Below are 41,446 nucleotides of genomic sequence, written 5' to 3' on the forward strand. Positions count from 1 at the left end.
GCCGATGGCGTGTGGCGCTACCCGGCCAGCGCCAACAGCGTCTCGCCGCTGTACCTGCAGGCGCTGCTCAACTACGAGGACCGCTGGTTCTGGCGCCACCCCGGGGTCAACCCGTGGGCGCTGCTGCGTGCCGGGAAACAGTGGGTGCTGGAGCGGCGCATCGTTTCCGGTGGCTCCACGCTGACCATGCAGGTCGCACGCATCCTCGACCCGCATACCCGCACCCCATGGGGCAAGGCCAAGCAGCTGCTGCGTGCGGTGCAGCTGGAGCTGCACCTGGACAAAGCGGATATCCTGGCGCTGTACCTGGAACGCGCGCCGTATGGCGGCACCATCGAGGGCGTGGAGGCGGCCAGCTGGGCCTACCTGGGCAAGCCGGCGGCGCGCCTGTCGCACGCCGAAGCCGCGCTGCTGGCGGTTTTGCCGCAGTCACCCAGCCGGCTGCGCCCTGACCGCCACCCGGAGGCGGCACAGGCCGCGCGCGACAAAGTGCTGGAGCGCATGGTCGCCCTCGGCGTCTGGTCGCGCGAGGAAGTGGACGATGCACGCATTGAAGCGGTGGTCACCCGCGCGCTGCAGCCGCCGTTGCACGCCGCGCTGCTGGCGCAGCGGCTGCATTCGGCCCAGCCACGTGCCGCGCGCATCCAGAGCACGCTGGACATCGGTCTGCAGCGCACGCTGGAGGAACGGGTGTCGTCGTATTTCTCGCAGCTGCCCGAGCGCACCTCGGCGGCGTTGCTGGTGGTGGACAACCGGACCCTGGAGGCGCGCGCCTACGTGGGCTCGGTGGCCTTCGGCGACAAGCAGCGGCTGGGCCATGTCGACATGGTGCAGGCCTGGCGCTCGCCGGGGTCCACCCTCAAGCCCTTCCTGTACGGGATGGCCGTCGATGACGGGTTGATCCACTCCGAGAGCCTGATGGTGGACGCCCCGCAGAGTTTCTCGGGGTACCGCCCCGGCAACTTCGATGCCGCCTTCAACGGGCCGGTCAGCGCGGCCACTGCATTGCGGCTGTCGCTGAACGTGCCGGCCGTGGACCTGCTGGATCGTGTCGGGTCGGCGCGGTTCGCCGCGCGCCTGTCGCATGCCGGCATCAACCTGCGGTTTCCGCATGGCAGCGCGCCCAACCTGTCGCTGATCCTGGGCGGCACCGGGGCCCGGCTCGAGGACCTGGTGGGAACGTTCGCCGCGTTCAACCGAAATGGCATCGCCGGGCGCGTGCGCTATACCGCGCAGGACCCGGTGATCGAGCGTCGGCTGATGTCACCGGGTGCGGCGTGGATCACCCGCGAGGTGCTCGAATCCAATCCGCGCCCCGGGTATGGCACGGGAACGTTCGACGTCACCGGGCGTCCGCGCGTGGCCTGGAAGACCGGCACCAGCTATGGCTACCGCGACGCGTGGGCGATCGGTACCACCCGCCACTACACCGTGGGGGTCTGGGTGGGGCGACCGGACGGCACCCCGCTGCCCGGCCAGTACGGTGCCGTGACCGCGCTGCCGCTGATGTTTGAAGTGGTGGACAGCCTGCCGCGCCAGAGTGGCGATGCCAGCGCCGCGCCGATGCCGGCCAACGTGTCGCAGGCCGAGGTGTGCTGGCCCACCGGCGAGCGGGCCGACGCCATCCCGCCCGCGCTGTGCCAGCGCCGGCTGCAGGCCTTCGTGCTGGACGACGTGGTGCCGCCCACCTTCGCCGAACGCGACGCGCGCCTGTGGCAGGCCGGTCGGCAGCGCTTCGAGGTGGACGCCCGCAGCGGCCTGCGGCTGTCGCCGGAGTGCACGCTGCCGCACGAGGCCGTGTCCCGCGAGATCGCGCGCTGGCCTGCGCTGGTCTCGCCGTGGCTGCCGCAGGCACAGCGGCAGGCCGCGCAGTTGCCCGCGCTGTCGCCGGATTGCCGGGACGACGGGCGCAGCAGTGCCGGCAGCCTGCACATCGAAGGACTCAACGACCGGGCCACGCTGGCGCGCGCACCGAATGCCGAACATGGCGTGCGCCTGCAGCTGCGTGCACTGGGCAGCGAGCAGCCGGTGGACTGGCTGCTCGACGACCGCTGGATCGCACGCACCGAGGGCGCACGTACCTTCCGCCGCGACTTCGACGAAGTGGGCGAACACACCCTGACCGCACTGGCCGCCGACGGTGCCTGGACCCAGGTGCGCTTCCGCATAGTGCGGTAGCCAGTGCCGGCCAGCGGCCAGCATTCTGATTCGCGTCCGGTCGTGCGAGGAGCCGGCCAGCGGCCGGCATTCTGATTCGCGTCCGGTCGTTCGAGGAGCCGGCCAGCCGCCGGCATTCTGATTCGCATCCGGTCGTTCGAGGAGCCGGCCAGCGGCCGGCACTACTCGCCGATCCAGCCTTCCAGCAGGTCGGCGAATTCGTCGGCGTGCTCTTCTTCCTGTGCCAGGATTTCTTCCAGGATGCGCTTGGTGGTGGTGTCCTTGTCGCCGACGAAGTTGATCATCTCGCGATAGCTGTCGATGGCGATGCGCTCGGCGATCAGGTTCTCGCGGACCATGTCGCGCAGGTCCGTGCCTTCCTTGTACTCCGCGTGCGAGCGCGCGGTCAGCGTGTCCGGGTTGAGGTCCGGTTCGCCACCGAGCTGCACGATGCGCTCGGCCAGCTTGCCCGCGTGCGCCTGCTCCTGCTGCGCATGCTCAAGGAATTCGCCCTTGACCGCGTCGGCCAGCATGCCCTTCGCCATGAAGTAGTGGCGGTAGTAGCGCAGCACGCACACGTATTCCGTGGCCAGCGCATCGTTGAGCAGCTTGATCACCGCCTCGCGGTCGGCGCTGTAGCTGGAGGTGATCGCGCCATCCTCGATGTCCTTGCGCGCTTTCTCGCGCAGCGTCGCGGTGTCGCTGATGCCGGGTGGCCGTGAAGCGTCCGGGGAGGGGCTGGTGGGGCGGGTCTGTGACGTCTGTTTGGCTGGCTTTGACATGGCTGGCCGGTTTCCTTTGTTGCGTGGGGATCAGCTGGGCAGATGCTCCAGCACGTACTGGGCCGAAGACACCTCGAAGGTGCCAGGCGCTTCGATGAAGGTTGCGCGCACCACGCCGTCGTCGACATACAGCGCGAAACGACGCGAGCGCAGGCCCATGCCCGAGCTGCTGGCGTCCATTTCCAGGCCCAGTGCGCGGGTGAATTCGCCGTTGCCGTCCGACAGCAGCTGCAGCCCGTCGGGCACCTGCTGGCTCTCGCCCCAGGCCTTCATCACGAACGGGTCGTTGACCGCCATGCAGAACACGTCGATGCCGCGGTGGCGGAAGTCGGCGAAGTGCTCGACGTAGCCAGGCAGGTGGCGGGCCGAACAGGTCGGGGTGAAGGCGCCGGGCACGGCGAACAGCACGGCCTTGCGACCGTCGAACAGGGCATGGGTGTCCAGGGTCTCCATGCCTTCACGGATCCGCTTGAGCGTGACTTCGGGAATACGGTCGCCAATCTGGATGGTCATGGAAGCTCCTGGTTCACCGGCAGGGTAGTGAGCGGCATGGGAGGGTGGCGTCAAAACGTTGAAAACGGTGCGTGCACGCCCATCTTTTAGGGGCGGGCGGATACGGCGCGGGTCCCTGTTGCGGTGACCCTACCCGGGGTGATGGGGCCGCCGCATTGCGCAGGATCATCCCCGGATCACGGCAGGCACGCCGCCAGCCGCTAGAATTGCGCGGACGGTGCCCGCCGGCGCGGGTGGCCGAACTTATTCGAGGTGTATGGATGGAATTCAAGGACTACTACGCAACGCTCGGCGTGGAACCCAGCGCGGGCGATGCCGAGATCAAGACCGCCTACCGCCGGCTGGCGCGCAAGTACCACCCGGACGTGAGCAAGGAGGCCGGTGCGGAAGATACGTTCAAAGCGGTCAACGAGGCCTACGAGGCCCTGCGTGATCCGCAGAAGCGCGCCGCCTACGACCAGCTCAAAGCGCAGGGTTACCGCCCGGGCGAAGAGTTTCATGCGCCGCCCAATTACGGCGGGGCGCAGGGCTTTGATTTCGAGGAAACGTTCGGTGGCGGTGCGGGCGGCGGCTTCAGCGACTTCTTCGAGAGTCTGTTCGCGCGTCAGCGCGGCGGCGGTGGCGGCCGGGCCAGTGGCTTCGGCGGCGCCGGCGCGGGTCCCCAGCCGATCCGCGACACCCGTGCCAAGCTGTCGGTGCCGCTGGAGGCGGCCTACGGTGGCGACAGCCTGCGCATCACGGTCAACGGCAAGCAGCTCGACGTGCGCGTGCCCAAGGGCATCCGCCCCGGCCAGGTGATCCGGCTGACCGGGCAGGGCACCAACGGCGGCAATCTGCTGCTCGAAGTGGAATATGCCGCGCACCCGCAGTTCGAGGTGGATGGTCGCAACATTCTGTATACGCTGGATGTCGCCCCATGGCAGGCGGCGCTGGGCACCTCGATCAGCGTGCCCACGCTCGGCGGCGCGGTGGAGCTGAAGGTGCCGGCCGGTTCGGATGCCGGTCGCAAGCTGCGGCTGCGGGGTCGTGGCCTGCCGGGCAATCCCGACGGCGACCAGATCGTGGAGCTGGAGATCATCGCCCCGGTGCCCACCGACGAGGCGCAGAGGAAGGCCTACCGTGCGTTGGCCAAGGCCTTCGGCGAGAAGATCTGAGGAATGCGGCGTACCGACCAGGGTCGGTACGTTCTTCGCCTGCGATCAGGCCGCCGGCGGTTCCTGGCTGCTGAACACCCGCTCCAGCACCTCGGACAGTTCGTCTTCGGAGAACGGCTTGGTGATGTAGGCCTTGGCGCCCTGGCGCATGCCCCACATGCGGTCGGTGTCCTGGTCCTTGGTGGTCACCAGGATCACCGGAATGTGCTTGGTGGTCGGTTCGCGCGACAACGTGCGGGTCGCCTGGAAGCCGTTGAGCTCTGGCATGACCACGTCCATCAGCACCAGGTCGGGCAGCTCGGCCTTGGCCACTTCCACGCCGGCTGCGCCATTTTCAGCGGTCAACGTCTCATGCCCCAGTTTTTCGACGATGCGCTTGATGCCCAGCTGCTGCGACGGTGAATCGTCGACGATCAGAATCCGTGCCATGTTGTTCCCCATGTGATGCTCGCAGTGTAGTGCCGCGCCCGTGTCAGCGTGAAGCATCCACCGCGCCGTCCGTCGCCCAGCTGCAACGCTCAGTCGATCCGCACCACGGTACGGCCCAGCGAGCCGCCTGCCAGCATGCCGTCGAACACCGTTGGCAGCCCGTCGAGGCCGATCTCGCGGGTACAGATCGTCTCGAGATGGTGGGGCTTCCATGCACCGCCCAGCATGTCCCAGACCTGTTCGCGCAGCGTGCGCGGTGCCGACGACGACGACACGCCCAGCAGCGACACGCCGCGGATGATGAAGGGCATTACGGTCATGTCCAATGCCGGGCTGGCGGCGAGGCCTGCGCTGACCACGCTGCCGTACGGCAGGGTCTGGGCGAGCAGGCTGGCCAGCATCGGGCCGCCGGCGTTGTCCAGGCCGCCGCCGAAACGCGCCGACTCCATCGGGCGGGTCGTGGCAAGGGCGTCGCGCGGCAGCACCTCGCGGGCACCGAGCCCACGCAGGTATGCCACCTGGTCGGCCTTGCCGCTGATCGCATGCACCTCGAACCCGGCGCGGCTGAAGATGTCCACCGCCAGCGACCCCACGCCGCCGGTGGCCCCGGTCACCGCCAACGGGCCGTGCGCCGGGGTCAGCCGGTTGTCCACCATGCGCAGCAGCGCCAGCGCGGCGGTGAAGCCGGCGGTTCCCAGGATCATGGCCTCGCGCGCACTGAGCGCGGGGGGGCGGGCGATCACCGCGCTCGATTCCAGCCGCACGTAGTGGCTGTAGCCGCCATCGCGGGTCTCGCTGAGCCCGCAGCCGGTGGCCAGCACCGCATCGCCTTCGCGCCAGGCCGGGTCGGTCGAGGCGACCACCGTGCCGGCCACGTCAATCCCGCCCACCAGCGGGAAGCGGCGCAGGATCCTGCCCTTGCCGGTGCCTGCCAGTGCGTCCTTGTAGTTCACCGACGACCATTCGGCGCGGACCACCACCTCGCCCGGGTTGAGCTGGTCCAGTCCGATCGACTCCAGGCCACTGTGATGGCCCTGGTCGTCCTGGTGGATGCGGAAGGCGGTGAACGGGTCGGGGATCGCCATGGGAAGGCCTTGAAGTGGGGGGCTCCACCTTACCAAGCGACGCCGCAAGGGAGCGGGGCCGGTCCGGGGCCGGTGATGAATCGCGTCCTGTGGGTCGTTGCCCCTTCCAATCCTGTCGGTCAGCCCCATCTAGTAGAATCGGGCGGGATTCAACGGTTGACGGTGCGGGAATGGCCCGCAGGCAACCTTTACTGATGGAGCGTGCATGGCCTGGAACACACCCGGCGGCAACAAGGGCGGACAAGGCCCCGACGAGAATCGACGAGGGCCGTTCGGGCCCCGCGGCGGCGGCGGTGGCGGAGGGGGTTGGGGCGGCTTGCCTGGACCGCTGAAGGACCTGTTCGACGGCGGCATCCTGCGTTGGGTGGCGGTGGCGGTGGTTCTGCTGCTGCTGTTCTCCAGCTTCCAGCTGATCGGCGAACAGCAACGTGGCGTGGTGCTGCGCTTCGGCCAGTTCTCGCGGATCCTGCAGCCGGGCCCGAACTTCAAGCTGCCGTGGCCGATCGAGTCGGTGACCAAGGTCAACGCGACCCAGATCAAGACCTTCAGCAGCGAAGTGCCGGTGCTGACGCGCGACGAGAACATCGTGCGCGTGTCGCTCAACGTGCAGTACCGCATCGACGATCCGCGCCTGTACCTGTTTGGTTCGGTCTCGGCCGACCAGGTGCTCGAGCAGTCCGCGCAGAGCGCCGTGCGCGAGCAGGTTGGCCGCGCCGACCTCAACGCCGTGCTCAACAACCGTGGCCCGCTGGCGGTGGTCGCGCAGGAACGCCTGCAGGCCGCGCTCAAGGCATATCGCACCGGCCTGGTCGTGACCGGCCTGACCCTGCCCGATGCCCGTCCGCCGGAGGAGGTCAAGCCGGCCTTCGACGAGGTCAACGGTGCCCAGCAGGTCAAGGAACGCCTGATCAACGAAGCCCAGGCCTACGCCGCCAAGGTGGTGCCCGAAGCCCGTGGCCAGGCCTCGCGCGCACGTACCACCGCCGAGGGTTACAAGCAGGCTGCCGTGGCCCGCGCCCAGGGTGATGCCGAACGCTTCAGCATGCTGCAGGTCCAGTACAAGGACGCACCGGACGTTACCCGCAAGCGCCTCTGGCTGGAAACCGTGGAAAAGGTGCTGTCGGAGAACCGCAAGGTCATCGGCGGCGATGGCCGTCAGCTGATCTACGTGCCGATGCCCGACAACCGTGCCGGCAACGCCGCGGCCGGCAGTGCCACCCCGCTGGTGACCCCGGAAGTGATGATGCCGTCGCTGCCGGCCAGTACGCCGGTGGATGGCGTACGCAATGCCGAGCGCCCCACCACGCGACCGACCGGTCGTGAAGGAGCCATCCGATGAAGAGTTCGCTGTGGATCGGCTTGGCCGTCGCCACGCTGTTGGCCCTGCTGGGGTCGGTGTTCGTGGTCCGTGAGGACCAGACCGCGATGGTGCTGAACCTGGGCAAGGTGGTGCGTGCGGACATCAAGCCCGGCATCCACTTCAAGGTGCCGCTGGTCGAAACGGTGCGCGTGTTCGACCGTCGCCTGAAGGTGCTGGCCACGGCCCCGGCGCGTTACTTCACCGCCGAGCAGAAGGACGTCAGCGTCGACTTCTTCGCCATTGGCTACATCTCCAACGTGCGCGATTACTATCGCGCCACGGGTGGCGACGCCAGCGTGGCCGATGCGCGCCTGGCCCCGATCATCACCGACTCGCTGCGCAACCAGATCAACTCGCGTTCGTTGCAGCAACTGGTGTCCGGCGACCGCAGCGAACTGATCGCCGGGCAGTTGACCGGCATCAACGAGGCGGTGAAGGGGTTGGGCATGCACATCATCGACCTGCGCATCAAGCAGATCGACCTGCCGACCGACAGCCAGGTGATCAATGACGTGTACGAGCGCATGCGCGCCCAGCGCAAGCAGGAAGCCGCCAAGCTGCGTGCCGAGGGTGAGGAACAGTCGCTCACCATCCGTGCCCAGGCGGATCGCGAGAGCACCGTGATCGTGGCCGAGGCCGAACGCGACGCCCAGCGCCTGCGCGGTGCCGGCGATGCCGAAGCGGCCCAGATCTACGGCAAGGCCGGCTCGGCCGATCCGTCGTTCTTCTCGTTCTACCGCAGCCTGGAGGCCTACCGGAACTCCATGACCGACGGCAACGGCGTCATCGTGCTGGACAAGAACGACCCGTTCCTGCAGTACCTCAAGAACGATCGTTAAGGGTTGGGGCCGGCGCAGCCGGCCCCAAACCGCGGTAGTGCCGGCCGCTGGCCGGCTCCAAGTCAACCCCAAACCGCGGTAGTGCCGGCCGCTGGCCGGCTCCAAGTCAACCCCGCCGCGGTACGCAGGATGAAGGTCTGGCCGGGTGGGGTGGCAAGCGCCCCCGGAAACCCGGATAATGCACAAAAGCCGGTCGGGCCCTCTGTTCCAGAGCACCTCGTCCGGCTTTTTCCGTGTCCGGGCACCTCGTCGCCGGCGCGCTCCCCGCTGGAGCCTGCCACCCCGCGCCGAACCGCGCCTTGTCACGGTCCCAAACCCGCGGCCCCGATGGCCGCAAAAAAACGAGGAGTTACCCGTCATGGGTCAGTCAGTTGTCGTGTTGGGTGCCCAGTGGGGCGATGAGGGCAAGGGCAAGATCGTCGATCTGCTCACCGAGGAAATCGGCGCCGTCGTGCGCTTCCAGGGCGGCCACAATGCCGGCCACACGCTTGTCATCAATGGCAAGAAGACCGTGCTGCACCTGATCCCGTCGGGCATCCTGCGTGCAGACGCGCTGTGCCTGATCGGCAACGGCGTGGTGATCTCCCCGGCGGCCCTGCAGAAGGAAATCGCCGAGCTGGAAACCTCCGGCGTGGAAGTGCGTTCGCGCCTGAAGATCTCCCCGGCCGCGCCGCTGATCATGCCGTACCACATCGCCCTGGACCAGGCGCGCGAACGCGCTGCCGGCGGCAAGGCGATCGGCACCACCGGCCGTGGCATCGGCCCGGCATATGAAGACAAGGTGGCGCGTCGCGGCATCCGCATCGCCGACCTGCACTATCCGGCCCAGCTCGAAGAGCTCCTGCGCACCGCGCTGGATTACCACAACTTCGTACTGACCAATTACCTCAAGACCGACGCGGTCGACTTCCAGAAGACCTACGACGAAGCGCTGGCCTTCGGTGAATACGTCCAGCCGATGAAGTCCGACGTGGCCGGCATCCTGCACGACCTGCGCAAGCAGGGTAAGCGCGTGCTGTTCGAAGGCGCCCAGGGCGCGCTGTTGGACATCGACCACGGCACCTACCCGTACGTCACCAGTTCCAACACCACCGTCGGCGGCGCGCTGGCCGGCGCCGGCGTCGGCGCGGACGCGATCGACTACGTGCTGGGTATCGCCAAGGCCTACGCCACCCGCGTCGGCGGCGGCCCGTTCCCGACCGAGCTGGACGACGAGATCGGCCAGGGCATCCGCGACCGTGGTGCCGAGTACGGCGCCTCGACCGGCCGTCCGCGTCGCTGCGGCTGGATGGACATCGTCGCGCTCAAGCGCGCCGTGGCCATCAACGGCATCAGCGGCCTGTGCATCACCAAGCTCGACGTGCTGGATGGCATGGAAAAGCTGAAGGTCTGCATCGCCTACGAATACCGTGGCAAGCGCACCGAATACGCGCCGCTGGACGCACAGGGCTGGGAAGAGTGCACCCCGGTGTACCTTGAGTTCCCGGGCTGGAACGAGAACACCCACGGCATCACCGAGTGGGACAAGCTGCCGGCGGCCGCCCGCGCTTACCTGCGCGCGCTGGAAGAGCTGGCGGGCTGCCCGGTCAGCATCGTCTCCACCGGCCCGGACCGCGACCACACCATGGTCCTGCAGGACCCGTTCGCCTGATCCAGGCGCCGGGCCACTCCCGACACCCTCCGGCGTAGTGCCAGGCCCTGCCTGGCAAACCAGAAGCCCCGCGCAAGCGGGGCTTCTGCTATCCGCGACGCTGACATACCCATATTAGGTACAGCCTGTCGATTTCGAAGCTATTGTTTCGTTGGAATGCTATTTGCGTCCATTCCCTGCGATTTCGAAACAATTGCTTAGAAGCCATTGCAAACACCTTCATTGCCCAGCATGATAGAAACAACTGCTTAGATTCGGTAGCGACCGTCGTGATCGACATCAAAGTGAAAACCCCTGAAGACATCGGCGAGATCATCCGCCGTGTCCGCCGCAACCAAGGGATCCGCCAGGACGATCTGGCCGCATACATCGACTCCAGCCATGTCTTCATGCGCGATGCGGAGCGCGGGAAGCCTTCGGTGCAGCTGGGCAGAGTGCTCCGCGCGCTGGATGAGCTGGGGATCAAAGTCACGCTGCAGGTCCCGGACGCGGTCATGGAACCCAAATCAACGCGGTCCGGTGCCAAGTGAACGCATCCTCGCGGCGCCTGCTGTGCGTGTGGCTGGATACAGCGTTGGTAGGTCGGCTCTCCGAAGAGGGGAATATCTGGCGGTTCGACTACGAACCAGCGTGGGAAGGGGGCGACCTGTCACCCGCCATTCGCCGCTCACAAGGTTCCATCCTCGACGGAGCATCGCTCCGACCGGTCCAGTGGTTTTTCAGCAACCTGCTGCCAGAGGAAGGCGCGAAGGTCCTCCTCGCGCAGGATGCGCGCGTGGATGCCGCCGACAACTTTGGATTGCTGCAGTTCTACGGCCGCGAATCAGCAGGTGCCATCACCTTGCTGCCCGAAGGCGAGCTGTTCCCACCTGCCGGCCTCCAGCCGCTGACAGATGACGCCCTCTCTGTGCGGATCCGGCGCCTGCCCCAGGTTCCCTTGAGCCATGACGCGCCCAAACGCATGTCGCTGGCGGGTGCGCAGCACAAGCTTGCCGTGACAGTGCTGGAGGAAGGCATTTTCGAACCGGTAGGATCCGAGCCTTCCACTCACATCCTCAAGCCGGATCACCCGCAGCCGGACCATTACTGGCAGACCACCATCAACGAGTGGTTTGTGATGCGACTGGCATCGGCGGTAGGAATGGATGCGGCGGAAGTGACCATTCGACGCGTTCCCGAGGCCGTATATCTGGTGCGGCGCTTTGATCGTACCTTCCGGACACCGGTCGAACGTCTGCCGGTGCTGGACGCGTGCCAGATGCTCTCCCTGGACGCAGTATTCAAATACAGGGAAGCGACGTCGGCGGCATTGACTGCGCTCATCGAACGTTGCGTACATAAAGCCGACACGCGCGCCCGACTTTACCGGTGGTGGCTGTTCAACCTGATCACGGGCAACTCCGACGCGCACCTGAAGAATCTCAGCTTCCTCGGCGGGCCGGACGGATGGGTATTGGCGCCGCACTACGACTTGATCTGTACCAGCATCTACGCGGCAGGCAATGCGTGGGGGGACGATGTGCCCGTTACGCCTCCGGGCGGGGTGTCCTACAAGCAGGTGAGTCGCGGCAGTGCCATTGCGTTTGGCGCCACCATCGGAATCAACGCCCGGGCGGCCGAACGCGAGCTGGATTACCTGCTTGAGCGCGTTCAAGCGCACGCCGGCAAGCTCTACAACGAGTACGAAAACGGCGCCGCGCACGGCGTGGATCCGGGAGAAGCCCGTCTGATCAGAGGGATCATCCATGGGCCGGTCAACGACATGCTCGCTCAGCTGCAGTAGCGCCGGCGGCATTGTGCTCTACGTGGGCGGCCCCATTGCCGCTTACTTCAGTTCGAAGGACGACTGCAACGGCAGGCTGACATTGCGCACGGTGTCGCGCACGGTGATCGCCACGGTCCACGTGCCATGCGGATCGCCCGCTTCAGCAGTGAATTTCATCCCTACCGAAGAAAGGTAGACACTGTTGGGGTCGGTATCGAGCTGGGTGACGAAGCAGGGCAGGTCATGCTCGTCGCCGCTCAGACTGCCGTCGGGACGGGTGATCCGCAGGTCGCAGCGCACCTGCGCCATGCCGGCGGCGTCCAGCGTCGGATTGGTCAGGAAGGAAAGGATGTAGAGCGAGCCGCCTTCCTTGACCTCGGTGGCCAGTTCGAAGCGCGGCACCCCGTTGACCGGGTTTTCCCACTTCTGTTGCCATTCCGGGTCTGCGGTGACCACCATCGAGGCAGAGAAGCCTTCGCTGGATTTCGCCGACGACGTGTCGGGCAGGGCGTTGCCCTGGCCATCGTGGAGTGCCGTCTGTGCCAGTGCGGACAACGGCATCAGCAAGGCCAACAAGGCCAGCGTGCGTGCAGATTTCATGTAAGTGGTTCCCCTGTCCGCATCCTGCGGCGATGCACCGAGTATCGCCGATGACGGGCCGGGAGCGTCAAGCCGACAGACGGGGTGTGGGAAGGCGTCGCTCTACCCCGTCTGAAGCAGTTGTCCGGGAACCAACCCTACCGGCCCGCGGCCTTCTTGGGTGCATGCTTCTTTCCGCCGCCGTCTTGTTTATTGACCGTGGCCCAGGCGATGCGCTCGGCGGCTTCATCGCTGCGGCCTTCAGCTTTCTCGCTTTCCTCGATGTGCTCGGCCTGGCGTTTCTGCGTGTCGGTATAGCTGGATTTGTCTCCGCGGGGCATGGGAATCGTCCTGTGTCGGGAAGCCAGGAAAGAGCGGACCAACGGTCCGCTCCTACCGGGGTGGGTCAGGCGAGGGTACGCACCTTGGGTTCGCGGGCCCATTGGCGGGTCGCCGCCGCAGCGACGAAGCCCTTGGCGTCTTCTGCTTCCACCACGCCGTTGTCCTTGCCCACGCGCGCGGTTTTCAGCAGCAGTTGCGCGCCCTCATCGGCAGCAATCGCCTTCAGGTGAGCCCACGCGTCGGCAGCGAAGTCGATCGCCGCCGATTCCTTGGACAAACGCTTGGCAGCGTCGGCGCTGAGCACGATGGCCACCGCGTCGAACACCACCGACGGCGTACCGGCCAGCTGGCCGTCGGCCGGCTGCAGCTTGCCGTCGGTCAGCTTGCCACCGCCGACCTTGGGTGCCACCAGCTTGACCTTTGCACCGGCCTTCTCGGCCGCCTTGCGCAGGTTGGCGATCAACCCGGCATCGGAGCCTTCGTCGAACAGGATGCCCACGCAGCGCCCCTTGAGCAGGTCCTTGGTGCGGCCGATCACCCGCACCTCGGGGGCCCTGGGCATGTCCTTGGCCGGCGTGGCGGTCGGCGCCGGTTCGGGCAGGGCCGGCATGGCCAGACCGTCGGCAACGCGCTTGGCCAGCGCATCGTCGATGTTGCGCAGGTGGCTCACGGTGCGCTCGCGCACGGCGACCGTTTCCACCTTCGACAGCTCAAACACCAGGGCCGACGCCAGGTGTGCCTGCTCCGGCGCTTCCAGGCTGCGGAAGAACATGCGCGCCTGGCTGTAGTGGTCGGCGAAGCTGGCGGCGCGCACGCGGCCCTAGCGGCCGTCATCGGCCGGCGTGGCGTGGCTGGCGAAGCCGTCGGCGGTCTCGCGAGGACTGTCGCCCTGCAGGGAGCTGGGATCGTAGGCAACCCGGCCCTTGGGGATCGCCATCTGCATGTGGCCATCGCGCTGGTGGTTGGCGAACGGGCACTTGGGTGCGTTGACCGGAATCTGGTGGAAGTTCGGGCCGCCCAGGCGGCTGAGCTGGGTGTCCAGGTAGGAGAACAGGCGACCCTGCAGCAGGGGGTCATTGCTGAAGTCGATGCCCGGCGGCACGTTGGCCGGGCAGTACGCGACCTGCTCGGTTTCGGCGAAGAAGTTGTCCGGCCAGCGGTCGAGCACCATCCGCCCGATCACCGTGAGCGGCACCAGCGATTCGGGAATGATCTTGGTCGGGTCCAGATGATCGAACGGGAACGCCTCGGCCTCCTCCTCGGTGAACAGCTGCACCGCCAGTTCCCATTCGGGGAAGTCGCCCGCGGTGATGGCCTCGAACAGGTCGCGGCGGTGGAAGTCGTTGTCGGCGCCCTGCAGCTTGACCGCCTCGTCCCAGACCGTGGACTGCAGGCCCAGCTTGGGCCGCCAGTGGAACTTGACGAAGGTGGACTCGCCCGCCTCGTCGAGCAGGCGGAAACTGTGGATGCCGAATCCTTCGATGGTGCGCAGCGAGCGGGGAATGGTGCGGTCGCTCATCGCCCACATGATCATGTGCATCGATTCGGGCATCAGCGACACGAAGTCCCAGAAGGTGTCGTGCGCGCTGGCGGCCTGCGGGAACGCGCGGTCCGGTTCCATCTTGACCGCGTGGATCAGGTCGGGGAACTTGATCGCGTCCTGGATGAAGAATACCGGGATGTTGTTGCCCACCAGGTCCCAGTTGCCCTCGCGGGTGTAGAACTTGACCGCAAAGCCGCGCACGTCGCGCGGGGTATCGACCGAGCCGGCGCCGCCGGCCACGGTGGAAAAGCGGGTGAACACCGGGGTGCGTACGCCGACTTCGGTGAGTACGCGGGCGCGGGTGAACTCGTGCAGCGAGCGGGTCAGTTCGAAATAGCCGTGGGCCGCGCTGCCGCGTGCGTGCACGATGCGCTCGGGAATGCGCTCGTGGTCGAAGTGGGTGATCTTCTCGCGCAGGATGAAGTCTTCCAGCAGGGTCGGCCCACGTGGGGTATCGCGCAGCGAGTTCTGGTTGTCGGCAACCGGGATGCCCTGGTTGGTGGTCAGCGCGGGATGCCCGCCGCCGGCACGCTGGTGCAGTTCGTCGCCGTCTCCGCGGCGGTCGGTGGGTGGGGCGGATTTGCTGCGGGGCTTGCTGGTGGCCATGAGGCGACTCCGTGCTGGCGGGGATTCAACGCCCCACACTGGCGTCCACCGCGTTAATCGAAGGTGCGAGAACATGGCCCCGCTTGCACCTGCGCTTCACATGCGTGCCGGACAGGTATCCTTGGTGGCGTGTTCCCCTTCCCTGCACGCCCGCATGCGCGTTGAACCCGCCGACATCGAAGCCCTGTTCGATGCGATCCCCGACGTGCTGTTCTTCATGAAGGACTGCGACGGGCGCTATACGCACATCAACCAGACCATGCTGCGCCGGCTGGGGCTGAAGTCGCGCAAGGACGTGATCGGGCGTACCGCGGCGGAGATCTATCCCACCGGACTGGGCGCCGACTACGCCACCCAGGATGCGCAGGTGCTGGCTGGCACGGTGATCGAGAACCTGATGGAGCTGCACCTGTTCGCCAACCGCGAGCCCGGGTGGTGCCTGACCTGCAAGCGCCCGCTGCTGGTGGAGGGGCAGGTACGGGGGTTGATCGGGATTTCCCGCGATCTGGGCCAGAAGGACAGCCTGGGCACCCAGTACGAACAACTGCGCCTGGCCCTGGCGCATCTGAACGCGCATTACGCCGAGAACGTGCGCATGCAGACCCTGCTGGATATCACCGGGTTCTCGCTCTCCAAGCTGGAGCGCACGTTCCGCAAGGTGTTCCAGATGACCCCGCAGCAGGTGCTGACCCGCCTGCGCATCCAGATGGCGGTCCACCTGCTGCATGGCGGTGAGAGCATCGCCAGCATCGGCCAGGCCTGCGGGTTCACCGACCAGAGTGCGTTCACCCGCAAGTTCAAGGCCGAGGTCGGGGTGTCGCCCCGGGCCTACCGGGCGCAGATCGCCGAACGCCCCGAGGCCTGATTGCGGCGGGGCAGGGGAACCCCTATCCCGTCCGCCGGCTGGACAAGGTATGGTGTCGCACCTGTTGCCCGCCCCTCGATTCCGATGCCCGCATCCCAGATTCCGGCCGCCGCTGCGGCACCCGCCAACACCCGCCTCGGGCACGCGCTCAAGCCCCGCCAGCTGATCATGATGGGCCTTGGCAGCGCCATTGGCGCCGGCCTGTTCCTGGGCTCCGGCGTCGGCGTGCAGGCCGCCGGTCCGGCCGTGCTGCTGTCCTACCTGGTCGCTGGCGCGCTGGTGATCATCGTGATGAATGCGCTGGGCGAGATGGCGGCCGCCAAGCCCACCAGCGGTGCCTTCTCGGTGTACGCCGCCGATGCCATGGGCGCTACCGCCGGGGCCACCGTGGGCTGGCTGTGGTGGGTGCAGCTGGTGATCGTGATCGCCGCCGAGGCGGTGGGCGCGGCCGGCCTGCTGGCCACGGTATGGCCGGTCATTCCGGTGCCCATGGCGGCGCTGGCCTTCATGCTGTTCTTCACCGCGATCAACCTGTTGGGGGTGAAGAACTTCGGCGAGTTCGAGTTCTGGTTCGCCATCCTCAAGGTGGTGGCGATTATTGCGTTCATCCTGATCGGCGCCGCCTTGCTGCTGGGCTGGCTGCCGGACGTGGCCTCACCGGGGCTGAGCAACTTCACCCAACACGGTGGCTTCGCGCCCAAGGGGCTGGCCGGCATCGGCGCGGCCCTGCTGGTGGTGGTGTTCGCCTTCGGTGGCACCGAGATCGTGGCGGTGGCGGCGGCCGAAACCGAAGACCCCGAGCGCAGCATCGCCCGCGCGATCCGCACGGTGGCGTGGCGCATCCTGGTGTTCTACATCGGCTCGCTGAGCGTGATCATCGCCGTGGTGCCATGGACCAGCGCCTCGCTGTCCTCGCCGTTCGCGGCGGTGCTGCAGGTGGCCAACATCCCGGGTGCGGCCACCGCCATCACCCTGATCGCGGTGATCGCGCTGCTCTCCGCGCTCAACGCCAACCTGTACGGCGCGTCGCGCATGATGTATTCGCTGGCGCGCCGCCGCGAAGCCCCGGCGGTGCTGGGGTGGACCGATCCACGCCACGTGCCGATCATCGCCGTGCTGGCCAGCGTGCTGTTCGGCTTCGCCGCCACGGTGATGGAGCTGGTGTTCCCGGACAAGGTGCTGCCGGTGCTGCTGAACATCGTCGGCTCCACCTGCCTGCTGGTCTGGACGATCTCGCTGCTGTCGCAGCTGATCCTGCGCCACCGCGCCAACCGCGACGGCACCCGCCTGCCGTTCCGCATGGCCGGCTACCCGTACCTGACCGTGCTGGGCCTGTGCGTGCTGGCGCTCATCTTCGGCCTGCTGCTGTCCGAAGCGCATACCCGCATCCAGTTCCTGTCGATGGCCGCGTTGACCGCAGCCATTGCGATCACCAGCGAAATCACGCGCCGCGTACGCCGAAAAGGCCATGAGGGGTAATGCTTCTGCTCCCGCAGCGACCCGTGACCCTAGCAACCGGCCGTAGAGCCACGCCCTGCGTGGCTACCGCGCGCAGCGCGGCACAAGCGTCCGAAGCAGGATCACCGCGGCGCAACGGTACCGCCCGACGTTTGGCATGATCCCGGAACGAAGAGCAGCCACGCAGGGCGTGGCTCTACGGGTCCGGACCCGGTATGACGGGGCATCGCACACAACAAAAAACGGCCCGCTTGCGCGGGCCGTCTTCGTTTCAGCAGGGCAGGAGGCTCAGACCTCCACGCCCTCGTCTTCCTTGTACGCATCCACCGGGATGCAGGCGCACATCACGTTCTTGTCGCCGTACACGTTGTCCACGCGGGCCACCGGCGGCCAGTACTTCTGCTGGCGCAGGCTGGCCAGCGGGAAGGCGGCCAGTTCCCGCGGGTAGGCATGCGACCACTCGCTGGCCGATACGGCGGTGGCGGTGTGCGGGGCGTGCTTGAGCGGGTTGTCCTCGCGGTCCAGGCGGCCGTCTTCGATCGCGGCGATTTCTTCGCGGATCTGGATCATCGCGTTGATGAAGCGATCCAGCTCATGCAGCGATTCGCTTTCGGTCGGTTCCACCATCAGCGTACCGGCGACCGGGAAGCTCAGGGTCGGGGCGTGGAAGCCGAAGTCGATCAGGCGCTTGGCCACGTCCTCGGCGCCGATGCCGGAGGTCTTCTCCAGCGGTCGCACGTCCAGGATGCACTCATGCGCCACCAGGCCATTGCGGCCCGTGTACAGCGTCTTGAAGTGCGGGGCCAGGCGCTTGGCGATGTAGTTGGCGTTGAGCAGGGCGACCTGGGTCGCCTTGCGCAGGCCGGCGGTGCCCATCAGGGTGATGTACATCCAGCTGATCGGCAGGATCGAGGCGCTGCCGAAGCTGGCCGCGCTGACCATGCCCACATCGCCTTCGCCGCCCAGCACCTTCGGCAGGAACGGCGCCAGGTGCGACTTGACCGCACACGGGCCCACGCCCGGGCCGCCACCGCCGTGCGGAATGCAGAAGGTCTTGTGCAGGTTCAGGTGCGACACGTCCGAGCCCCACTTGCCGGGCTTGGCCACGCCGACCAGGGCGTTCATGTTGGCGCCGTCGGTGTACACCTGGCCGCCGTGCTGGTGGATGATCTCGCAGATCTCGACCACTTCCTCCTCGAACACGCCGTGCGTGGAGGGGTAGGTGATCATCAGCGCGGCCAGGCGGTCGCCGTACTTCTCGGCGTTGACGCGGATGTCGTCCACGTCGACGTTGCCGTTGGCGTCGGTCTTGGTCACCACCACCTTCATGCCGCACATCTGCGCCGAGGCCGGGTTGGTGCCGTGCGCCGAATCGGGAATCAGGCAGACGTCGCGATGGCCTTCGCCGCGCGAGCGGTGGTAGGCGCGGATCGCCAGCAGGCCGGCGTATTCGCCCTGCGCGCCGGAGTTCGGCTGCAGGCTGACCGCGTCATAGCCGGTGCATTCGACCAGCATGGCTTCCAGGCCGTCGATCAGCTCCTTGTAGCCGGTGGCCTGGTCGGCCGGGGCCAGCGGATGGATGTTGGCGAACTCCGGCCAGGTCACCGGAATCATCTCGGCAGTGGCATTGAGCTTCATGGTGCAGCTGCCCAGCGGGATCATGGTGCGATCCATGGCCAGGTCCTTGTCGGCCAGCGAGCGCAGGTAACGCAGCAGCTCGTGTTCGCTGTGGTGGGTGTTGAACACCGGGTGGGTCAGGAAGGCGCTGGTGCGCACCAGCCCGGCCGGCAGCGCGTCGGCGGTGGCGGCGTCCAAGGCATCGATATCCACCGTGGCACCGAACAGCTGGCCGAGCGCGACGATGTCGGCGCGGGTGGTGGTTTCATCAAGGCTGATGCCGACCGCTTCGCTGTCGATCGCGCGCAGGTTGATGCGCGCGGCCGCGGCCTTGGCGTGGATCGCCTTGGCGTCGATGTCCTTGACGTGCAGGGTGTCGAAGAAGTGCTCGCCGACGTTGACGCCGGCGCCACGCAGCGCGGCGGCCAGGATCGCGGCCAGGCGGTGGGCGCGGCGCGCGATGCGGGTCAGGCCGTCCGGGCCGTGGTACACGGCATACATCGAGGCCATCACCGCCAGCAGCACCTGCGCGGTGCAGATGTTGGAGGTCGCCTTCTCGCGGCGGATGTGCTGCTCGCGGGTCTGCAGGGTCAGACGGTAGGCGGCATTGCCCTGCGCGTCGACCGACACGCCGATCAGGCGGCCCGGCATGGAGCGCTTGTAAGCGTCACGGCAGGCCATGAACGCGGCGTGCGGGCCGCCGAAACCGAACGGCACGCCGAAACGCTGCGAGTTGCCCACCACGATGTCCGCGCCCCATTCGCCCGGTGCGGCAATCAGGGTCAGTGCCAGCAGGTCGGTGGCCACGGCCACCAGGCCGCCGCGCGCGTGCACGGCATCGGCCAGCGCCTTGTAGTCGCCCACGTGGCCGAAGGTGTCCGGGTACTGCAGCAGCACGCCGTAGGCCTCGGCCTCCATGGCTTCGGCCGGGGTGCCCACGCGCAGCACGATGCCCATCGGCTCGGCGCGGGTGCGCAGCAGCTCCAGCGTCTGCGGGTGCACGGCATCGTGCACGAAGAAGGTGTCGGATTTGCTCTTGGCAGAACGCTTGGCCAGGGTCATCGCCTCTGCCGCGGCGGTGGCTTCGTCCAGCAGCGAGGCGTTGGCGATCTCCATGCCGGTGAGGTCGGCGCACAGGGTCTGGAAGTTGATCAGCGCTTCCATGCGGCCCTGCGAGATCTCGGCCTGGTAGGGCGTGTACGCCGTGTACCACGCCGGGTTTTCCAGCACGTTGCGCAGGATGACGTTCGGGGTGAGGGTGCCGTAGTAGCCCTGGCCGATGAAGGTGCGGAACACCTGGTTCTTGTCGGCGATCGCGCGGATCTTGGCCAGCGCTTCCACTTCGGTCAGCGACTCGGGCAGCGCCAACGGTGCCGGCGACTTGATCCCGGCCGGCACGATCGCGTCGGTCAGCGCGTCCAGCGAGGCGTGGCCCACCACATCGAGCATCTGCGCGATCTCGGCGTCGTTGGGGCCGATGTGGCGTTCGACGAACGCGTGGCTGTGTTCAAGCTCGCGCAGGGAAGGGGTGTTCTTGGACATGACTGGCATCTCGGAGAGTGGGCACGCACGGTCAGAAGACCTTGCGGCCTTCCTGGGTGCCCCTCTGTCCTTTTGCCTGAGAGTTTAAAAGCGCGCATCTGCGTGCTCCGTGCCCCTTCGGCGCCGGCAGTGGCCGGTCTCTCCAGAGTTTTGGTGCGGGTGGTATCGGGCCTGAGCGATTACGGGCGTTGCGCCTTCGGCAGCGGGTGTCAGAACAACGGTCCGCTTCTCCCACCATGTAGCCCGGCGATTATAGCCCAGCGGCCAGCCCGTCAACGCCCGTCCGCCACATGAACAGGGGGCCCGAACCCGTCCCTCACCGGGCCTCGGGCATGGTGCCGGGCAGGCGGACGTCCTATCATGGCCGGATACTCGTATTCATCAGGTGCCACCCGTTCCGGGCCGGCGCCTTCCATGCGTTCGCGCATGGCCGTTGACGGAAGACCCGATGACGCCCGCCTCACCTTCGACCCGCCGCCTGGCCCTGCTGCTCGCCGGGCTGGCTATGTTCGGTCCGTTCTCGATCGACACCATTTTCCCGGCCTTCCTGCTGCTGGGCGAACGCATGCAGGTGGACCAGGTCGCGGTGCAGCAGACCGTGAGCGTCTACCTGCTGTTCTATGGGCTGATGAGCCTGGCGCACGGTCCGCTGTCCGATGCGTTCGGACGCCGCCGGGTGATCATCGGCGGGCTGGTGCTGTTCATCGCCGCCTCGGTGGGGTGTGCGCTGTCGCGCGATCTGACCACGCTGCTGGTGTTCCGCGCGCTGCAGGGCGTGACCGCAGGCGTTGGCGTGATTGTGGGCCGCGCGGTCATCCGCGACCTCTACCACGGTGCAGACGCACAGCGACTGATGAGCCAGGTGTCGATGATCTTCGGCATCGCCCCGGCGATCGCGCCGATCATCGGCGGCTGGATCCTGCTCGGCGGCGGCGATTGGCCGTTGATCTTCTGGTTCCTGGTGGTGTTCGCGGTGGTGCTGCTGCTGGCCACCGGCAAGTGGTTGCCGGAGACCCACCCGGTGGAGGCGCGCACGCCGCTGTCGATGCGCGCGCTGCTGCGCAGCTACGTGAGCATGGGCACCAACCCGCGACTGCTGCGATTGGCGGCGGCCGGTGCGTTCAATTTCTCCGGCATTTTCCTGTACATCGCCTCGGCGCCGGTGTTCGTGATGCAGCACCTGAAACTGGGCGAGGGCGGTTTTGCCTGGTTGTTCATCCCCACCATCGGCGGCATGACCGTGGGCTCGTTCCTGTCCGGTCGCATGGCGGGGCGGATGACGGCGCAGCGGCAGGTCGGGATCGGCTTTGCGCTGTGCGCGGTGTCGGCGGCGGTCAATCTTGCGTACGTGCTGTCGGTGGGGCAGATCGCGTTGCCGTGGGCGGTGCTGCCGATCTTCCTTGGTGGCGTGGGCATGGCGCTGATCTTCCCGATCCTGGCACTGGCGGTGCTGGACATGTACCCGCACCAGCGCGGCTTGGCCTCGTCCATGCAGATGTTCATCCAGCTGATGATCAACACCGTGGTGGCGGGCGTGGTGTCGCCCATGCTCAGCGCCCGGCCGCTGCACCTGGCGCTGGGGTACGCCGGCTTCTTCGCCATCGGTGCCAGCTTCTGGTACTGGGAACGCCGCTGCGAGCGTCGCCGCGACGCGCTGGCCGGCGCCGCCTGAGTCCCCGGTGCGCCGGGTTCGGCCCATGGTGCGCCTGGCCCGGTGCGCTATCCTTTGATCTTTGATGCAGTCCGGAAGTCCCCGATGTCGACCACCTCCAAACTGCGCCGTGACCTGCGCCGGCGCCGCGAAACCGAAGCAGCCAACCGTGAGAAGGCGCATGCCTCGCCGGTGGAACCGCATGCCGAACTGCGCGACCAGCAACGCACGCTGCTGGCGGGCGTGGTCCGCCGCGATGGCGAATGGGTGCTCGGCATGGACGGCCGCATCGCCGGCCAGACCACCAGCGCCGCGCGCGTGCTGGCGTTGATCATGCAGGCCGCCGAGCTGCAGGAGCGCCAGGGCACGCCGGTGCGCCTGGTGTATTCGGACGCGCTGAAAGACGCCGCACACGCCGAGACCAAGGCCGAGGGCAAGGATTTCGAGCAGTTCAAGGAAGAACTCGCGGCTTCCCTCAAACCCAAGGCGTAGCGCGGGGAAAAACACGCGGTAGAGCCGACTATTAGTCGGCCGCGCAGTGCCAACGCAACAGTCCAGACGCGGCTGCCGGTGGGGCGAGCGCGGGGCCGCCACGCCCTTGCCTGCGAAGGTTCCTCAACAGCGGCTGCCGGTGGATCGAGCGCCGGGTCGCCTTACCCTTTCCGGCGAATGTCCCCCGGCGTCGGCCTGCGGCCGCCGCCTCCTCCTTTACTTCGCCTACAAGGGCAAGCCGACCCGGCGCTCGACCCACCGGCGTTGCACCCTGACTTCCGCTTTGCCATTGCGAACCGCAAGCCGAGCCCCGTCGCGGCCGGTAGGTCCCTGGCAAAGTAAAGGAGGAGGCGGCGGCGCAGGCCGACGCCGGGGGACATTTGCATAGGGGCCTGCCGGCCGCGACGGGGCCCTCCACGCTCGCAAGGACCCCGATCGAAGACCGTGCGCCAAGCTTCGACGGCCCGTGGGAACGAGACGTTCCGCTCCCTTGCGCGAAGAACCAAAAAAAAAGCCGGCCATGCAGGCCGGCTTTTCGGGTTTACGGTGCCTTCGGCGCTGCAGGGGCCGAAGGCGCCTGCCAGCCGCACATCTGGCCCTGGTTCTGCTGCTTGAGCCATTCGTTGACCGGGGTGAAGTACTCGATCATCGGGCCGGCATCCAGCTTGTCGCCGCCGGTGATCTCCTTCAGCGTGGCCTGCCACGGCTGGCTGGCACCCTTGCTCAGCATCGCCCAGAACTTCTGGCCGGCTTCCTTGTTGCCGTAGAAGCTGCACTGGTGCAGCGGGCCCTTGTAGCCGGCCGCATCGCACAGGCCCTTGTAGAACTGGAACTGCAGGATGCGCGCCAGGAAGTAACGCGTGTACGGCGTGTTGCCCGGCACGTGGTACTTCGCGCCCGGATCGAAGAACTCCTCGCCACGCGCCGATGCCGGCGCCACGCCCTGGTACTTCGCCTTCAGGTCCCACCACGCCTTGTTGTACTGGTCCGGGGTGATCGAACCATCGAACACGCCCCAGCGCCAGCGGTCGATCATCAGGCCGAACGGCAGGAACGACACGCCGCTCAGCGCCATGCGCATCTGCGCGTTGATGGTGGCCTCGCGGCTCTCCTGCGGCTTGTCCACAAGACCGATCGAGTTGAGGTACTGCGGCGTCATCGCCAGCACGATGGTGTCGCCGATCGCCTCGTGGAAACCATCGTTGGCACCGCCCTGGAACAACGGCGGCAGCGGGTTGTAGGCCAGGTCGTAATAGATATGGCCGAGCTCGTGGTAGATCGTGGTGAAGTTCTCTTCGGTCGGCTTGATGCACATCTTGGTGCGCACGTCGCCTTCCATGTTCATGTCCCACGCGCTGGCGTGGCAGACCACGTCGCGGTCCAGCGGCTTGATGAACTGGGTCTTGTCCCAGTACGACTTCGGCAGCGCCGGCATGCCCAGCGACACGTAGAAGTCCTGCGCGCGTTCGGTCATCTGCTTGGCGGTGCGCAGTTCGGCCTCACGCTGCGCCTTGAACTGCGCTTCCACGTTGAGGTTGCTGCCGCCGGCCTTGGCCAGCGCGCCGCTGAGGTTGGTCTGGTACTGCTTTTCCAGCGCAGCGGTGATGTCCAGGCTGCCCGCACCCGGGTAGGGCTCCAGCTGGTCCCACAGGTTGGACCAGTCCTGCTGCCACATGTTGCCCAGCAGGTGTGCAGCGATCAGGCCGCCTTCGGTCTCCGCCTTGTCCTTGCCATAGGTAGCGTCCAGCTTGGTGCGCGCATAGCAGTGCAGCTGCTCGTACATCGGCTTGACCTGTTCCCACAGGCGGTCGGTTTCCGGGCCGATCTGCTCGGCAGGCATGTCGTAGCCGCTGCGCCACATCTGGCCGGCATCGGCGAAGCCCATTTCCTTGGCGCCTTCGTTGACCAGGCCCACGAAGCGCTGGTAATCGGCGCGCATCGGCTTGGTGGTGCCGTGCCAGCCCTGCCAGGCGTCCAGCTGCGCGTCGTAGTCGCGGCTGCGCGCCAGCACCTGCTCCAGGTCGCCCAACTGGCGGCAGGTGGCCGGGTTGGCGTCGTCGGTGCAGTACTTGCCAGCGCCGTAGGCGCCTTCCATGCGGCTGGCGATGCGGGTCAGCTCGCCGAGCTTGGCCGGGTCACGCGGTGCCGGCATGGCCGTCATCAGCTTGAGCAGGTGGATCTGGCGCTTGGTGTCCTCGGTCATCGGCTGGCCGTCGTACTGCCCGGCCTGGGCGATCCAACCATTGAGGATGGTCAGCCAGCGCTCGTTGGCCTTGGCCGCCACGCGCTCGGAATCGTCGTTGATATAGGTCGAGGACAGCCATTGCGCCGAGGTCATTTCCGGGTACAGGGCCTTGTACTCGGCGTTGACGCGGGCGATGAACTGGTCCGCGGTTTCGGTCGGCTTGGCGGTGCCTGCGGCCGGTGCATCGGCCGGGGACGGTTCCTTCTGGCAGGCCGCCAGCGTCAGTGCGGCAGCACCGACAGCCAGGGCCAGCAGGAGCGGGCGGTGGTTCACGGGGACATCCTTGGGTGGTGACAGACCGGCGAAGGCTAGTGGGGCCGCCGCCGCACCGCAAGGCCCGGAGGTCCCGTCAGCGTTCGCAGCCGGCGAACAGGTCGCGGCCGGGTTCGTACAGCGCTGTCTTCACCTGCATCAGGCCCAGCACCGACGGGAACAGGTTGTCGTGGTCGGTGTACTGCGTGGCGCGGCGCCGCACGCAGGCCAGGTCCAGGCCGCGGCTGGCCGCGAAGCCGGGCGAGAACCACATCGTCATCGGCACCCGGGTCTGTTCCTGCGGCGCGATCGCGTACGGTACCCCGTGCAGGTACAGGCCCTTCTCGCCGAGCGACTCGCCGTGGTCGGAGAGGTAGATCATGGCCGTGTCGTAGTCCTGCATGCCCTGCAGCGCGCCGATGGTCCGGGCCAGCAGGTGGTCGGTGTACAGCAGCGCGTTGTCGTAGCTGTTGGTGATCTCTTCGCGGCTGCACTTGCCGAGATCGGCCGTGTCGCAGGTGGGGGTGAAGCGGCGGAAGCGGGTAGGGTAGCGCTCGTAGTAGCTCGGGCCGTGATTGCCCAGCTGGTGCAGCACCACCACGCGGTCGCCGGGGCGGGCGCGCACCTGCGCGGCCAGGTCATCGATCAGGATCTCGTCCATGCAGCGGCCGTTGGCGCACAGCGGCGGGTTCTTCGCATCGTCCAGCGCCTGCATCGGCAGCCCTTCGCAGACGCCCTTGCAGCCGGACTGGTTGTCGCGCCAGAGCGTACCGATACCGGCGTGCTCGAGCACGTGCAGCAGCGACTGGTGGGCGCGGATCTTCTTCTCGTCGTAGTCGTGACGGCCATAGGGCGAGAACAGGCATGGCAGTGAGACTTCGGTGCTGGTGCCGCAGGAATGCATGTCGGGGAAGTTGATGGCGTTGGTCTGCGCCAGCTGTGGCGTGGTCTGCCGGCCGTAGCCGTTCAAGCCCCAGTTCTGCGCGCGCGCGGTTTCGCCCATCACGATCACCAGCAGCCGCGGGCGGCTTTCGGCGCTGCGTGAGGTGGCCTTGGCATCCAGGCCGATCGGCAGCTTGGGCGCGCGCTGCATCGGGTTGTCGCCGCGCAGCGCCTTGGGCAGGCCGAGCAGGACGTTGCCCGGCGTCGCCAGGTAACGCACTTCGCGCTGGTTGCGCATCAGGGCCGACATCTCCTGGAAGGACAGCATCGCCCCGCCCAATGCGACCGCCGCCGACAGCAGCAGGAAGCCCCCGCGCCACAGCAGCGCCTTGCCCCAGCTGCGCCGCACCAGCTGCACGCGCCACAGCACCGTCATCGGCAGCAGGGCGAGCAGCAGGAGCGGCGCGATCAGGCTGGGGGTGATCAGCTCGCGGCTTTCCTTGTGGTCGGTCGCCAGCACGTTGCGCAGCATGTCCGCATCCAGGTAGATGTGGAACGTGCCCATGTAATGGGCGGCCATGGCGGTGCCCAGCAGCAACACCCCCATCACCACCTTGGCATTCCAGCGCCACACCAGCAGGCCCATCAACAGACTGTGCGCGCCAACCAGCAACAGCAGCAACGACAGCGCAAAGCGCAGACTGCCCGGGTGGGTGGCCATCGCGCTGTGCCAGAACAGGCCATTGCAGGCCAGCGCGAAGAACACGCTGGTGACGGCGATCAGGGTTTCGGTGGACCAGGTGGGGCGCCACTGGCGCAGCGCGGCCAGCGAGGCGAGGCGTGGCGCGCGTGAGGCGATGGCGTTCATGCGTGTGCTCCGTGCGAGGCCGCCGTGCCGTGTTCGCTGCGAAGACGCACGCGCTGCACCAGCAGGAAGAGCAGCAGCGACACCGTCCAGCAGGTCGCCAGCGTCCACAGGTCATGCGAAAGGAAGTGCGCGCCACGCAGCTGCTGCGACAGCCCGAACACGCCCCCGGCCAGCAGCCCGATGGCCAATGCGCCCCAGCGCCAAGCCGGGCGCACCATCAGGGCGAAGAAGTACAGGCTGACCCAGGCGAACCCGGCACTGGAATGTCCGGCCGGGAAGCACACCCCGCGCGGCATGCCCTGCGGCCGTGCGGCAAACAGCCCCACGTACTCGCGCGCGCCACCGTAACGCAGGAGGTCCCAGGGGCAGTCCATGTGGGTGATGGATTTGAGCAGCGACACAGTGCCCGTGCCCAGCGCCACGGCCAGCACCAGATACAGCAGCGGCCAGCGCCATGCGGCGGCGCGCTGGTGCCGCCAAGCGTGAAAGCACAGCACGATGGCCAGCAGTGCGCCGAAGGTGCTGGCCCATTTGCCACCCTTGTGGATCAGATGGCTGGTGAGCCACGCGTTCTGCAGGGCCCAGTGATGGCCCTCGAGGCGATAGAACTGGTCGGCCAGCCACTGGTCGCCGCCCCATCCCATCAGCATGCCGCTGGCTGCCAGCACGGCCAGCAGCGGCAGCCACAGATGCCCGCGCAGAAAGCGCGGCGAGGGGGTCGGCAGTGCTGCGGTCAGCACCAGGGGAACGGCGGGCGTTGAAGACATGGGCAGGCGGGTTGGTGAATGGAACCGCCGCCATGGTCGTCAGGGTGTTGTCGGAGTCCGGTCGGAGTGGCGTTCGTGGCCGGTTAAATGCGGGTCACACACGACATTCGTTCAGTCTTGGTCGTCCTCGCTGGCGCCTGCGGGCAGGTGTGCGCTGCAGTCGGGGCGCCACGCGGTGCCCGGCACCAGCAGCCACGTGTTGCGGTTGCTGCTACCGATGTCGATGCCCTGCTGGCGGTCGATGCAGGGGCTGACGGCCTGCTCCATCACCAGCAGCCAGCGGTGCTCGGGCGATTGCGCCAACCACGGGCCGGCGGCCTGCCACTGCTCGTCCCACGGCCGCTTGAAGCCGAATTCGGTCACGCGGCGGTCGGCCTGCAGCAGGTTCTGCTCACGCCAGGCCAGCATGCCCAGTTCCGCCTCCGGTCCAATGCGCTGGCCGACCCGCTGCATCAGCGCGGACGCCGAGCTGTACGGGTCCAGCGCGGGCATGAGGCCCAGGCCGTACAGGTTCCAGAGCAGCAACGAGGCCAGCAGCACCAGCAGCCCGGCGCGGCGCACGCGCAGCCAGGCCACCAGGGCAAGCAGCAGCACGCCGAAGCCCAGCAGCCAGCAGCCCAGCACCGGCAGCAGACTGTCGGGCATCTCGCGCCGGGCCAACTGCGTGTGTGCCCAGGCGCTGCCCGTCAGCAACTGGCCGCCGATCGCCAGTGCAGCGACCGCCAGCACGGCCACGTAGGCCAGCAGCAACCAGCGCGGGCCCGGGCGACGCAACAGCCCGGGCAGCAGCGGCGCGGCGGCCACGCACAATGCCGGCAGCATCGGGAAGATGTAGACCTCGCGCTTGCCCGGGCTGGCGCTGAAGAACACCAGCACCAGCAGGGACCAGCCCAGCAGCAGCCACCAGCGGCCGTCCAGGCGCTTCAGCCGGCGCCACCAGGCCGGCAGCAGCGCAGGCAGCAGCAAACTACCGGGCAGCCACAGGGTGATGATGACCTGCAGGTAATACCAGGCGGGTTGCACGTGGTGCCAGGCGTTGGCATACCGTGTGCCGGTCTGCTTGAACAGCAGCTCGCGGGCGTAGCCCTGCAGTTCCGGCGAAGGCGCCTGCAGCAGGGCGATACCCAACGGCCCCAGCCACACGGCTGTGCCAAGCAGGAAGGCGGGCAGCAGCCACAGCAGGGCCCGCGTACGGGGCGGGTGCGTGCCTGGCACGTCGCGCAGTTGCCAGCGCCACAGTGCCCAAGGCAGCAGCACCAGCAAGGGCAGGAAGCCCACGCCCTTGGTGACCGTGCCCAGCCCTGCCGCGAAGCCGGCGATCCACAGTGCGCGCGTGTTCGGGCGCTCCAGCAGGTGGCGCAGCAGGCCCCAGAGCGACAGGGTGGTCAACGCCACCAGTACCATGTCGATCTGGGCGCGCTTTGCCATCAGACCGAACTGCAGGCAGCTGGCCAGCGCCCACACTGCCCACCACGCGATGCGCCGGTTCCACAGGCGCCGGGCCAGATCCCAGCTCAGCCACAGCGTGGCCAGCGCGGCGAGCAACGATGGCAGCAGGAAGGCCAGGTTCCAGTTGCGTACCAGTTGGTAGCTGGCCGCCTGCATCCACATGAACACCGGTGGCTTCTCTGCGTACAGCTCGCTGCCGCGATGCGGAAGCAGCCATTGCCCGGTGTCAACCATGGTGCGCGCGGCAAGCACAAAGCGCGGTTCGTCCGGCGGAGAGGGGGCACGCAGGCCAAGTCCGGCCAACAGCGCCAGCAGCACCGCGAGGCAGGTCAACAGGGGCCACCAGAGGCGCAGCAGGGTACGGTGCACGTGAAGGGTCCGCAGCCAAAACCGCGACTCTGTACTACCGCCTGTTGGAAAAGCGTCGAAATGGGCCAATTGCGACCGGATTCCGACATGGCACCCGCTACCATGGTCGCCTCTGCGCTCGAGAGCCCGCCGATGCGGCTGCTGGTCATTGAAGACAATCGCCAACTCGTGGCGAACCTGTTCGAGTACTTCGAATCGCGCGGCCATGTGCTGGACGTGGCGCCCGATGGCGTGACCGGGCTGCACCTGGCCGTGACCCATGCTTACGATGCGCTGATCCTGGACTGGATGCTGCCGCGCATGGAGGGACCGGAGGTGCTGCGCCGGCTGCGTGCCGAACACGGTTCCGAGGTGCCGGTGATCATGCTCACCGCGCGCGACGAGTTGCCGGACAAGATCGCCGGCTTCCGCGCCGGCGCCGACGACTACCTGACCAAGCCCTTCGCGCTGCCCGAACTGGAAGTGCGCCTGGAGGCCCTGCTGGTCCGCGCCAATGGCCGCAACCCGCGCAAGGTGCTGCAGGTGGCCGACCTCAGGCTCGACCTGGCCACGCTGGAGGCCCAGCGCGACGGCCAGGTGCTGCACCTGTACCCGGCCTGCCGCAAGCTGTTGGAAGTGCTGATGCGTGCCAGCCCCGGCGCGGTGACCCGCCAGCAGCTGGAGTTCGCGTTGTGGGGCGACGAACCGCCCGATGGCGACCTGCTGCGTTCGCACGTCTACGAGCTGCGCCGCAGCGTGGATGGCCCGTTCCAGCGCAAGTTGATCCACACCCTGCCACGCGTGGGCTACCGGCTTGGCCCGACCAGCGCAGAAGGCAGCCATGAAACTGCGTAAGCCCGCGCCCCTGCATCGCCGCCTGCTGTGGTGGCTGCTGGGCTACCTGGCGCTGATCTCGCTGGCGGTGTTCAGCGTCGGCAACTATGTGCACGAGCATGCCGAACACTCCGCCTGGCGCGCGCTGTTGAACTCCGAGCTGGACAGCATCGTCAATCACATCGAGCACGAGCCGCATTACCGCTGGCAGGATTCGGACACGCTGCGGCTGTTCACCATCGATGACAGCCCCGGGGTTCCCGCCATCCTGCGCACCCTGCATCCAGGCCTGCACGATGGCGTCCTGATCAACGACCGTGCCAGCGCGGTGATGGTGCGCGACACCGGCAACCAAGGGCGGCTGGCGCTGGTGCTGGATATCAACGACTTCCATGAGCTGGAGGAGTTCGCCACGCGCTGGGTGATGCTGGCCGGCGTGGTGATGATCCTGGTCACGGTGATCATGGCCTCGTTCGGCGTCAGCCGGCTGGTCAGCCCGCTGCGCTCGCTGGCGCGCCACATCGACGGCCTCAGGCCGGGCGTGCCCGGGCAGCGCGTCGAAGTGGACCCGCGCGGCAGTTCCGAGCTGTACGTGATTGCCGCCGCGCTCAACGATTACCTCGCCCGCAACGAGCAGTTCGTCGAGCGCGAGCGCGTCTTCATCAGCACCGCCAGCCATGAATTGAGGACGCCCATCGCGGTGATCACCGGTGCCGCCGAACTCGCCCTGGAGCAGCCGGCGTTGCCCGACCGCGCCCGCCAGCAGATGCAGCGCGTGCATCGCACCGCGCAAGGCGTGGAGCAGCTGATCCAGCTGCTGCTCGTGCTTGCCCGCGAACCGGCGCGGCTGGCTGCGCTGAAGGAGCGCATCGCGCTGGACCAGCTGCTGCCCGACATCATCGAAGACCATCGCCACCTGATGGGCGACAAGGACCTGCAGATCTCGGTTCAAGGCCTGGCCAGCGTGGACATCATCGCGCCGCTGGGCGTGGTGCAGGCCGCCATCGGCAACCTGCTGCGCAATGCAATCGAGAACAGCGGCCGCGGCACCATCACCGTCAGCGTGTCCGATCGCGCGGTGGTGACCCTGCAGGATCCCGGCGAAGGCATGAGCCCGGAGGAGATCGCCGCCGTCTATGCGCGCATGGCACGCGGCGACCGCAACGAGCAGAGCGGGATCGGTCTGGAACTCATCGCACGCCTGTGCGAACACCTCGGCTGGGCACTGACCATCGAGCCGAGCGAACCCCGCGGCACCCGCGTGATCCTGGACCTGGGCGCGTCACTGCCCGAACCCGGAGACGCGCATCGCGTGACGTAATCGGCTGTCGCCACCGCTTCGGTGCGTTGCAGTGCGGGGTGGTCATGCGTGATGAGAGTGTTAAGCTCAAACGAGCGCCGCCTTATGCGGCGCTTTTTTTTTGCCCCTTCGATCGACAGAGGATGGCGTCATGCCGACCGAACCCAGTACTGCCCTCATCACCAACGACATCGTTGGCCTTGGCCTCATCGCCGCCACCCTGGCCCTGATCTTCTGGGCGGCCAGCGGGCCCACACCGCTGCTCAGGAAGATATTCGCGTGGGTGCCCGCACTGCTGCTCTGCTACTTCATTCCGGCCATCTACAACACCACCGGCCTCATCGACGGCCACAACACCTCGCTGTACAACCCCATCGCGCGTGACGTGCTGCTGCCGGCCGCACTGGTGCTGCTTACCCTCTCCATCGACCTCAAGGGCGTGCTCAAGCTCGGCCCGAAGCTCCTGCTGGTGTTCTGCGCCGGCACGTTCGGCATCATGCTCGGCGCGGTTGTCTCGTTCCAGCTGATGGCGTGGATCCACCCTGAAACCGTGGCCGGCGACACCTGGGCCGGCATGGCGGCACTGGCCGGCAGCTGGATTGGTGGCGGCGCCAACATGGTGGCCATGCGCGAAGTATTCGGCACCGATGCCACGACCTTCGGCCAGTTCGCCGTCGTCGACGTCGCCTGCGCCAGCCTGTGGATGGCGATCCTGCTGTTCCTGGCCAATCGCGCCCAGCAGATAGACACACGCAACGGTGCCGACACCCGCGCCATCGACGAAATGAAAGCGCGCATCACCGCCTACGAGGCGCAGAACGCCCGCATTCCGACGCTCACCGACCTCATGGTCATCGTCGGCGTCGCCCTTGGCGGGGTGGGGCTGGCCCATGCCATCGCCGCGCCCCTCAGTGCCTGGTTCAAGGCCCACGTCAGCTGGGCGAGCCAGTTCAGCCTCGACAGCGCCTTCGTCTGGGTGGTGCTGCTCTCCACCGCGCTCGGCCTGGGCCTCAGCTTCACCCGCGCCCGCACGCTCGAATCCGCCGGCGCCTCACGCCTGGGTACCGTGTTCCTGTACTTCCTCATCGCCTGCATCGGCATGCAGATGAACCTGCTCTCACTGCTCGACCGCCCGTGGCTGTTCCTGCTCGGTGTGATCTGGATGCTCACCCACATCCTCGTGCTGTGGATCGTGGCCAAGCTCGTCCGCGCCCCGTTGTTCTTCTTCGGCATCGGCTCGATGGGAAACATCGGCGCAGCAGCGTCGGCGCCGGTGGTGGCAGCGGCGTTTCATCCGAGTCTTGCGCCGGTGGGTGTGCTGCTGGGCACGGTGGGGTACGCCACGGGTACCGGATTGGCGTATGTGACCGGGTTGATCCTCAAATGGATGGCCGGAGGGTAAAGGCCCGATCAGCGAGGTCCGGCCAACGGCAAGCGCTACCGCGTTTCCGTCCCGCCAAGCGCGATGGGACGCAGAGCTAAAGGAAAAGGCGGCGCAGATGCGCCGCCTTTTCGCTTTCAAAGCCGTCTCGACCAACGGTCGAGACCTACCACATCAATAGAGCCACCGTGTCGGCATCAGCAGCAGCGCCCCCCGTTGCGGCCGCCGTAGCGTGCTTCCTGGCGTTCGCGGAAGAACGTCTTGTAGTCCATCGGCGTGCGGTCCGGATGCTTCTCCAGCACGTGCCGCACGTAGTTGTCGTAATCGGGAATCCCGCAGCACAACCGTGCCGTCTGCACCAGGCGCCGCCATATGCGGCGGTGTGCCTGGTACTGCCCGACGGGAACCAGACCGGTACTCATTACAGGTCCGCCATCTGGTGCGGCTGCAGCGCCACGTATTCGGTCTCACGGTCCGTACGCTGCGGCGTGCGGCGTGCCACCACGATCGTCTTGATCGCATAGGCCAGGATCGAGAACACCACGAACAGGAACAGCACCGTCAGCCCCGTGTTCACGTACGCGTTCACCACGATCTGCTGCATCTGCCCCACCGTCTTGGCCGGGGCCGTGATCGTCCCGCTGGCAATGGCGTCCTGGAACTTGTGCGCCTGCGCCAGGAAACCCTGGGCCGGATTGCTGTCGAAGATCTTGATCAGACCCGCATACGTCGTGCAGATCAGCAGCCATACCGCCGGCACCGCCGTCACCCACGCGTAGCGGTCACGCTTCATCTTGAAGAGCACCACCGTGCCCAGCATCAGCGCGATACCCGCCAGCATCTGGTTTGAGATGCCGAACAGCGGCCACAACGTCTGGATGCCGCCGAACGGATCCACCACGCCCGTGTACAGCAGGTAGCCCCACAGCGCCACGCAGCCTGCCGTCGCGATGATGTTCGCCGTCCACGATTCGGTCTTCTTCAACGCCGGAATGAAGTTGCCCAGCAGGTCCTGCAGCATGAAGCGACCCGCACGCGTACCCGCATCCACCGCCGTCAGGATGAACAGTGCCTCGAACAGGATCGCGAAGTGGTACCAGAACGCCATCATCGCGTTGCTGCCACTCGGAATGGCCTGGTGCAGGATCTGCGCGATACCCACCGCCAGCGTCGGCGCGCCACCGGCACGGTGCAGGATGGTCGGCTCACCAATCGCGGCCGCCGTTGCTTCCAGTTGTTCCGGCGTGATCGTGAAGCCCCACGTCGTCGTGATGTAGTGGGCCGCCGATACCGCATCGGCACCAATCACCGCCGCCGGGCTGTTCATGGCGAAATAGATGCCCGGATCGATGATCGACGCGGCAACCAGTGCCATCACCGCCACGAACGATTCCATCAGCATGCCGCCGTAGCCGATGTAGCGCATGTGGCGCTCATTGGCCAACAGCTTCGGCGTCGTACCCGACGCGATCAGCGCATGGAAGCCCGATACCGCACCGCACGCGATGGTGATGAACAGGAACGGGAACATCCCGCCCTTCCAGACCGGACCATCTCCGCTGGCCGCGAACTGGGTCAACGCCGGCATCTTCAGCTCCGGCATCACGATCAGGATACCCACCGCCAGCGCGATGATCGTGCCGATCTTGAGGAACGTGGACAGGTAATCGCGCGGGGCCAGCAGCAGCCACACCGGCAGCACCGACGCCACGAAGCCATACCCGATGAGCATCCAGGTGATCTGGATCCCCGTGAACGTGAAGGCCGGGCCCCACACCGGGTCTGCCGCGACCTTGCCGCCGTACCAGATCGCCAGCAGCAGCAGGATCAGACCCACCACCGAGATCTCACCGATCTTGCCGGGCCGGATGTAGCGCATGTACACGCCCATCAGGATCGCGATCGGCATGGTTGCGATCACCGTGAACATGCCCCAGGGGCTCTCGGCCAGCGCCTTCACCACCACCATCGCCAGCACCGCCAGGATGATGATCATGATCAGGAATGCGCCGAACAGCGCGATGGTGCCGGGCACCTGGCCCATTTCCTCGCGCACCAGGTCACCCAGCGAACGCCCGTTGCGGCGGCTCGAGATGAACAGCACCATGAAGTCCTGCACCGCGCCCGCCAGCACCACGCCGACCACCAGCCAGAGCAACCCGGGCAGGTAGCCCATCTGCGCGGCAAGCACCGGTCCCACCAGCGGACCGGCGCCGGCAATGGCGGCGAAGTGGTGGCCGAACAGCACGTGCTTGTTGGTTGGAACGTAGTCCAGACCGTCGTTGTTGAGCACCGCCGGGGTGGCCCGGGTCGGGTCCAGCTGCATCACCTTGTCGGCGATGAACAGGCTGTAGAAGCGGTAGGCGACGAGGTAGATGGAGACTGCGGCGACCACGATCCACAGTGCGTTGATCTGTTCGCCCCGCCGCAATGCGACGGTGCCAAGACAGAATGCGCCGAGCAGCGCGAGTGCCGCCCAACCCAGCTTGGAAAAACCTTTCATGAGATTGCGTCTCCCTGAAGAACTCCGTAAGGGTCCGCCCTGGCAGTGACCGGGTCAATGCGCGTGCGGAGGCTTGCCGCTAGTACTTTGGTAGTAGATCCGGCAGGGCGGGCTCCTCCGGCCGCCGCATGCACGGGAACGAAACACCACGCTTGGAACAATCGGTTGCGGGCATGACGGTTGGCGCCTCCAGGGGCTGCGCCCATCTTGTACCTGGAATCCTTTCGTCGGAGTCAACATGACCAGCCCAACCCCCGCGCGCGTACAGCGCACCATTCGTGGCATGGCCACGTCCGACGGGGCGGGCGTGCGCCTGACCCGGGTGATCGGCGGCCCGTCGCTGCCCGACCTGGACCCGTTCCTGCTGTTGGATGAATTCGGCACGGACCGCGCCGAGGACTACATCGCCGGCTTCCCCAGCCACCCGCACCGGGGCTTCGAGACCGTCACCTACATGCTCGACGGCCGCATGCGGCACAAGGACAACCATGGCAACGAAGGCCTGCTGACCCCGGGCAGCGTGCAGTGGATGACGGCCGGCCGCGGCCTGGTGCATTCGGAAATGCCCGAACAGGAATCGGGGCAGATGCGCGGCTTCCAGCTGTGGGTGAACCTGCCGGCGCGCGACAAGATGACCGACCCGAAGTACCAGGAGTTCGCGCCCGAGCGCATTCCCGTGGCGCAGCCGGCGCCGGGCGTCCAGGTGAAGGTGATTGCGGGGCAGGTGGGCGACACGCGCGGCCCGATCGTGCAGCCGGCCACTGATCCGCTGTACCTGGATATCCAGCTCGATGCCGGTGCCGGGTGGGACTACGTGCTGCCGGAAGGCCACAACGCGTTCGCCTATGTGTTCGAAGGCGAGCTGTCGATCGGGGAGGGCGAGGATGCGCGCCCGGTGTCCCGCCAGGAGATGGCGGTGCTGGGCGGTGGCGGGCAGCTGCAGCTGCGTGCCGGCCCGGCCGGTGCACGCCTGATCCTGGTGGCCGGCCGCCCGCTGCGCGAACCGGTCATGCGCCACGGTCCGTTCGTGATGAACACCAAGCAGGAGCTGATGCAGGCCTTCGTGGACTTCCAGGAAGGCCGCTTCTGAACTGCGGTGGCGCCGGCCGTTGGCCGGCGCCTTGGATTGCCTGGTTTCGCCGGGAGCCGGCCAGTGGCCGGCACTACCGGTGCGGAGATGCGTGGAATTCCGCATCTCCGTGCGTGTCACCGGCCCGCGGCGACTGCCGAAGGATTCAGATTCATTCCCTGCGCCATGGACTGGAGCGAGCCCAGTTCGCCGGCATCGCCGGCATACAGCGAAATCTGTGCGTAGCGGTTCTTGTCGAACTTCACCACGGTGACGCGTCGGGTCGCATAGCCCGGCGGTTGCTGCCCGCCCAGATCGGGCTGGTACCAGTACAGCGTCTCACCGGCGAAGGTGCCCTTTTCCTGGCGCAGCGGGCGGGACAGCGGGATCTCCGGATCGCGCGAGCTGAGCATCAGGCTCATCACTTCACGGCCGTCGGTCGTGCTCGCCTTGCACAGGATGAAACTGCTGGTGACCTGTTGCTGCCATTGCAGGTCGCTGCCGGTGGGCAGCGAAGGACACTCGGTTGGCGACTGGGCCGATGCGGCCGCAGCGGACAACAACAGGCTCAGGCACACGGTGGCGCGCAGGTTGTTCATTGTTTCCCCCTAGGACGGATTGGCCGCACCTGGTCACTGGCAGGGTGCTTCGGTGGCCATGGACAACCCTGGCCGAGACTGCGCATATCCCCATGCGCTCCCGAGACCCTGCCCGTCAGGTGACGGGTCGGTGATTTCGACCTTAACGGAATGTGACCCGATCTACAAATAACTGTTTCAAATGATTCTAAATCGAGTTAGAGAGCCCGCCTTTCGGCGGGCTTCCACGGAGCATCCTGCGCTCATCGCGGCTCGGCGCCGATCCACTTGTAGGCGATGCCCCCGATCAGCCCGCCCAGCAGGGGTGCCACCCAGAACAACCAGAGCTGGCCGAGCGCGCCGCTGCCGGCGAACACCGCCACGGCGGTGGAGCGGGCCGGGTTCACGGAGGTATTGGTGACCGGGATGCTGATTAGGTGGATGAGGGTCAGGCCGAGGCCGATCGCGATGGGGGCGAAGCCGGCCGGGGCGCGGCCATGGGTGGCACCCATGATCAGCACCAGGAACATGGCGGTCAGCACCACTTCGCAGAGGAAAGCTGCCGCGACGCTGTAGCCACCGGGGGAAAGGGCGCCGTAGCCGTTGCTGGCGAAGGCACCGGCCTGGCCGGGATCGATCTGGAAGCCGGGTGCGCCCGAGGCGATCTGCAGGAGGATGAAGCCTGCGAACAGCCCGCCGAGCACCTGGGCGACGATGTAGGGCAGCAGGTCGCGGGCGGGAAAGCGCCCGCCGGCCCACAGGCCCACGCTGACGGCAGGGTTGAAATGGGCGCCGGAGACATGCCCGAACGCGTAGGCGCCGGTCAGTACGGTGAGGCCGAAGGCCAACGCCACGCCGAGGAACCCGATGCCCAGCGGGTTGCCATCGCCGCCGAATGTTGCGGCCAGTACGGCGCTGCCGCAGCCGCCCAGGACCAGCCAGAAGGTGCCGAGAAACTCGGCGGCCACGCGCTTGCCCATGCTCATTGACGATCTCCTCGAAGGCTCAGGGGAGCACGTCGGAGAGCGGGGGTATTGGCGCGCGGTCAGCGCTCCGGCAGCGGAATGAACTCTTTGTCATCGCCGGGGATGGTGCCAAAACGTCCCGATTCCCAATCGTGCCTGGCCTGCTCGATGCGTTCCTTGGAGCTGGACACGAAGTTCCACCAGAGGTGGCGCGGTCCGTCCAGCGGTTCACCACCGAGCAGCATGGCCTTCAACGGCGTCTTGGCACGCAACCGGCCACGGGCACCGGCTTCGGGAATGACCAGATGCTGGGGGGGCAGGTCAACGCCGTCGAGCTGGGCATCGCCGTCGAGGATGTAGAGCGCGCGTTCGACGTGGCCGGTGTCCAGGTCGAGTTCAGCGCCTGGCTCGAGGTCGATAGCGACGTTGAGGGTGTCGGCGAACACCTTCACCGGCGATTCCTCGCCATAGGCGCGGCCGGCGATGACGCGCAGCCAGGCGCCGTTGCGGCGCTGCTGGGGCAGGGTGGCGGCAGCGTGGTGGTAGAAACCCGGGTCGGCCTCTTCGAAGCTTTTCGGCAGCGCGACCCAGGTCTGCATGCCATGGATGGGGTGGTCATGTTCGCGTTCGACCGGCGGCGTGCGTTCGGAGTGGGCGATGCCGCGGCCGGCGGTCATCCAGTTGACGTCGCCGGGGCGGATGACCTGGTCGGAGCCGAGGGTGTCGCGATGCCCGATGGCGCCCGACCAGAGGAAGGTAACGGTGGCCAGGCCGATATGCGGATGCGGGCGGACATCGATGCCGGCGCCGGCGCCCATGACGGCCGGGCCCATCTGGTCCACGAACACGAACGGGCCAACGCTGCGGGCCTGGATGCTGGGCACGGCGCGGCGCACTTCCAGTCCACCGATGTCATGGACGCGCGGGGCGATGATGGTCGTCATGCGGGCTTTCTCGCTGGCGGGGACAGGGCGAAAGCATGGCACGCCCCAGTGCCTCCGGGGTGCTCCGAACGAACAACAGGCTGTTGCAGCAGGAGAAGCGAGCGCCCGCAGAACGTGCCCGGCGGGCGCTCGGCGCGCGTGGCTCAGGCGCAGGTCACTGGCGGGTGCATTCCTGGGCCGAGATGACGTACCAGCCACCGGCACTCGGCGTCATGCTGAAGTAGGTTTCCACGCAGTTGCCGAAGCCTTCCGACGCTGCCCGCTCCAGGGCGCGCACGCGCGCCACGGCACCGAGCATGGGGCGGTCGTGTCCATAGACTTCGCCGTAAAACGTCTTTACTTCGCCGATACCGGGCGTCTGGGCAGAGGACTGGCCAGGCGCCAGGAACGCGCTGGCCAACAGCGCACACGCAAGCATGTTTTTCATGATGAACTCCACTCTGAAGGATGCAGCGCCGCCTTCGGCGGGCTGCGTTCAGAGCTTGCGCTGAGCATCACGAGTGCTGAATCGGAAGGCCTCTCTTGGCGAGGTCAGGGCATTCCCCGATGTGGGCTGGGAAAGGGCGCCGGAAACAGAAACGCCACCGTGCGGTGGCGTTTCTGTTTCGCTCAATCAATCGTCACATCACCGGTTCGCGCAGTGCCGCCGCGTCCCAGCCAGGGCGCGGGGCGAAGCGGTCGCCGTAGCGTTGCTGCAGCGCCTTCAGGCGTTCGACCAGGGCATCTGCGCCAGTGGCGCGGATATGCTGCATCGGGCCGCCGCGGAACGGGGCGAAGCCGGTGCCGAAGATCACGCCGGCGTCGAGCAGGTCGGCATCGGCCACGACGCCTTCGTGCAGGCACGCGACGGCTTCGTTGAGCAGCGGCAGGATCAGCCGGTCTTCGAGGTCGGCCGGGGCCTGGTAGTTGGCGGGTACGTCCGGCTTCTGGGCGCGGCCGTTGTCCCACGTGTAGATGCCCTGGCCGTCCTTCTTGCCGCGCTTGCCCGGCTCGACCGTCTGCAGCGCGGCGGGAATCTGCAGGCCGAGGAACGGTGCCAGTTCCTTGCCGACGCCGGCGGCCACGTCCAGGCCGACGGTGTCGAGCAGCTCGATCGGGCCCATGGGCATGCCGAACTTCACCGCGGCCTTGTCGATGACCGGGCCGGGAATGCCTTCGGCGTAGGCGGTGGCGGCTTCAAGCATGTAGGGGAACAACACGCGGTTGACCAGGAAGCCGGGGGTGCCCGCGACCGGAACCGGGAACTTGCCCAGCGCCTTGCAGAATGCGGCCAGGCGGCGCTCGGTCTCGGGGGCCATGCCGTCGTGATGGATGATTTCGACCAGCGGCATCTGCGCGACGGGGTTGAAGTAGTGCAGGCCGGCGAACTGGGCCGGGCGCTGGATGTGGTCGCGCAATTCGACCAGTGGAATGGAGGAGGTGTTGGTGGTCAGCAGCGCATCGGCCTTCATCTTCGGCTCGAGCGTCTGGTAGAGGCCGCGCTTGGCTTCGGCGTCTTCGATGATGGCTTCGATCACCAGGTCGGCCACGGCGACGCCGTCACCGGACAGGTCGGCCTTGAGGCGGGCGGCCACGGCGGGGCGCTTGGTTTCGTCGCGCACCTTCTTGGCGAACAGGGCCTGCGCACGCTCCATGGCCGGATCGATGAAGCGCTGCTCGCGGTCCTGCAGGGTGACCTCGAAGCCCTTGTAGGCCGACCACGCGGCAATGTCGCCGCCCATCACGCCGGCACCGACCACGTGCACGTGGCGGATGCCGTGATCCTTGCCGCCCAGCGCCTTGAGCCGTTCGGTCAGGAAGAAGATGCGGATCAGGTTGCGTGCGGTCGGGGTGCCGGCCAGCTTGACCACCGCGCGGCGCTCGGCGTCCAGGCGGGCCTGGATGCCGCTGCCGCCGGTGCGGGTCCAGGTGTTGATCAGGGCGTAGGGCGCCGGGTAGTGGTCCTTTTTGGCCTTGCGTGCGACCTGCTTGGCCATCTGCGGGGCCAGCAGCCTGCGCGCCAGCCAGGTATTGGTGGCCCAGGCGGTGAGGCGCTGCTTGAACGGGCGGGTGGTGCCCGACAGGCCCAGTGCGACGGCGGTGTCGAGCAGCACGGCCGGCGCGACGACCTTGTCGACCAGGCCGATGTTGCGGGCGGCCGATGCTGACAGGTTGCGACCGGTCAGCATCATGTCCATGGCGGCGGGAGCGCCGACCAGCTGCGGCAGGCGCGCGCTGCCGCCCCAGCCCGGGAAGATGCCCAGCTGGGTCTCGGGGAGGCCGATGCGGGTGGACGGGTCGTTGGAGGCCACGCGGTAGCGGCAGGCCAGCGCCAGTTCGGTTCCGCCGCCGAGGCAATGGCCGTGGATGGCCGCCACGGTCGGGCAGGGCAGCTCGGACAGCTTCTGGTACGTGGTCTGGCCGCGGCGGATGGCATCGTTCACCGTTCCGCGCCGGTCGAATTCCTGGAACTCCTTGAGGTCGGCGCCGGCAATGAAGCCGGCCGGCTTGATCGACTGCACCACCACCGCCTTGGGCGGATCCAGGGCCAGGCGTTCGACCAGGTCGCCCAGTTCCAGCAATACGTCCTGCGACATCGCATTGACGCTGCTGTCCTGGCGGTCGAGGCTGAGCACCACGACACCATCGTCA

Annotated in this window: 32 protein-coding genes, 2 pseudogenes and 1 riboswitch; of the genes and pseudogenes, 15 read left to right on the plus strand and 19 right to left on the minus strand. The window is 67.2% G+C overall.

Annotation, left to right across the window (positions count from 1 at the left end; all coding sequences use genetic code 11):
* Positions 1–2,178 (plus strand): penicillin-binding protein 1C (gene pbpC / locus RT456_RS04265; RefSeq protein ID WP_313342953.1); only part of this gene is annotated, 2,178 nt, incomplete at its 5' end.
* A 161-nt stretch (positions 2,179–2,339) separates the two neighbouring features.
* On the opposite strand, the gene RT456_RS04270 is transcribed toward pbpC, so the two are convergent.
* A complete protein-coding gene (locus RT456_RS04270; protein ID WP_313342955.1) occupies positions 2,340–2,939 on the minus strand; it encodes a ferritin-like domain-containing protein in 600 nt (199 codons plus the stop codon).
* A 30-nt stretch (positions 2,940–2,969) separates the two neighbouring features.
* Positions 2,970–3,452 (minus strand): peroxiredoxin, encoded by a 483-nt coding sequence (locus RT456_RS04275; RefSeq protein WP_313342957.1) that lies wholly within the window; start codon positions 3,450–3,452, stop codon positions 2,970–2,972.
* Positions 3,453–3,712: 260 nt separating this feature from the next.
* Here RT456_RS04275 and RT456_RS04280 point away from each other — a divergent pair, with 260 nt between their 5' ends.
* Entirely contained in the window at positions 3,713–4,606 is an 894-nt protein-coding gene (locus tag RT456_RS04280) for a DnaJ C-terminal domain-containing protein (protein WP_313342960.1), read from the plus strand.
* A gap of 45 nt (positions 4,607–4,651) precedes the next feature.
* On the opposite strand, the gene pilH is transcribed toward RT456_RS04280, so the two are convergent.
* Both pilH and RT456_RS04290 read right to left on the minus strand, forming a co-directional pair.
* Positions 4,652–5,035, minus strand: a complete 384-nt coding sequence (pilH, locus tag RT456_RS04285) for a twitching motility response regulator PilH (RefSeq protein ID WP_313342962.1) — start codon at positions 5,033–5,035, stop codon at positions 4,652–4,654.
* Between the two features lie 89 nt (positions 5,036–5,124).
* On the minus strand, positions 5,125–6,120 hold the full coding sequence (locus tag RT456_RS04290; protein ID WP_313342965.1) for a YhdH/YhfP family quinone oxidoreductase: 996 nt from the start codon (positions 6,118–6,120) through the stop codon (positions 5,125–5,127).
* 205 nt (positions 6,121–6,325) lie between these two features.
* Between RT456_RS04290 and hflK the strand changes: the two genes are divergently transcribed.
* The 5 genes from hflK (at position 6,326) to RT456_RS04315 (ending at position 11,753) form a co-directional block, all read left to right on the plus strand.
* The gene (gene hflK / locus RT456_RS04295) at positions 6,326–7,459 is read left to right on the plus strand and encodes an FtsH protease activity modulator HflK (RefSeq protein ID WP_313342967.1); all 1,134 of its coding nucleotides are present in this window, start codon (positions 6,326–6,328) and stop codon (positions 7,457–7,459) included.
* A complete protein-coding gene (locus tag RT456_RS04300; RefSeq protein WP_313342970.1) occupies positions 7,456–8,319 on the plus strand; it encodes a protease modulator HflC in 864 nt (287 codons plus the stop codon). Before hflK ends, RT456_RS04300 begins: the two co-directional genes overlap by 4 nt.
* A 358-nt stretch (positions 8,320–8,677) precedes the next feature.
* Positions 8,678–9,970 (plus strand): adenylosuccinate synthase, encoded by a 1,293-nt coding sequence (locus tag RT456_RS04305; protein WP_313342973.1) that lies wholly within the window; start codon positions 8,678–8,680, stop codon positions 9,968–9,970.
* A gap of 269 nt (positions 9,971–10,239) precedes the next feature.
* Entirely contained in the window at positions 10,240–10,500 is a 261-nt protein-coding gene (locus RT456_RS04310) for a transcriptional regulator (RefSeq protein ID WP_313342975.1), read from the plus strand.
* Complete coding sequence (locus RT456_RS04315; protein WP_313342978.1) at positions 10,497–11,753, plus strand: HipA domain-containing protein; 1,257 nt, start codon at positions 10,497–10,499, stop codon at positions 11,751–11,753. The genes RT456_RS04310 and RT456_RS04315 overlap by 4 nt, the downstream gene beginning before the upstream one ends.
* Positions 11,754–11,795: 42 nt before the next feature.
* Here the strand turns inward: RT456_RS04315 and RT456_RS04320 are convergent, their stop codons facing one another.
* From RT456_RS04320 to RT456_RS04330, 3 genes and pseudogenes are all read right to left on the minus strand, one after another.
* On the minus strand, positions 11,796–12,335 hold the full coding sequence (locus RT456_RS04320; protein ID WP_313342981.1) for a hypothetical protein: 540 nt from the start codon (positions 12,333–12,335) through the stop codon (positions 11,796–11,798).
* A 170-nt stretch (positions 12,336–12,505) separates the two neighbouring features.
* Positions 12,506–12,655 (minus strand): annotated as a pseudogene (locus RT456_RS04325) (HupB); the annotation flags it as partial.
* 65 nt (positions 12,656–12,720) lie between these two features.
* A pseudogene (locus tag RT456_RS04330) lies at positions 12,721–14,805 on the minus strand (catalase).
* Between the two features lie 154 nt (positions 14,806–14,959).
* Between RT456_RS04330 and RT456_RS04335 the strand changes: the two are divergent.
* Positions 14,960–15,670, plus strand: coding sequence for an AraC family transcriptional regulator (locus RT456_RS04335; RefSeq protein ID WP_313342984.1), 711 nt, complete (start codon positions 14,960–14,962; stop codon positions 15,668–15,670).
* Positions 15,671–15,754: 84 nt separating this feature from the next.
* The gene (locus tag RT456_RS04340) at positions 15,755–17,149 is read left to right on the plus strand and encodes an amino acid permease (protein ID WP_313342987.1); all 1,395 of its coding nucleotides are present in this window, start codon (positions 15,755–15,757) and stop codon (positions 17,147–17,149) included.
* A 267-nt stretch (positions 17,150–17,416) separates the two neighbouring features.
* On the opposite strand, the gene gcvP is transcribed toward RT456_RS04340, so the two are convergent.
* Entirely contained in the window at positions 17,417–20,296 is a 2,880-nt protein-coding gene (gene gcvP, locus RT456_RS04345; protein WP_313342990.1) for an aminomethyl-transferring glycine dehydrogenase, read from the minus strand.
* Positions 20,297–20,341: 45 nt separating this feature from the next.
* A riboswitch (glycine riboswitch) is annotated at positions 20,342–20,443 on the minus strand.
* A gap of 292 nt (positions 20,444–20,735) precedes the next feature.
* Here gcvP and RT456_RS04350 point away from each other — a divergent pair.
* Positions 20,736–21,959 carry a multidrug effflux MFS transporter gene (locus RT456_RS04350; protein ID WP_313342993.1) on the plus strand — a complete coding sequence of 408 codons (1,224 nt, stop codon included), beginning with the start codon at positions 20,736–20,738 and terminating at the stop codon, positions 21,957–21,959.
* A gap of 84 nt (positions 21,960–22,043) precedes the next feature.
* Positions 22,044–22,430: a hypothetical protein gene (locus RT456_RS04355; protein ID WP_313342996.1), complete on the plus strand. Its 387-nt coding sequence runs from the start codon at positions 22,044–22,046 to the stop codon at positions 22,428–22,430.
* 541 nt (positions 22,431–22,971) lie between these two features.
* Here the strand turns inward: RT456_RS04355 and RT456_RS04360 are convergent.
* From RT456_RS04360 to RT456_RS04375, 4 genes are all read right to left on the minus strand, one after another.
* Positions 22,972–24,948 carry a M2 family metallopeptidase gene (locus RT456_RS04360; RefSeq protein ID WP_313342998.1) on the minus strand — a complete coding sequence of 659 codons (1,977 nt, stop codon included), beginning with the start codon at positions 24,946–24,948 and terminating at the stop codon, positions 22,972–22,974.
* Between the two features lie 76 nt (positions 24,949–25,024).
* A complete protein-coding gene (locus tag RT456_RS04365; protein WP_313343001.1) occupies positions 25,025–26,677 on the minus strand; it encodes a phosphoethanolamine--lipid A transferase in 1,653 nt (550 codons plus the stop codon).
* Positions 26,674–27,444, minus strand: a complete 771-nt coding sequence (locus tag RT456_RS04370) for a phosphatase PAP2 family protein (RefSeq protein WP_313343003.1) — start codon at positions 27,442–27,444, stop codon at positions 26,674–26,676. Before RT456_RS04370 ends, RT456_RS04365 begins: the two co-directional genes overlap by 4 nt.
* Before the next feature lie 111 nt (positions 27,445–27,555).
* Positions 27,556–29,262 (minus strand): glycosyltransferase family 39 protein, encoded by a 1,707-nt coding sequence (locus RT456_RS04375; RefSeq protein ID WP_313343005.1) that lies wholly within the window; start codon positions 29,260–29,262, stop codon positions 27,556–27,558.
* Positions 29,263–29,394: 132 nt separating this feature from the next.
* Between RT456_RS04375 and RT456_RS04380 the strand changes: the two genes are divergently transcribed.
* The 3 genes from RT456_RS04380 to RT456_RS04390 all read left to right on the plus strand — a co-directional run bounded on the left by RT456_RS04380 (position 29,395) and on the right by RT456_RS04390 (position 32,777).
* Entirely contained in the window at positions 29,395–30,096 is a 702-nt protein-coding gene (locus RT456_RS04380) for a response regulator transcription factor (RefSeq protein ID WP_313343333.1), read from the plus strand.
* On the plus strand, positions 30,083–31,396 hold the full coding sequence (locus tag RT456_RS04385; RefSeq protein WP_313343007.1) for a HAMP domain-containing sensor histidine kinase: 1,314 nt from the start codon (positions 30,083–30,085) through the stop codon (positions 31,394–31,396). The genes RT456_RS04380 and RT456_RS04385 overlap by 14 nt, the downstream gene beginning before the upstream one ends.
* A 130-nt stretch (positions 31,397–31,526) precedes the next feature.
* Complete coding sequence (locus RT456_RS04390; protein ID WP_313343010.1) at positions 31,527–32,777, plus strand: DUF819 family protein; 1,251 nt, start codon at positions 31,527–31,529, stop codon at positions 32,775–32,777.
* 176 nt (positions 32,778–32,953) lie between these two features.
* On the opposite strand, the gene RT456_RS04395 is transcribed toward RT456_RS04390, so the two are convergent.
* Positions 32,954–33,178: a CstA-like transporter-associated (seleno)protein gene (locus RT456_RS04395; RefSeq protein ID WP_068853636.1), complete on the minus strand. Its 225-nt coding sequence runs from the start codon at positions 33,176–33,178 to the stop codon at positions 32,954–32,956.
* The gene (locus RT456_RS04400; protein ID WP_313343013.1) at positions 33,178–35,259 is read right to left on the minus strand and encodes a carbon starvation CstA family protein; all 2,082 of its coding nucleotides are present in this window, start codon (positions 35,257–35,259) and stop codon (positions 33,178–33,180) included. Before RT456_RS04400 ends, RT456_RS04395 begins: the two co-directional genes overlap by 1 nt.
* A 238-nt stretch (positions 35,260–35,497) precedes the next feature.
* Here RT456_RS04400 and RT456_RS04405 point away from each other — a divergent pair, with 238 nt between their 5' ends.
* Positions 35,498–36,349, plus strand: coding sequence for a pirin family protein (locus RT456_RS04405; protein WP_313343016.1), 852 nt, complete (start codon positions 35,498–35,500; stop codon positions 36,347–36,349).
* 116 nt (positions 36,350–36,465) lie between these two features.
* Here the strand turns inward: RT456_RS04405 and RT456_RS04410 are convergent, their stop codons facing one another.
* The 5 genes from RT456_RS04410 to RT456_RS04430 form a co-directional block, all read right to left on the minus strand.
* Positions 36,466–36,927: a hypothetical protein gene (locus RT456_RS04410; protein WP_313343018.1), complete on the minus strand. Its 462-nt coding sequence runs from the start codon at positions 36,925–36,927 to the stop codon at positions 36,466–36,468.
* 242 nt (positions 36,928–37,169) lie between these two features.
* Positions 37,170–37,892 (minus strand): aquaporin Z, encoded by a 723-nt coding sequence (aqpZ, locus tag RT456_RS04415; protein ID WP_313343021.1) that lies wholly within the window; start codon positions 37,890–37,892, stop codon positions 37,170–37,172.
* A 59-nt stretch (positions 37,893–37,951) separates the two neighbouring features.
* The gene (locus RT456_RS04420; RefSeq protein WP_313343024.1) at positions 37,952–38,815 is read right to left on the minus strand and encodes a pirin family protein; all 864 of its coding nucleotides are present in this window, start codon (positions 38,813–38,815) and stop codon (positions 37,952–37,954) included.
* A 154-nt stretch (positions 38,816–38,969) separates the two neighbouring features.
* A complete protein-coding gene (locus RT456_RS04425) occupies positions 38,970–39,242 on the minus strand; it encodes a hypothetical protein (protein ID WP_313343027.1) in 273 nt (90 codons plus the stop codon).
* 193 nt (positions 39,243–39,435) lie between these two features.
* The coding region (locus tag RT456_RS04430; protein WP_313343030.1) for a 3-hydroxyacyl-CoA dehydrogenase NAD-binding domain-containing protein at positions 39,436–41,446 on the minus strand (2,011 nt) is incomplete at its 5' end.

This window comes from Stenotrophomonas sp., assembly GCF_032099025.1.
GTDB lineage: Bacteria > Pseudomonadota > Gammaproteobacteria > Xanthomonadales > Xanthomonadaceae > Stenotrophomonas.

Bases quoted from the DNA above. Each gene is read 5' to 3' on its own strand.
- RT456_RS04270 (WP_313342955.1), bottom strand. From the start codon at position 2,939: ATGTCAAAGCCAGCCAAACAGACGTCACAGACCCGCCCCACCAGCCCC.
- RT456_RS04275 (WP_313342957.1), bottom strand. From the start codon at position 3,452: ATGACCATCCAGATTGGCGACCGTATTCCCGAAGTCACGCTCAAGCGG.
- RT456_RS04280 (WP_313342960.1), top strand. From the start codon at position 3,713: ATGGAATTCAAGGACTACTACGCAACGCTCGGCGTGGAACCCAGCGCG.
- pilH (WP_313342962.1), bottom strand. From the start codon at position 5,035: ATGGCACGGATTCTGATCGTCGACGATTCACCGTCGCAGCAGCTGGGC.
- RT456_RS04290 (WP_313342965.1), bottom strand. From the start codon at position 6,120: ATGGCGATCCCCGACCCGTTCACCGCCTTCCGCATCCACCAGGACGAC.
- hflK (WP_313342967.1), top strand. From the start codon at position 6,326: ATGGCCTGGAACACACCCGGCGGCAACAAGGGCGGACAAGGCCCCGAC.
- RT456_RS04300 (WP_313342970.1), top strand. From the start codon at position 7,456: ATGAAGAGTTCGCTGTGGATCGGCTTGGCCGTCGCCACGCTGTTGGCC.
- RT456_RS04305 (WP_313342973.1), top strand. From the start codon at position 8,678: ATGGGTCAGTCAGTTGTCGTGTTGGGTGCCCAGTGGGGCGATGAGGGC.
- RT456_RS04320 (WP_313342981.1), bottom strand. From the start codon at position 12,335: ATGAAATCTGCACGCACGCTGGCCTTGTTGGCCTTGCTGATGCCGTTG.
- RT456_RS04335 (WP_313342984.1), top strand. From the start codon at position 14,960: ATGCGCGTTGAACCCGCCGACATCGAAGCCCTGTTCGATGCGATCCCC.
- RT456_RS04340 (WP_313342987.1), top strand. From the start codon at position 15,755: ATGCCCGCATCCCAGATTCCGGCCGCCGCTGCGGCACCCGCCAACACC.
- gcvP (WP_313342990.1), bottom strand. From the start codon at position 20,296: ATGCCAGTCATGTCCAAGAACACCCCTTCCCTGCGCGAGCTTGAACAC.
- RT456_RS04350 (WP_313342993.1), top strand. From the start codon at position 20,736: ATGACGCCCGCCTCACCTTCGACCCGCCGCCTGGCCCTGCTGCTCGCC.
- RT456_RS04355 (WP_313342996.1), top strand. From the start codon at position 22,044: ATGTCGACCACCTCCAAACTGCGCCGTGACCTGCGCCGGCGCCGCGAA.
- RT456_RS04365 (WP_313343001.1), bottom strand. From the start codon at position 26,677: ATGAACGCCATCGCCTCACGCGCGCCACGCCTCGCCTCGCTGGCCGCG.
- RT456_RS04370 (WP_313343003.1), bottom strand. From the start codon at position 27,444: ATGTCTTCAACGCCCGCCGTTCCCCTGGTGCTGACCGCAGCACTGCCG.
- RT456_RS04380 (WP_313343333.1), top strand. From the start codon at position 29,395: ATGCGGCTGCTGGTCATTGAAGACAATCGCCAACTCGTGGCGAACCTG.
- RT456_RS04385 (WP_313343007.1), top strand. From the start codon at position 30,083: ATGAAACTGCGTAAGCCCGCGCCCCTGCATCGCCGCCTGCTGTGGTGG.
- RT456_RS04390 (WP_313343010.1), top strand. From the start codon at position 31,527: ATGCCGACCGAACCCAGTACTGCCCTCATCACCAACGACATCGTTGGC.
- RT456_RS04395 (WP_068853636.1), bottom strand. From the start codon at position 33,178: ATGAGTACCGGTCTGGTTCCCGTCGGGCAGTACCAGGCACACCGCCGC.
- RT456_RS04400 (WP_313343013.1), bottom strand. From the start codon at position 35,259: ATGAAAGGTTTTTCCAAGCTGGGTTGGGCGGCACTCGCGCTGCTCGGC.
- RT456_RS04405 (WP_313343016.1), top strand. From the start codon at position 35,498: ATGACCAGCCCAACCCCCGCGCGCGTACAGCGCACCATTCGTGGCATG.
- RT456_RS04410 (WP_313343018.1), bottom strand. From the start codon at position 36,927: ATGAACAACCTGCGCGCCACCGTGTGCCTGAGCCTGTTGTTGTCCGCT.
- aqpZ (WP_313343021.1), bottom strand. From the start codon at position 37,892: ATGAGCATGGGCAAGCGCGTGGCCGCCGAGTTTCTCGGCACCTTCTGG.
- RT456_RS04420 (WP_313343024.1), bottom strand. From the start codon at position 38,815: ATGACGACCATCATCGCCCCGCGCGTCCATGACATCGGTGGACTGGAA.
- RT456_RS04425 (WP_313343027.1), bottom strand. From the start codon at position 39,242: ATGAAAAACATGCTTGCGTGTGCGCTGTTGGCCAGCGCGTTCCTGGCG.